General features: G+C 54.0%; 35 protein-coding genes and 1 pseudogene (2 of these 36 only partly in view). 21 read left to right on the forward strand and 15 right to left on the reverse strand.

Translation table 11 applies throughout. The features are described from left to right. Window positions 1–531 carry the 3' portion of a sigma-70 family RNA polymerase sigma factor gene (locus tag LOC67_RS26485; RefSeq protein WP_230265868.1) on the forward strand. 39 nt of this gene lie to the left of the window's left edge, so 531 of the gene's 570 nt are visible here — the last part of the coding sequence; its start codon lies off the left edge, out of view; its stop codon occupies window positions 529–531. Window positions 532–601: 70 nt separating this feature from the next. Here LOC67_RS26485 and LOC67_RS26490 read toward each other — a convergent pair whose 3' ends face one another. The 4 genes from LOC67_RS26490 to LOC67_RS26505 form a co-directional block, all read right to left on the reverse strand. Beyond that, window positions 602–2,851 (reverse strand): hypothetical protein, encoded by a 2,250-nt coding sequence (locus LOC67_RS26490; protein WP_230265869.1) that lies wholly within the window; start codon window positions 2,849–2,851, stop codon window positions 602–604. Continuing rightward, window positions 2,851–3,510 carry an RNA polymerase sigma factor gene (locus LOC67_RS26495; RefSeq protein ID WP_230265870.1) on the reverse strand — a complete coding sequence of 220 codons (660 nt, stop codon included), beginning with the start codon at window positions 3,508–3,510 and terminating at the stop codon, window positions 2,851–2,853. The genes LOC67_RS26490 and LOC67_RS26495 overlap by 1 nt, the downstream gene beginning before the upstream one ends. A 66-nt stretch (window positions 3,511–3,576) precedes the next feature. Further along, window positions 3,577–4,851: a DUF1501 domain-containing protein gene (locus LOC67_RS26500; protein WP_230265871.1), complete on the reverse strand. Its 1,275-nt coding sequence runs from the start codon at window positions 4,849–4,851 to the stop codon at window positions 3,577–3,579. 253 nt (window positions 4,852–5,104) lie between these two features. Next, the gene (locus LOC67_RS26505; protein WP_230265872.1) at window positions 5,105–6,805 is read right to left on the reverse strand and encodes a DUF1549 domain-containing protein; all 1,701 of its coding nucleotides are present in this window, start codon (window positions 6,803–6,805) and stop codon (window positions 5,105–5,107) included. 1,103 nt (window positions 6,806–7,908) lie between these two features. Here LOC67_RS26505 and LOC67_RS26510 point away from each other — a divergent pair. Then, entirely contained in the window at window positions 7,909–8,799 is an 891-nt protein-coding gene (locus tag LOC67_RS26510) for a peptidase C39 (RefSeq protein WP_230265873.1), read from the forward strand. A 481-nt stretch (window positions 8,800–9,280) separates the two neighbouring features. Then, window positions 9,281–10,249 carry a ribonuclease III gene (gene rnc, locus LOC67_RS26515; protein ID WP_315861090.1) on the forward strand — a complete coding sequence of 323 codons (969 nt, stop codon included), beginning with the start codon at window positions 9,281–9,283 and terminating at the stop codon, window positions 10,247–10,249. Between the two features lie 4 nt (window positions 10,250–10,253). Here rnc and LOC67_RS26520 read toward each other — a convergent pair whose 3' ends face one another. Then, window positions 10,254–10,670, reverse strand: a complete 417-nt coding sequence (locus LOC67_RS26520) for an acyl-CoA thioesterase (RefSeq protein WP_230265874.1) — start codon at window positions 10,668–10,670, stop codon at window positions 10,254–10,256. 348 nt (window positions 10,671–11,018) lie between these two features. Between LOC67_RS26520 and LOC67_RS26525 the strand changes: the two genes are divergently transcribed. Together LOC67_RS26525 and LOC67_RS26530 are read left to right on the forward strand one after the other, a co-directional pair. Further along, the gene (locus tag LOC67_RS26525; RefSeq protein WP_230265875.1) at window positions 11,019–12,023 is read left to right on the forward strand and encodes a 6-bladed beta-propeller; all 1,005 of its coding nucleotides are present in this window, start codon (window positions 11,019–11,021) and stop codon (window positions 12,021–12,023) included. A gap of 128 nt (window positions 12,024–12,151) precedes the next feature. Next, entirely contained in the window at window positions 12,152–12,664 is a 513-nt protein-coding gene (locus tag LOC67_RS26530; RefSeq protein ID WP_230265876.1) for an acetolactate synthase, read from the forward strand. Window positions 12,665–12,744: 80 nt separating this feature from the next. On the opposite strand, the gene csrA is transcribed toward LOC67_RS26530, so the two are convergent. Both csrA and fliW read right to left on the reverse strand, forming a co-directional pair. Then, complete coding sequence (csrA, locus tag LOC67_RS26535) at window positions 12,745–12,969, reverse strand: carbon storage regulator CsrA (protein WP_149496284.1); 225 nt, start codon at window positions 12,967–12,969, stop codon at window positions 12,745–12,747. A gap of 822 nt (window positions 12,970–13,791) precedes the next feature. After that, window positions 13,792–14,208 (reverse strand): annotated as a pseudogene (gene fliW, locus LOC67_RS26540) (flagellar assembly protein FliW); the annotation flags it as partial. A 133-nt stretch (window positions 14,209–14,341) separates the two neighbouring features. Here fliW and LOC67_RS26545 point away from each other — a divergent pair. The 4 genes from LOC67_RS26545 (at window position 14,342) to LOC67_RS26560 (ending at window position 17,387) form a co-directional block, all read left to right on the forward strand. Next, window positions 14,342–14,947, forward strand: coding sequence for a zinc-ribbon domain-containing protein (locus LOC67_RS26545; protein ID WP_230265877.1), 606 nt, complete (start codon window positions 14,342–14,344; stop codon window positions 14,945–14,947). A 5-nt stretch (window positions 14,948–14,952) separates the two neighbouring features. Further along, the gene (locus LOC67_RS26550) at window positions 14,953–15,726 is read left to right on the forward strand and encodes a methyltransferase (RefSeq protein ID WP_230265878.1); all 774 of its coding nucleotides are present in this window, start codon (window positions 14,953–14,955) and stop codon (window positions 15,724–15,726) included. 196 nt (window positions 15,727–15,922) lie between these two features. After that, window positions 15,923–16,264: a hypothetical protein gene (locus LOC67_RS26555; protein ID WP_230265879.1), complete on the forward strand. Its 342-nt coding sequence runs from the start codon at window positions 15,923–15,925 to the stop codon at window positions 16,262–16,264. 298 nt (window positions 16,265–16,562) lie between these two features. Continuing rightward, window positions 16,563–17,387, forward strand: coding sequence for a putative RNA methyltransferase (locus tag LOC67_RS26560; RefSeq protein WP_230265880.1), 825 nt, complete (start codon window positions 16,563–16,565; stop codon window positions 17,385–17,387). A 169-nt stretch (window positions 17,388–17,556) separates the two neighbouring features. Here the strand turns inward: LOC67_RS26560 and LOC67_RS26565 are convergent, their stop codons facing one another. From LOC67_RS26565 to LOC67_RS26580, 4 genes are all read right to left on the reverse strand, one after another. Next, window positions 17,557–18,729, reverse strand: coding sequence for a DUF1559 domain-containing protein (locus LOC67_RS26565; protein WP_230265881.1), 1,173 nt, complete (start codon window positions 18,727–18,729; stop codon window positions 17,557–17,559). Window positions 18,730–19,217: 488 nt separating this feature from the next. Beyond that, window positions 19,218–19,388: a hypothetical protein gene (locus LOC67_RS26570; protein ID WP_230265882.1), complete on the reverse strand. Its 171-nt coding sequence runs from the start codon at window positions 19,386–19,388 to the stop codon at window positions 19,218–19,220. A 181-nt stretch (window positions 19,389–19,569) separates the two neighbouring features. After that, entirely contained in the window at window positions 19,570–22,641 is a 3,072-nt protein-coding gene (locus LOC67_RS26575; RefSeq protein ID WP_230265883.1) for an FG-GAP-like repeat-containing protein, read from the reverse strand. 171 nt (window positions 22,642–22,812) lie between these two features. Further along, entirely contained in the window at window positions 22,813–23,985 is a 1,173-nt protein-coding gene (locus tag LOC67_RS26580) for a xylose operon transcription regulator XylR (RefSeq protein ID WP_230265884.1), read from the reverse strand. 825 nt (window positions 23,986–24,810) lie between these two features. Between LOC67_RS26580 and LOC67_RS26585 the strand changes: the two genes are divergently transcribed. The 4 genes from LOC67_RS26585 (at window position 24,811) to LOC67_RS26600 (ending at window position 34,480) form a co-directional block, all read left to right on the forward strand. Then, window positions 24,811–25,950, forward strand: coding sequence for a Gfo/Idh/MocA family protein (locus LOC67_RS26585; RefSeq protein ID WP_230265885.1), 1,140 nt, complete (start codon window positions 24,811–24,813; stop codon window positions 25,948–25,950). A gap of 306 nt (window positions 25,951–26,256) precedes the next feature. Further along, a complete protein-coding gene (locus LOC67_RS26590; RefSeq protein WP_230265886.1) occupies window positions 26,257–30,630 on the forward strand; it encodes a PVC-type heme-binding CxxCH protein in 4,374 nt (1,457 codons plus the stop codon). A gap of 349 nt (window positions 30,631–30,979) precedes the next feature. Continuing rightward, the gene (locus tag LOC67_RS26595; RefSeq protein WP_230265887.1) at window positions 30,980–33,961 is read left to right on the forward strand and encodes a CRTAC1 family protein; all 2,982 of its coding nucleotides are present in this window, start codon (window positions 30,980–30,982) and stop codon (window positions 33,959–33,961) included. Between the two features lie 333 nt (window positions 33,962–34,294). Beyond that, complete coding sequence (locus LOC67_RS26600; protein ID WP_230265888.1) at window positions 34,295–34,480, forward strand: hypothetical protein; 186 nt, start codon at window positions 34,295–34,297, stop codon at window positions 34,478–34,480. Between the two features lie 66 nt (window positions 34,481–34,546). On the opposite strand, the gene LOC67_RS26605 is transcribed toward LOC67_RS26600, so the two are convergent. Then, window positions 34,547–37,627 (reverse strand): FG-GAP-like repeat-containing protein, encoded by a 3,081-nt coding sequence (locus LOC67_RS26605; RefSeq protein ID WP_230265889.1) that lies wholly within the window; start codon window positions 37,625–37,627, stop codon window positions 34,547–34,549. 26 nt (window positions 37,628–37,653) lie between these two features. Then, window positions 37,654–40,680, reverse strand: coding sequence for an FG-GAP-like repeat-containing protein (locus LOC67_RS26610; RefSeq protein ID WP_230265890.1), 3,027 nt, complete (start codon window positions 40,678–40,680; stop codon window positions 37,654–37,656). 402 nt (window positions 40,681–41,082) lie between these two features. Between LOC67_RS26610 and LOC67_RS26615 the strand changes: the two genes are divergently transcribed. Further along, on the forward strand, window positions 41,083–42,342 hold the full coding sequence (locus LOC67_RS26615) for a DUF1559 domain-containing protein (protein WP_230265891.1): 1,260 nt from the start codon (window positions 41,083–41,085) through the stop codon (window positions 42,340–42,342). Between the two features lie 828 nt (window positions 42,343–43,170). Further along, on the forward strand, window positions 43,171–44,877 hold the full coding sequence (locus LOC67_RS26620; RefSeq protein ID WP_230265892.1) for a hypothetical protein: 1,707 nt from the start codon (window positions 43,171–43,173) through the stop codon (window positions 44,875–44,877). A 4-nt stretch (window positions 44,878–44,881) separates the two neighbouring features. Here the strand turns inward: LOC67_RS26620 and LOC67_RS26625 are convergent, their stop codons facing one another. Then, a complete protein-coding gene (locus tag LOC67_RS26625; RefSeq protein WP_230265893.1) occupies window positions 44,882–47,977 on the reverse strand; it encodes an FG-GAP-like repeat-containing protein in 3,096 nt (1,031 codons plus the stop codon). Window positions 47,978–48,171: 194 nt separating this feature from the next. Between LOC67_RS26625 and LOC67_RS26630 the strand changes: the two genes are divergently transcribed. From LOC67_RS26630 to LOC67_RS26655, 6 genes are all read left to right on the forward strand, one after another. Then, entirely contained in the window at window positions 48,172–48,849 is a 678-nt protein-coding gene (locus LOC67_RS26630; RefSeq protein ID WP_230265894.1) for a papain-like cysteine protease family protein, read from the forward strand. An 87-nt stretch (window positions 48,850–48,936) separates the two neighbouring features. Next, window positions 48,937–49,680 carry a redoxin domain-containing protein gene (locus tag LOC67_RS26635; protein WP_230265895.1) on the forward strand — a complete coding sequence of 248 codons (744 nt, stop codon included), beginning with the start codon at window positions 48,937–48,939 and terminating at the stop codon, window positions 49,678–49,680. Window positions 49,681–49,933: 253 nt separating this feature from the next. After that, the gene (locus tag LOC67_RS26640) at window positions 49,934–52,777 is read left to right on the forward strand and encodes a beta strand repeat-containing protein (RefSeq protein ID WP_230265896.1); all 2,844 of its coding nucleotides are present in this window, start codon (window positions 49,934–49,936) and stop codon (window positions 52,775–52,777) included. Window positions 52,778–52,876: 99 nt separating this feature from the next. After that, entirely contained in the window at window positions 52,877–53,509 is a 633-nt protein-coding gene (locus LOC67_RS26645) for a PEP-CTERM sorting domain-containing protein (protein WP_230265897.1), read from the forward strand. A gap of 141 nt (window positions 53,510–53,650) precedes the next feature. Then, entirely contained in the window at window positions 53,651–54,709 is a 1,059-nt protein-coding gene (locus LOC67_RS26650) for a CNNM domain-containing protein (RefSeq protein WP_230265898.1), read from the forward strand. A gap of 161 nt (window positions 54,710–54,870) precedes the next feature. Then, window positions 54,871–56,286 carry an ArsB/NhaD family transporter gene (locus LOC67_RS26655; protein WP_230265899.1) on the forward strand — a complete coding sequence of 472 codons (1,416 nt, stop codon included), beginning with the start codon at window positions 54,871–54,873 and terminating at the stop codon, window positions 56,284–56,286. 146 nt (window positions 56,287–56,432) lie between these two features. On the opposite strand, the gene pgi is transcribed toward LOC67_RS26655, so the two are convergent. Continuing rightward, a protein-coding gene (gene pgi / locus LOC67_RS26660) for a glucose-6-phosphate isomerase (protein ID WP_230265900.1) crosses the window boundary here: on the reverse strand, window positions 56,433–57,671 show its 3' portion. The gene runs 378 nt beyond the window's last position; 1,239 of the gene's 1,617 nt are visible here — the last part of the coding sequence; its start codon lies off the right edge, out of view; the stop codon is at window positions 56,433–56,435.

Here is a 57,671-nt window from a genome sequence, read left to right on the forward strand (position 1 = left end):
GAACTAGGCAGCGGCAACGAGTCTGTAAAAGAACAACTTTTCCAACAACTGCAATCCGAGTTGCGACAGATGGCGTCGGCATTGATGCGGCGTGAGCGAGCCGATCACACATTGCAGGCGACGGCGCTTGTTAACGAAGCCTGTGTTCGCTTGCTCGATTCCAATGCCATCGGCAACGCGACCGACCGCCGGTACTTCTTCGCCGCTGCGAATCGTGCGATGCGTCAGATCCTGATTGATCACGCGAGAAAACGCAGTGCCGTTAAACGCGGTGGTGAGTACGAACGTGGATCACTTGATGTCGTCCTGGACAACTTTGAAACCAGCAACGGCTGCCGATTTGAAGATCTCAATTCGGCACTCGATTCACTTGAACAAGAATCACCGCGTCAACGTGAAGTCGTCGAGCTGAGATTCTTTTCAGGACTATCGATCCCAGAGACCGCCGAGGTGCTTGAAGTCAGCGAAGGAACAGTCGAACGCGACTGGCGTTTAGCGCGAGCGAAGTTGTATCAATTTTTGAAAGACTAGATCGTCTCTTCACGGACGTATAATCCTGCTAACGCAAACAAGCTACAGTCGACCAGCAGAACCAGAACCGCTATCGCAAGATCCACCAGATGCGACTTAGTGCGGCATCGTCGTCACTGTTCTGACGTAAACGCTTTGCAGCTTCGGTGACATTCTCAGGAACACGGCGTCCGCCGGAAAGATAGACGAGATGCTGCACCTGCTGATCGAAATCATCGATTGATTGAATCCAAGAAACCGGCAGCGATGCATCTTCACCAGGAAAATCGACGCTGATCTTATCTTCGCGACTAAGCTTGGGCTTGTTGGCATTTGCGACTTCGCGAGATGTCGGACTCACCAAAACGGGTTGAGCCAGCAAGGTCCCATCATCGACTAACCTGCCACCGACACGTCGCATCGCGACTTCGATCCGATCATGTCGCGATGATGCAGGGGCATCTACCGCTGCGGCAAACGCGGTGACAAGCTCCAACGCTTGACTGCGATCTTTATCACTGGTTGTCAGCAACGCATCACCACGAAGCTGCTGTGGAACACTGCGTGTTGACATCGGAGACGAAACGATCAGCGACAACGTCCGTGCCAAATCAAAGTTGCTCTCTTGTAGGTCGCGAGCCAACTGTTGATGCAGACGGTTCAAATGATCGTCTACCGGTGGAGCCAGCGCATCGACAGGAGAAGGCTGTAGAGGACGCCCATGGACCAGTTTCCAAAGCGAATCAACGATGCTTGCGGCGAGCTGCTGACTCCCTTTAAGCGTTTCGCTCCAAGCATGGAAATCATCCATCGGCTTCTTGCCTGCGAGGTGCTCGCTAACTTTCGGGACGGCAAGACGTTGGCGTCCGTCTAGCAATTCGAAGAAGGTCGGAACGGGTTTTCCAACTGACTGGACAGACCAATGGTCATTGTCACGATGTACAAAACTTCGAATCATCGCAACGAAGGACCAGTAATCATCCTGTGTTCCGCTACGACCGATCATCGAGTCATGGCAACGAACACATCGAAGATCCGCATTCATCGAAATGCCGGCCAAACGGCGAGCGATACCTTCGGTTCCGTCGCGTCCGATCACTTGATACCACTGACCTGAATGCTGACTTTCGCCGGAAATCAAACCGACCAATGTCACATCCATCGGGACTTGTCCCGAAACCCCTTCGGTCAACTCATCGAGCAGAGGTTGATTTTGTTCGTTGTCGATCGCACCCAGATTCCAATCAGCCGATAGTGCCAACCAACGCTTCGCAATTTCGCGTGCATGGTTTGACTTAGCAAATTCATCACGCAATCGCTGCGGGTCCGCCATTGCGTCCGTTGGCAATTGAATGCCGAGGCGCTGCTGCAAACGCGCAGCCAGCTCAGCATCCGACGCCCGCGGTGTCGGCTGAACTCCGACTGACTTCCAATACTCTCTGGCGATCGATTCGGTCGTCGTTGCCATAAGCTCGATATGCCCGACCACGACACGATCACTAGGCAATGCAGTTGTATTCAGGTCGCTTGTATCGGTGTCACCAGTGGCAAGGCTGTTTGCGTCTGAGATCAAATCGCTATCGGTCAAATTTGACTCTGGCAGATCCAGCCGAATTCCCGGGTTAACTCCCGGCCGAGGCTCGATCGGTTGCCGATCATCAACATCGTAATCGGCCAGCATCGGTATCTCTGGCGACGAATCTGTCACGTTCGGCGATGGCGAGCCAACGAGCGAACTGACTTCGGCATCCTTTGGTGCGATCGCTTTGTTAGTGAATGGCCCCAGATAAATCACACCAAGAATACTAGCGGCGAACGCTGCAACAGCCGACAGCGTTTTCACCAGCCCGTATCGATACGACGGTTGATGATTTCTCGCTGGGACGACAGCCGAATCGTTCAGTCGAGCAAGGATCGATTCTGATAGATCTGGAGGCGTGGTACGCTTGTTTGGATCAAGCGCAATGAACTCTTTTAACAGTACATCGACGACAGGGTCGCTATCGTCGATCGCCTTGGCGTCGTCTGAACTGGAAGGCTGCTGGCTATGGACCGGCGGAGGCAGCGGTTGTCCATCAACCCCCAATCGCCGACGTCCGCTGCCAGGATTGGGCAACGGCAACATAGAAACGCGATCACTATCGGACGAATCTTCAGTTGCGTTTTCAACATCCCGACTGACGACGTCATCGCTAGAGAGCTTCGCTAAGATAGCGTCGGAAAGATCGGGTGGTTGCAAGCGTCGCTTCGCATCACCCGAGATGAATTCCATCAACAATGCGTCGATCACTGGATCGGCATCATCGTGAGAGTTCAGTTTAGGTTGATCCGAAGTCGACATTACTCTTCCAACAATTGCAATTTTTCTTCAACACAGTTTCGCAGCTGTTGTTTAGCCCGCTGCATCAAGTTGCGTGCACCGTGGTCGGTTATCCCCAGAGCTTCACCGATTTCGACCCGGCTCGCACTGGAATCAAAACGCATTCGCAAAGCAATTTGTGCTCGCTCAGTTAAACGCTCAAAACATTCTTGCAGTGCTTCGACTGCGGAGTCACCCGAAAGGTCCTTGCCGGCCCAACGATCCCAAGTTTCGTCTAGTAATTCCGGTTCGGCGATCGTTTGCATTCGCCCTAACTTTCGGTGCCGTGACACCAACAAGTTGTACGCGGTGCGACGAAGATAACCCGCCGTCGCCCCGTCATTATGTTGAACGAAGTCATCTCGCCGAAGCACCCGAAGAAACGTCTCCTGCGTCAGATCGTCCGCTGTCGACTCGTCGCAACCGAGCATTCGCAAGTATCGCCAGACGCCTCGTTGGTGCCGACGCACAAGCTCACCGGCTTGCAACTGCTCCCCCGCCTGCATCTGACTGCCCTGCAACTGATTTCCTTCCTTGAACGGTGCTGCCTGGGCATCTGACTGGGAGTCTGCCGACGAACCTTCGGCGCATCGCCCATCTTGATCCGATGGTGATCGCTGTGGTTCGTTTGACTGAGACATCGAAATAAGGTTCGGCTCAGTCGAGGTCGGCGCAGGATCGCCTAAGCTGACTTCATCCACCGAGCATTAAGCCACGAGTTCGCTGATAACTTTTCCTCCGTTGGCGATTTTCATGGGACGACGATTCTTGCTCATGAACGTGGTATCCAAAGAGATACCGAGCCCCTTGCAAACCGTCGCCATCAGGTCCTCGCTGCGGAACGGTTCTGATTCTACCTCAGTTCCGTCGCTGCTGGTTTCACCAACAGCCAATCCGCCTTTAATTCCTGCACCACCGACAACGCAAGACCAAGCCCGAGCCCAGTGATCACGACCAGCGTTTTGGTTGATCCGTGGAGTCCGGCCGAACTCGCCCATCCAAATGATAGCGGTGTCCTGCAGCAATCCTCGTTGCTCCAAATCTTCCACCAGGGCGCTCATCGCGCGATCCAGCTGAGGCAACTTGTTCGTCGACAAAGTCTGGTGGGTATTGTTATGCAGGTCCCAGCCACCAAGGTCGACCTCGACGAACGGCACACCTGCTTCGACAAGTCGTCGCGCCAGCAAACAGCCTTGGCCAAAACCGTCGTTGCCATAACGCTCTTTCGTCTTCTCGTCTTCCTTTTCGACGCGGAACGCTTCCATTTGGCTGCTTGTCAGCAAGTCAAACGTCTTTTTCAGGACCTTGCCATGCTCGGTTGCCGGCGTGTCGTTGGTTCGGTTGGCAAAACCGGCTTCGATCTCCTGAAGGGCAGCCATCCGCCGACGCAAACGGCTGTCTTCTAGGTTCATGTTCAGATTGCGAATCCGACCATTGCTTGTAACCGCAAAGGGTGACCACGCCATCCCCAGAAAACCTGGACCACTGCTTGCACCACCGATGGTAACAAACGGAGGGATTTCGAGTTGCGGACGCTGAGCGATCAATTCATGCGCGACAACGGATCCATAACCTGGGTGCTCGATATTCGGGTTCGGCACAAATCCGGTGTGCATGTAATAGCGACCACGATTGTGATCGGCTTCTCGCGTCGACATGCTACGGACAACCGACAGATTGTGCATCTGCTTTGCCACCATCGGCATATGCTCGCAAATCTGCAAGTCGCCACTGGTCGAAATCTGGCGGAACGGTCCACCGGTCGGTGCACCGGGCTTCAAATCCCAAATATCGATCGTTGGTGGTCCGCCGCCCATCCACAACATGATTGCTGACTTATGACTCTTCCTCATCTCATCAGCGTTCGCCTGAATCGCACTTCCCAGCGTCATTGCAGCTGAGAACGCGGCAGAGCTGCCAGCCATGTGGTTCATGAAGTGGCGGCGAGTCATGCCGTTGGGAGTTTTCCAGTTCGATATCATCGCTGAATGCCTATCCAAAGAAGAGTGATTGTCTGTACTAAATAAACGCCGGATTCACGCATTCGAACCCAGGCATTTTGTTGGCCGCAGGACGCGGACGGGGCTGTTTACCCCCACCCCAATAACGAAACGCTGAACCACAACGTTACCCCCACAGATGCAATTCTGGTGCGTCTGTCGGATATCCGCAAACGCCCCAGACATTCCCCATCCGCCTTGCCACATCGGGACAAGGCGACGATTCACAGCCTTTTTAGTGCTGCATGATGAACTCGTTGCTATTAAGCACAGCCCACCAAATGTCTTGCATCATCTCGGATTCGTTTCCGCCATTGGCACGGTAAAGATCCCCTGCAAGCTTGGTTTCCCGCTTCGTCGGACGACGCGCTAAACCGGCTAGGTAGAGCCGCGTGAGACGATCCGAGGTGTTTTTACCACTGCCAGCCAAATCGGCGAGAAAACTTCCCGGCGAGGTGCTTGTCGCATTCTTGGTCAAGTCGCCATTGAAAAGCATCAAGGCCTGGGGGATCGATCCATCAAACGTCGTTGCCTCGTCGCCTTCGTCGGTGCCGAACGTGACAACAAACTGGCGCATCCATTCACGGCGTTTCTGTTCTTGCTGCTCGTAGGTCCCCTGAGCGTTGCCCCCGGACAATGTAACCAGCGATTGATACAACTGTTCGGCGCTGATTTGGCGAAGATAGAAACGCGAGAACTTTGGTGTTTCGCCAACGGACGGGTCATCGATCGTATTATTGCTATCCAGCTCAGCGGCCAACCCATAAGGCTTGCTAAGCGTAATCCAAGTCATCAGTTCCTTAAGGTTGTAGCTGGCTTTGCGAAACTCGGCGGCCAATTCCTCAAGCAATTCTGGATGCGAAGGATTCGTGTGAGGCCCCATGTCATCGATGGGACGAGTAAAGCCGTGCCCGAAGAACAATGACCAGTATCGGTTAATTGCCATCAAGTCCAAAGCTTGGCTGTTGAGCATCAACTGCCCAAGCTCTTCACGCCGGTTGACTTCATCGACATAGCCACTGCGGCCGATCTCGGTTCCGTCGGTAAACACGGGGTATGCGACACGGGTCAAGCCGTTTCGCATTTCATAGAAAACCAATGCATCTCGGGGATCGCCGGCTTCACCCGCGAAGTCTTCGCTGACCAGTTCGGCAAATTCGATATCACGTGTGCCATCGACGAATCGACGCAGTGCGCGTGATTGGCGGAAGAACGAATTGAACTCCCAGAATTTCTGTTGTTTCCAATCGTTGAAGGGGTGGTTGTGGCACTGCGTGCACTGAACCTGCTGACCGAGGAAGATTCGCGAAACACTGCTGGCCGCCAGCACAGCCTTTTCATCATTGACTTTATCAACCAGAAAGTTCACCGCGCCATTGAAGCCAGGCGTCCCGGGCTTTGTCGACCCTTCTGCCGTTACCAGCTCGTAAACCATTCGATCGTATGGCTTGTTCGCAGCGAAGCTATCACGCAGGTACTTCATCATCCCGTCGCGGCTGGTCAGATCGCGTCGATCCATCCCGCCACCTCGACCGATCAACAGATTCGTCCAGACGGTCGCCCAGTGGTTCGAATACTCCTCGGTGTAGCGGTCATCGTAAAGCAACCGCTCTACCAAGTTTTTGCGACGTTCGGATTTCCGATCCGCCATAAAGGCCTGCATCTCTTCCAGGCTGGGAATTCGGCCGATCAGGTCCAAGTGCACGCGGCGGCACCAAATCAATTCATCGGCCTGCTTGGCCGGGGAGATTTCGTAGTCGGTCCACCCTTGCTCGACGTAGTAATTGATTTTGTCCACAGGGTTTTGCCCCTGAGCCGGCGCGGCAGTCTCCAGCGTCGCTTCAGGCTCAGCTTGTGCAACACCGCTGATTCCCATGAGTGCGACCACGGCCAAGACAAACGCCTTGCGTCGATTATTAAAGCGGTTCAGTGCCATCGAGTCGTTTCCGAAATTGCCAGAGATGAGACGCGAGATTGACGCCCATGAAAGTCGGCGTCCAATAATCCCTATGTGTTCGAACGGAGATTGAGGCGATTGGTACCTGACCGAATGCCTGGATTGTCTATCAATCTTATCGCCCCAGAGAGGTGCTCGCCCGTGAAACTGCGCCAATCTATCCAACTTGCACGATGCGTCTCCCGCAGCGTGTGAAAGACGCGATTTTAACGACCGCCCACATTAGTGAACCGGGGGCAGTCACACCGCCCCGCCGGCGGACTCCACGCTCCCAAACAGACGGCCTGCCGACACGACAATCCACCCCTCAAGGACACCCCAGAACAGCCCAGAACAGCCCAGCAGACTAAAGACAGACGTTGCTGGCTCAGTGACCAAACGTGTCTTCACGTTGTCCGACGCTACCAGGATTCCGTTTCACATCGAAGGAGTTCTGGAAATGGTTCGATCGAACACCGCACCCCCATCCGCTGCCAAACCTGGCTGGTTCATTGTTCGCCCAGTCGGCATTCACCCAGCCTGCACTCGCCCAGTCGGCTGTGCAGACTCGCCATTGCACCATGCAACGAAAGCCCGACCTGCTGATATTCCTGGTGACATTCAAAATCCGTCAACCATTCCCCCTGACGGTCTACGAAACGAAGACGCCAACGTATTTCAGTATCTTCAAATCGCAACGGGCCAATGGGGTTCGGCGGATTCGGCGACTTGGTTCCCTACCGAATCGTCCGCCCTATTCTACTTGGAAGACTTTCAACATCGAAATTCTGAACCATTGAGCGTTCGATTTCGCTGCACAAATCGGTTGCAAACCGAGTTGCGATCCGCCCAATTTTCATCCCGCCGCTCCGCCGAAGCGAAGTTCGTGGGGAACACCCCCAGACGCCCTGAAAAGCCCTTAACAGGGTCAACGCAGCCAGTTTTTGGTTAATTTTGCCGCGAAATGAACGTTTTTGCGCCATTCTGAACTTGCCCCGCATCAATAATTAACCGTTTCTTAACGCACCGTCATTTTCGGCACCGATCGTGCAGAACCGACGGCCCGTACGCATCTGTGTAGTTCGCTACAGACATTAGAATTGATGGATCTCTGGTTTGCAATCGCGTTTATCGCCGCAGTTTCCGGCTTGGCATTTCTCGCCGGCAGGAAGCTCTCGCTGAACGTCTACAGCAACCGACCTCTGCTATTGGCCGAGTGCATCCTCTTTCTTTTGATTTTCGCGTTCGGAACTGCCAACAGGCTGACCTGGGCGAGTGCCTTTTCGACACCCGCAGTGATGGGCTGGTCGAACTGGCTACCGATCTTCCTCGCGTTCACTGCCGGACTCGCTCTTCACGCCGAAGGCTTGCGAGTGAGTTGGCGACGCGCTACATCGGTTGCCATGCTGTTTCTATCTGTCGGCTTTCTGACTCAGCCGGTTCTTCGCGCAAACTTTTACCCCGTCACGCTCGATGCTCAGGCAACCTGGCAGGACAACGTTTGTTTGCAAAGTAGCGAATCGAGTTGTGGACCGGCGGCGGCGGCAACTTTGCTGCACCACCATTCGCTGCTTCCAAGTGCGACTCAGCGGCTGGGTTGGTCGGGACAATCGCCCGAGGCCATGCTTGCCAAAGTTTGTTTGACGAGCCGTCAAGGCACATCTTCGCTCGGTCTTGTACGCGGACTGAGACTTGCAATCGATGGTGGACATCACTCGGTCCAAGTCGCTAGCCAAAATCCGACCGCATGGGAACACCGCGGCCAACTTCCGAACCTGTCCGTTATCTGTTTCCGTGGTGGCAATCACGACGATACCGTTCGTCGGTTGCTCGGTACCGATGGCGAAGCGCATGCGGTCGTCGTCTACGGTCGTGCATCACACGGACGCTGGAAAGTTGGCGATCCCGCTGTCGGAATTCGCTACTTCAGCGATGAAGAGTTTCGCCAAGTGTTCACTGGTGAAGCCATCTATCTTGTTGATCATGCGGACTGAAACCGATTCCGTCACGGGATCGCCTGCTCGTCTGCAGCAATGCCAAGTGGCTTTCGTCAACGACTGATCGCTTGGTGTACGCCGTGTTGCTGGTGACTTCGCAGGTTGCAAATTGTCAAGATTGACCTACCGCGTATGCGGGGGAAGTGGTAACGTATTGACAAGCGCGTCGCATACCGGCGGGCGGGTCCGAACACAGCCAGATGTGATAAGAATATCATCCTGTGCAATGCCCCGATCGCCGGCGTGTGACATGACCTGAACCCTTTTCGGGCTGGTTGACGTTTTCTTTTCAAAGATCACATCGCTCGGTCACAAATCGGTTCTGTTGTGTCAATCTTTTCGTTGAAGTCTTGCCATCGTTGACTTCGCACCGTCGATTCTTTCTGCGGTAGCAATCAAGCATGGCAACTAGGTCGACGACAACGTTCGACGCGTGTGAATAGAGCCCTAGTTCGTTTCCACGTCTCTTCGCATAACGTTGTCTGCTTCCGAATCTGATGCCCCAAATCCGGCAAGTTCGTCGTCGGACGTTCCATCTCTTCCATCGCAAGAAGATGATTCCAACGAACGATTCGATCGTGTCGAGGATACACCGTCTACTGATGCGCGTTCATCTGATGCACTGCCCGCAGATGCGTCGATGACCGATGCGCCCGAAGTCCGCTTGGTTTCATCACCACGCAACCAAGAGGGTGAACTTGATCACGCCGACAAAATTACTCGCTGCCAAGAACTGATTGACTATCAGTTCAAAGATGTCGAACTGCTTCGCAACGCACTGACACATGCGTCAGGCGCTTCACACCGGTTAGCCAGCAACGAGCGGCTCGAGTTCCTTGGCGATGCAGTCCTCGGCTTTGTCGTGTGCTCATGGCTATACGACGAATACCCCGAATACAACGAAGGCGATTTGACCAAGATCAAATCAGCTGTTGTCAGTCGTCGGACCTGTGGAAAGGTCGCATGCCACATCGGTTTAGACGAATGCCTAATCGTTGGCCGTGGCGTGACCCGAAATCGCAGCTACCCGAGGTCATTGGTCAGTGACGTCTTCGAATCGATTGTCGCGGCACTTTACATTGACGGTGGTCATGAAGTGGTCCGCGAACGACTGATCCGTTGGCTTCGGCGCGAAGTCGAATCGGCGGTCCAAAGCCAAGGTGCGACGAACTACAAGTCGACTTTGCAACAGCGTGCCCAACGCGATATTGCTTGCACCCCTCAATATCGACTCAAGCGAGAAATGGGACCGGATCACCGTAAGTCATTCTTGATTAGCGCGGTGATCGATGGCAGTGAGTTTACCGCCGCATGGGGAAGCAACAAGAAAGAAGCAGAACAAAAGGCTGCTGCGAACGCGCTCGCCGAAATGAACGGCGAACCTGTTCCCTATCCTTTGACGGATGACTTCAGCGTGGGCGACTTGGGCCCCGGCGAGCATCCCTGAATCGCTATTCGCCTTTCAGCCTATCCGCCAACGCCAAGAACTCCGCAGGCAGCTTCTTGGGCTTGCCTTCCGGATCGACACACGCGATCACTGAGTCGCCTTCGGCTAGCAACATCTCGCCACGAAGGACACGGTAGCGATGTCGAATTCGCACCTTTCGCAACTCAGTCGTGGTGACCTCGACTTGCAATAGGTCATCGAAATCGGCCGGCGCGAAATAACGCACGTTCATTTCGGTGACCACCAACATCCGCCCGGAATCTTCGATCTGCTTGTACGGCATCCCTCCGGCACGCAACATCTCGACTCGCGCGTCTTCGAAATAATTCAAGTAGTTGGAATGGTGCACCCGACGTTGCCCATCGGTTTGGTGGTACCCAACGCGAAGTTCGTGAACGTAGTGCAAAAGTGCGTCACTCATTAATCAGCCTATTGATCATCTAACAGTCTTGGGATGCAGCAATGTAGTCTCCACCGGACAGTTGATGCCACGGGTTGCACCGATGGGGAGTTCGGCACGGCGGAGCGTGCCGGGTACTCTGTTGATAGTCCCCATCACAGTCCCTGTGATGATGGGCATGGTTTCCGTGCGGTAGGTATTGAGCCGGAGTTCGGCACGGCGGAGCAGGCCGGGTAGATTGCCCTTTCTGCTGACGAGTTTGTGTGGAAATCAGCGGCTCTAGATGCATTGTGCGGATGTTGGGTTCACCGCGAAGGCTACAATATGCCGCTTCCCCCTTTGCCTTTCCTGCCTTTGAGACGATTCAAGATGAAGCGAAGCATTCTGTTTTCCTGCGTACTGATGTTACTCGCCCTGCCATCAGCAAAGGCTGTCGAACCGGTTCGCATGGGCAGCGGCGACATGACATTTGAAACGGTTCCGGGCTGGGGACTGCGGCCTGACGGAAACTCTCCGCTGGGATCAACGCACGGCGGAGTCGTGATCGATAAGAAAGGCAACATCTACACCAGTGCCAATGCTGGTGTTTTCGTATTCTCACCCGATGGCAAAGTCATTCACACCTATTTAGGCGATGACTACACCAGCTTGCATGACATCGAAATCCGTGAAGAAGATGGCGAGGAATACATCTACGGTGCTCGCAACAACAACGCGGAAGGGATCAAGTTTCGAGTCCGAGGCGGGGATGTCGTCTTACGGCTACCGTTCCCTGAAGAGTCAGGCTTGCAACTGAAACGCTTCAGCCCTACTGCCATCACCGTCGCAGGTAACGGCGACATCTATCTTTCCGATGGCTACGCCAGTAACTACATCTTCGTCTTTGATAAAAACGGCAAATACCTACGTCACTTCGGAAAGAAGGGCAACGGGATGAAAGAGTTCAACACCGCCCACGGGATGACGTTAGACACTCGCTACGAACCGAACCGCCTGCTGATTTGTGACCGGAACCACGAACCCAAAGGTCGCTTGCTACACTACGATCTTGAAGGCAACTTTATCGAAGAAGTCATTACCGGTCTTGGGATGCCGACGTCGGTTGCGATTTCAGGCGATTTCGTCTCCGTTCCGGATTTGCACGGTCGCTTGGTAGTCCTGGATAAAACCAACACGATCATTGCGGTCTTGGGAAACAATCCCGATCGCGCCAAAGGCCGTAATTTCAACGTGCCACAATCCGAATGGGTCGAAGGGATCTTCAGCGGGACGCATGGATCTTACTGGGACGAATCTGGCAACCTATACGTTCAAGACTGGAACGTTTCGGGACGCCTGATGAAGCTGGTTCGGGTAGATTTGCAGCCGAATTGACCAGACCGAAGCTAAACACGTAAACTTTTCGGTTTTCAGTTTTTGGGTAACCGACGCGGCAACGAAATCACGTCCGCCGGATCGGCGCTGCCCAGACAACCGCGGAGTGCCGAAAAGACGAGGCCGACATGGAATCAGATCAGGGAAGCGGTGGTTCAGGAACCAAATTCGAAACGATGCGTGGACGGAACTTTCCGGCTCTGCGTCAGTTCACCATTTTTTTGGAAAACCGCGTCGGCCAATTATTGGAAGTCGTCCGGCGATTCGAAGGCACCGGAATTCGCATTTGTGCGCTTTCGATAAACGATGCGGCTGAGTGCGCTTTCGTTCGCTTCCTCGTGAGCGATGCCGACCGAGGACGAGAGATCCTCGAACGGAGTGGACTGGCACTGATCGAAACCGATCTTATCGGTGTTCAGTTGCCAGAAGGACCACAGCCGTTGCTGCGAGTCTGCACGGCGCTGCTGCAAGCGGAGCTAAACATCATCCAGACCTACCCCTTGATCATCCGACCCTACGGGAAACCCGCGGTCGCGATCATGGTGGAAAACATCGAGGTCGCGATGGAGACGCTTAACGAGAAAGGCTTTACGATCATCACCGAGGGCGATCTAGACGACAACCCATCGGTGGATCAGTAACGGCTCTCTGGCGACAACAGCGGGGAACACTGCTGAAGGAGAGCGGTTTTCGAGCTACGAGTTTCTAGACCGCGCGGGATTCAATCGCGTGGCGGCTTGACGTCCTTTGTCGCAGCCGAACTTGTTTGCGAAGCCCGACGATTCTCTCGTTGGATCGCGTCGTAAACTTCTTGGCGGTGCACTGGGATGGATTGCGGTGCTTCGATACCCAAGCGGACTTTGTCGCCACGGATATCGACGATCGTGACAACAACGTCGTCGCCAATCATGATGCTTTCATCGCGGTGTCGGGATAGGACCAGCATGTTGGCCTCGACATCATTGAATACAAGAGGTACGGAATTAGCAATTTACGGGCATGCGGATTTCCTGGTATCAGAATCGACATCATGTCGCACTAAACACCTTCCACATTGGATTAGGAGAGTGACCGGCACTTACAGCGGCCCTTCGCCAGGGGAGTTCATCGTCGTAAGTGACTCACAATTTGATATCGTTTGCCAGAAGTCGGCAGATACCGGTCGTGACGATCACTCCCTCCAGCCCGGTTGATTCGAAGTTCGCGCTTCCACGGGTGAACCAACCCTCAATCGCTCCGAACAGACGTTGCAAGCGTTGCAGACGGCATCGTTCAAGGCACCGATCGATGCAGCCAACGCCCTGACGGCCAACCGCAGAGAAGCACACCCAACGCGGTTTCTTCGGGCTCAACACAACTGCGGTACGCTTGGTGACAAAGAAATATTCGCCACGATGACGGTCAAAGACGCCTTGATTCGCAGCTCAGGTCGCCTTCGTCCCGGTCCGCAACGGCCCAGCAAGAATGTGCCCCCAGCATGAATCGGGGCACAACCGATCGAGTCGCGAAGTGAAACTCACAACGCGTTTCCGTTGACTCGATGGTACGACAGCGAACGTTCTTTGGAAGCTGAATCGAAAGAGATCGAATCTGTGATGCCGCTGTCTCGAAACAACCGCTATGCGGCTGATTTCTTTGCTTGGGCAAACAATCCGACTGCGGACTTCTTGAAAGCCGGCACCGGATCACCTTGAGCCACGATCTGCGCTTCGACTCGCTTTGGTGCCACCTTGGTGGACGTCAAGTCGCGTACAACTTTCGTTGCGCCAGCCAACGTTGTCACGGGCTGCTGCAACGGATAATCGTTGTCCGTGATGATTTGGCTACCGAGTCGGCGGCTAAGGTTAAGCACGATTGGCGAACGGAGGTTCGTCGTCAGCTTTCCAGAATGTCCGGAGATCGTTGTCAAAACGTAAGTTTCCGTTCCAGGCTTCAGGTGCAAACTGGTCAGTTCACGACGTGAAACTTGGATCCGATAATCAGGAAAAAACGCTCGAGGACTGATCAAGGGAAGTGCCCGATCACCGCGTGATGCGCTCTGCAGCCAAGCGACAGACTCGTTTTCGAGATCAGGCAATAACGCCCAGTCTCGCAACGATTCCATGCCAATCAGGCCGGCGGGAAACAGGAACAACTGATCTTGATCTAACGAGATCGTTCCGAATCGTTGTGTTTCAATTCGCATCACGTAAGCTCGGACGCTTCAGAAGACTTTGGATAGGTTTACAATATCGTTATCGGCGGACGAATTGCACGAATCGACAAAATCGGAAAAGAACAACCAAATCTAGAGCGACTGCATGATTCTGATAGGAACGATGAATCTGACAAGGACGCGTGAAACCGGGCAGTTCCACTGCCCAACCTGCCGCTCTAACCAAGATTACCGCCTACGCTCGCGGCGTCCTTTTTTGACTCTGTACTTCATCCCCGTCGTGCCCATCGGCGGAGCCGAACAGTTCGTTGTTTGCCGAGGGTGCAAGGAAAAATGGGACCCTTCGGTGCTTCAAACAGATGCCAAGGAGCAAGCTGACTATTCCCTTGCCCAGTTTCACGAAGAGGCCCTTCGTAGCGCGATTCTTGTCGTGCTGCACGATGGCTATATCACCGAGCCGGAAATTGACTCTTTGATCTACATCTCCAACCAACTGCTGCAGCGCCCCGTTGATCGTGAAGAATTGGGCGAACTCTGCTCGATCGCTTCGCAAAATCGAGTGCTGGCACGCAACTACGTCACAACCGTTTCCAGGCGATGGTCAGACGACCAGAAAAAGACCTGCGTCCAGGCGATGTTCCTTGCCGCGACGTCCGAAGGCGCTCTCGATGACGACCGGGCAAAGCTACTCGCCGACATGAAGGGAATCTTGAAGATGTCAGAAGCTGACTACCAGTCCGCCGTTAGTGAGGCTTTGCAATGGGAATAAGCCGGATGAAATCACTGAAGCCAATCTTCACACTGCTTTTGGTCTTGCCGACATTCGGCTGCACAAAACAACGCACCGACCTGGACTATTCCTACAACGTCGCACAAGTCATCTCGATGGACGAGCAATCCATCGGAGACATCGTCCAGTTCGAAAATGTTTTCTGGGAAGCCGATGACTCGACATCACTTCGAAAGATGATTACCGAAGATGGCATCGCACGAGGCCGTAAGGTGTTGGAAATAGGTACCGGAACCGGGCTGATCGCAATTACCTGCGCGGCACACGGTGCCAAAGAAATCCTTGCGACCGACATCAACCCGGCGGCTGTCGCGAACGCGCGCTATAACGCCGCGATGCTTCAACTCGATGACGACCTCGAGGTCCGGCAAGTCGACGCGAAAGATCCCGGTGCGTTCGCAGTCCTGAAACCTGGGGAGCAATTCGACCTCATTGTGTCCAATCCCCCATGGGAAGACGGGACGGTCAACAAACCACTCGACTATGCATTCTATGACCCAGGATTCGCACTGATGGATTCCATCTTAGATGGATTGCCAAGCCGCCTATCCCCCGGCGGAAGATGCCTGCTTGCCTATGGACATGTCCCTGCAATCGAACGCTTGCTGAGCGAGTCCGAACTACGGGGATTTCAAGTGAATGTGCTAGATGACCGAAAGTTAGATGATCTCCCCGAAAACTTCCTTCCGGGGATGCTGATTGAGCTGAGATTGGGGCGTGATCAGATCCCCAAGGTCGGCGCAAGTCAAGACGAGTAGCCCACAGATCGTGGAACAGTTTTCCCATCGACAAAAATGCTTGCGACCGAGACTTTTCCCCTATTACCATGAAGGAAGTTGGCAAATGGAAAACAGATTGTTGCCGGCGTGAATGATTGATGAATTTCAATCCTGAGGTGAAGTTGCTTCGCTCTCAGTCTTTTCTGCAAACCAATGATGCGAGTCGGAATCGCCTATGATCCACTACACTTGTGATCGCTGCAAACGCACGATCGATTCGGAAACGGAACTACGGTACGTTGTCGAAATCGAGATCCGTGCCGCCAGCTGCACCGATGCCAATGCATCCTTTCATGACGTCTCCGATGACGATGACGTTGACCACCTCGCAGAACTGCACGATCAACTGCAACGGGAATTCAATCCCGAACACGACGCCGTCCTCGACAGTTGCGAAGACGATGACTGCATCGACACGACCGAGCAATACGACCTCTGCCAACAGTGTCATGATGCATTTGCAAGCAATCCACTCGGACGCGATATGCCGGTCGGACTTGGGTTCAGCAACAACTGACCCGACGGCACAGCTAAACCATCCGCGACACGTCGACCACGCGTCCGGAATGAATCGTTCGCTTACAAGCTAAACAGCGAATCAAATACCTGACCTTACCGCGTTACGACGCGATCGGAATCAACCGGTTTCGCGTCGTTGTTCTGCCGGTAAAATCTGCAGTGTTCCGCCCCGCGAACTCCTTCGCAACTCGATACCCGCATCGACGCTCCTTCCCGATTGATGCGAATTCGGGCACATCTTCAGAAGACTGAAGTATCTGTTTGGGCTATTCAATTCAACCAAGTTCCCGCTCCCTATGTTCCCACTCCGCTGCTCAGTCCGTGGTTGTGAACAACCGCTCCACTCCAGCCCACCTTGCCTTCGTTGCCCATCGGGGCACTCATTCGATATCGCACGTGAAGGCTATTTCAACCTGACTCAGCCACAAGACCGACGCAGCAAGAACCCCGGCGACAGCGACGACGCGGTCCTCGCCAGGCAGCGTTGGGTTGACCGAGGACACATGCAAGGCTTTATCGATGAACTAGCAAACCTGCTGCAACAAGCCGACCTAGGATCAGATCAAGCGACCACGATCGACCTCGGGTGTGGGGAAGGCAGCTTCGGCAAAGCCTTATTCTCAGAGACACCTCAACAATTCTGCGGTATCGATCTTTCCAAACGCGCAATTCGACTTGCGTCTCGAAATTGGCCGCAAGCCAACTGGACTCTTGCCAATGCTGATCGCACACTGCCGATCATCGACCAATCTGTCCAACGCGTCATGTCACTTTTCGGGCGACGGCCGATTTCGGAAATCGATCGAGTCTTAGATGCCGAAGGAATCTGTGTCGTCGCAGTCCCCGGCGAAGAAGACTTGATTGAACTGCGCGAACAGACGCAATTGACCGGCGAACGCCGCAGTCGCTGGGAAGCGATCGCTGACGAATTTCACAACGCGAACTTGAACTTGGCAGAACATCGACGTTGGACGCACCGCGTCGAACTGGACCGATCGGAAATCACAGATGCGTTGGCGATGACTTACCGCGCCGTTCGCCATTCACAGCAGGCGCGGCTGCAAGACGTTGACGCGATGCATGTGACACTTCAAGCAGACATCCTGCTTCTGCGGCGATAAAGATCCGCCCTCGCGCGTTAAAAAACCCTCTCACATTCGCAAGAGGGTTCAAATCGATATGCCTTTCAACAACCGCAACAGCGACAACTGAGCCGCTTACTATCCACTGACGACCATCACCCATGTTGCGAGTGCGTTAGCCAATGGACAGCGCTTGATTGGCTTTTGCCTAGTAGTCCAACGAAGCGGTTTCTTTGGACGCGCGAGTTCCCAAAGCTCCCCACAATCCGTATGGGCTTTGTCGAGTCTTCGTGCCACCGGTGGGCCAGTTGGGCGAATTGGCGGACAGGTCACCGGCGTCAATAGATTCGGTGATGAATGTTACCGCACCGTCACCCATCAGTACGTGCGCACCACCAGTGTGACGCGAACCGACAGTAAACATCCCGTCAGAACCGTCGCCAGACCATGCACAGCTGACACGGTTTGGTGGCATGATGGTCGTAATACTGGTCATCACAGGACGACCGTCTGTCCAACGCATCCCCTTGTTCTGCGAAACCGACCAGTTGTTGACGTTGGTTCCCGTCAGGTGAAAGTTTGGCTCTTCGGGATCGATCGTGTCTTCGCAATCGATAGGCGTAATAAAGAACGAAGCATTCTGCCCACGATTGACCACGGTACCGCGAACTTCCAATTCGTTATTGTCGACAACGATTTCGCCACAAGCAATCGTGTTGCTCAAACCATCAAGCATGTCGCGAAACTTGGTGACACGACGTGTTTCAAAGAAGCCACGGTTGTGACACGGCCGACGTGCCGGTGCACACCAAGTCAGTTCTTCACCACGTTCGCCACGACAAGAGTGGTTGTTACTTGCAACACCGTCGCCAAGGCTAGCAGCGTAGTTCGTGAAGCCTTCGAAGTTTGCCGGAGGCTGTGTCGGATCGCTTGGGCACCGATAAGTACTGATCTGCGTGACCCACGGAGTGTACGAGCGGTCCCATGGCACAGGGCCCATCGCCGCAAAAGGCGGATTGCGTGGGGTACCGTTGTGGTTCAGCGCACGAGGATTGGAGATCATGTCCCACAATCCTTGCTGTTCAATAAACGGCGTCAACGGAACCAAGAAAGCCAACAAGTGACGGTTCCCATTGTTGGCATTCGAAGAACCAGAGACATACGTGCCGCCACTTTGAACTGGCAACTGCTTGTATGCCGAATGGTAATTGTGCAGCCCCAAACCGATCTGTTTGAAGTTGTTGCTGCAGCTCATTCGACGGGCCGCTTCACGTGCAGCCTGGACGGCGGGCAACAGTAGCCCGACCAAAATTCCGATGATGGCGATGACCACCAGCAACTCAACCAAGGTGAAACCCTGGCGATCGCGTGAGGTTTTCATAGAGAATACCCGCTAAAAGAATGGATGAGTCCGTGTCGTAAGCGGAGCACAAGGCGGAAATTCGACACAAAGGCAATAGATAATTTTACTTTCGCGAATCTTTCGATTTGCCCCGACACCCAGAGTTTGGACATTCACGCCCCCTACAGCAATGGAATATTGCGCAGAAAGTTTGCAATATTTCTAAAAACCGTTGCTGTACCGCCCCACTGGGTAGCGTCGGAATTCTGCCAATCGGACGCCTTTTGTTTCCGAACAACATGTCCTCGGAAGACCGTTGTCCGATCTGTTCCGATATGCTTCGAAAGAGACGAAGCTTGCTAGAGAGATAAGTTCTTCTTGAACTTTTAGAGATACCTAGTTTGATCGCGAGCTTCAGTCGATCATCGCAAGAGAGTCAGGGCGCTAACGCACGATCGCGGTTAACGCCGCTGCAAGTAGAGCATCATCTAGATAACTTCTTCCTTGAAGCGTACGAACCCGAAGGCTTACTGGCTCTGCATGTCAGAAGCGTTCTGTTCTGCCATCGATTCCATTTGCTCTTCCGTTTGAACGACACTGTCGTCAACACCAGTCGAAGTCGCTTTGGGCTCGCTTCCACAACCAGAAAATGCCGCCACGGTCAAAGCAACAAAGCCCAAGCAGATAAAACGTTTCATGTGATTTCCTGTCAAGGTAAAGGAAGGTTAGGCGAGTCAATCTAGAGCTACACCTGCGAAAATCAAGACCCGGTTAAGATCGCATCCCCCGCAGTTCGCGACAACTAGGGCACCGCTACCAGAGATCGGTTTCATCTTTGTCATTCGAAAATGAGAGACAAACCTTGCCTGAATTGCCCAATCATTCTCGCGAAAACATGACTCCGTCGCCTTGAACGCAGACATAGCTGCCGCCGGGCATCAACCCCGAATATTCTTCGGTCTGACCATCAGGCCACTTCACGGTAGCGGCCCACGCACCTTTACCAGACTTAGCATCCGGAACACCGCAAACGAACCTCAAGCGTGATTCGTTGCTGCACTGATATCCATCGCCAGCGACTCGAAACTTGGTGACCGACATTCCATCCTGGCGAAGCGTGACCACCGCACCAACCGCGTCTCGATGACAGCGAGTCCCGATCAATTCAAGCTCAATCGTCGGATAAACTTGTTCTGAATGGTTCACCAAAAGCGAAACAGGTTCAAACAGATTGGCTGCCACGAGATCAAGTTTGCGGTCACGATTCACATCGACTGTCAGCAGCGCTCGCCCAAGTCGCTTCTCGGCGAAGGCATTCCCTGCTTGATCAGCCGCAACCATGCGAAATCGATCATCGCCGGATCGCCGGAACAATTGCATCGGCATCCGATAGCTTTGCCCCGAATGTGTGAAATCGTCAACGTGCCCGTTGGCTACGACAAGTTCACTTTGACCATCACAGTCGGCATCGATCCACTGCGTGCCGTAGCCCAACGTCTGCATCGTCGGTTCCGCTAAGCCCAGCGATTCCGTTTGATCCGACCAGACTCCGCTGTGAACCTGCATGTACGCCGTGTTGTAGTCGTCGCTGAAGTGGGTGACGTAGAAATCGATATCTCCGTCGCCATCGGCATCATCGGCGGCGATCCCCATCGAAGCCTGCGATAAACTTCTCGCATTGAATGCCAATCCACGAGCGGCAGCCTGTTCGGTCAATTGAAACAGTTCGGGCTGGTTAGTCTCCAATGTCGAAGACGTCTCAGAAGAAGCCGCAGACCAAAAGTGGTTCGCGGTCATATCGTTGGCCACATAAACATCCACCCCCGCAACACCATCAAGCTGCCCGATCACTAGCCCTAGGCCACGGCCGGGTTCGGTCTCGGAAAGCCACTGGTCGGTTCGATCACTAAAACCGCCGGATGCTTTCCCGGCAAAAACGCGATCAAATTGTGCCGGAAAGACGAGCGGACCACAGGACCGATGTTCTTTCAGTTCATCGGGAAAACACTTTCGCGTAACCACGTCGTCACCGCTGACATATTGCACCGCAAACAGGTCGGCTAGACCGTCAATGTTCAAATCCGCGATCCCAACGGAAGTTGTCCATTCTCCGTTTCCGGCTACGTTCCAGTTGGTTGTCACATCCCTGAAAGTCCCATCACCTTGATTGATCAGCAAACGGTTGTCTCCGAACGCTCCGAGGTACAAGTCACTGAAACCGTCACTGTTAACATCTCCGACCGCAATGCCTTGTGCGTAGCATTGGTCGATGCAATTGGCCGGACCAGTCGTTTCGGAAAACTCCCCATCAAGATTTCGGTAAAGGCGATTGCTCGACGAATCGTTTTGCAATGGCTGCCCATCGCTGTTGGTGAAATACAGATCGCTCCAACCATCCAGGTCATAGTCAATCACGCCTGCGCCGCCGGCACCTGACTGATAAATCCAAAGTCCGGATTCGCCGTTCGCCGCAGCCGCAATCTGACACACATGATCCAATTTTCGCTGCGAAGCTTCGTCTTCAAATCGAATCACAGCCAAGGCGTTTTGTTCGGAGGGGTCACTGGCAGTGCGACGAATGTCCCAGTCAGGTGATGGCAGACTTGATACATCAACCGCACTTGCGACCAGGCGTTCGGGTAACTGCCATGGAGTTTGCGTGTTAAGTGTTTTCCGGATCTCGGTAAAAACTGTTTTGGCCTGATCATCCTGATCCTGCGTCATCAATACAGCAAGGCGAGCCCAATGTGCCGCTTCCCACAATCGTCCAAGTTTCTGCATCGATTTTGCAATCTTTGTCGCTGCCCGCTGCGAATGCCTGCGCCAATACAACAATGAATCGATGTCATCTCGCATGGCTGTCACCAAAGCGGCGCGTTGTGCGACTTTTCTCGCCTCGTCAGCCTTGCCGATTTGTGAAAGCGAGCCAGCCAAACGGCTTAGCGCTTCACCATTATTTTCATCAATACGAACCGCGTTCCAATAAGCATGCGCCGCCTGCTCCGCTTGCTTCTGATGTTCGGACCAACGCCCCGCGGCGATCCAGTACTGCGGTTGCTGCCGAACCTCCGCGGTGACAGTTGGCAACCATGCACGGATTCGCTGCTGCGAGCCATTGTCCTTGATGGATGATTCGATAAGTGCGCGAGCATAGTAGGCTGATGCTGGTGCGAACTCGGGATGCTGTTCCCAAACGGCTTGCAAGTCTCCGACAACCTCACTCCATCGATTGTCGTAGCAAGCTTTTCGTGCCAGTGCATAACGCGGACGCTGGTCATCGGGGTGATGCTCGATCGCATAGTTGCAGATGGCATCATCCGTTTGCGGCCGAGAAAGATCCGACAGAATAAGCAACTCGTCCACACCGGCTTGATTGCGTTGAACTAAGAAACGTAGGTGCTTTGCCGCTTCCCGCTCCAGTCCCATTGACGCTTGCAGCCCGGCAAGATCCCGACGTGTCGTGGCACTATTGGGATCGATGTCCACCATTTGCTTCAAAGCATCGATTGCCTGAAAAGGCTGCCCCAACTGCATCCATTGCCGACCAATTTTGTCGAGCACGTCAATGGATGGCTCATCGAGTTGCTCATTGGCGGCGACGTATCGATCGATTGCGACAGTCGGTTGTTGCAGGGCAACGGCGATGTCTCCGGCAAGCTGCAGTGCTTCGGCATCATCGGGGTACCGAACCAAGACGTTTCGAATCAACTCCTCGGCTTGATCAAATCGGCCGGCACGGGCGGTGGAAGTCACCTGTTGAAGCGACTCGCGAAGTGATGTTTCCGACATCCCACTGGATGCCTGATCGAGGGACGATTCGTCTCCGCTAATAGCCGTTATTGAATCTTTTTTTTCCGGTTCACCTGTATCACAACCAGGAAGTTGGATCACAAGCAAAACAAAGATGACAACGATCAACTGATGTGGGCGGGCTGGACGAATGAGTTGCATTGCTGAATTGCAGCGCTGATGTTTTCAGCGAGTTTCAAAGGACAAAGTGGATTGGTCACCCATGCGACAAATCAAACGATTCGAAAAGCCACTTCGACGGACTCGATCCCTATCCGATCCGGTCAGCCTGTTGACTCGGATGAACGCCCGATCGAGTACCTACGTGCAGATCTACTGTGCCATGTTGCGGCGTTCTTTTCGAAATGCCCCCGGCGGTTGGCCGACCGCTCGGCGGAACGCCACGCTCATGTATTCCTGGTTTTGAAAACCAGTTTGACGCGCGATCTGCGATAGCGACAGATCACTGCTGGAAAGTAGGTAGCGGATCTGATCGATCCTTCGCCGCAGAATTTCTTGATGTGGAGTTCGCCCCAAGATTTCGCGAAACCGACTCTCCAACATCCTTCGCGAGATCGGAATACGTTCCAACAGGTCCTGAACGTTGATCGGTTCGCAATAGTGGTCACGAATGAAACGCACCGCTTCGGCGACGTCCGGATCACTGATCGCAACGATGTCCGTCGATTGCCGTGCGACGATGCCTTTAGGAGGCAACAAACGCATTGCGGGATGGTTGCCACGTCCACGCTTAGGCTTGCTCATCATCGCGTCCAACGTCGCCGCGGCGACACGACCGGCTTGCTCGGCATCGGGCATGATGCTGGTCAACGGAGGAGTGCATAGGTCACAGAGCAATTCGTCGTTGTCGACACCAAGAACAGCGACTTCTAGCGGAACTTTCAACTCGCATTCACGACAAGCATCCAAGACCTCTTGCGCCTTGATATCGTATGTCGCGAAAATCCCGATCGGTTTCGGCAATGTGCCCAACCATTTCGTCAGGCGTTTGCGTTCGGATGCGGGTGTCCGCTTTGTCCCTTGCTGTGCAACGAAGGTGCTGCAGGGGAATCCATCACGTTGAACACATTCCAAGAAAGCTTTTTCGCGATTGGTTGACCAAACGAACTGCGCCGCACCGCAAAACCCAAACTGCTTGAACCCACGTTCTCGCAGGTGTGCGTAGGCAAGCCCAGCAATCGCGGCATCATCCGTTTCGACACATGGGACCTCAGGAACATGTCTCGCCGCACTGACATCGACAACCGGGATGCTCAGCTCCTGAATCACTTTTGCAGTGGCTTGGTTTTCGATACGGGCGATGACCCCGTCTCCATTCCAAGTTTGCAACCACGAAGGAGGCAGACCGCCACGTTCCTGTTCGGTCAAGTAGATCGACCACTGTTCGTGCTCATGTACATAAGCCGCGATCCCACGCAAGACACCGCGTGCGTAAGCATTGGAGGTTTCGATCAGAAGCGCGACCGACTTTCGTTTCTTTGCCATCGGAACCCTCACCAATGCCGTGTCTACAGAACCAACGAATGGTTCAAATTCTTTCTGATGAGCCACTCTTTTCGACGAGCAACGCTCACGCTCTTCGTTCCGACTGCTGCAAGGCGCCTTGACGCTCCTGGGATGCTTCACCTGCTCGCAGACCAGTCCTGTTGCCACGGTCTGTCGCAAAGGATTGGCACAGCCTTCCGCGAGAGTGTTTTTCTGATCAATCGAAGTTGGCCAACCGAACTGCGAAGCAAACCGATGCCAAACGATGCTCTGCATTCAGCACGATTTCGAAAAGTTGACTTGATCGATTCGCTGAGCCACACCGAAGTGCGGCATTCCAAGCTGCCAGTCCGAATCCATGCCTACTGTACTGTCTCCGAACAGCGGACGTCACACCTACATTCTGCAATCTTCCGCCAACGTCAAAAAACACACAACCTATGCGCGTATTCACATTTAGGGGAGTTTGATTGCAGGTATACTTCCTGTGCGGAAATTCAGTCCAGCTCTGCCAGCGTACGCTGAATGTGATCTTGATGCGAACGAAATGGCGTATCGACGACCATTGCTACGCTGGTGACAGGCTTGAAAAAGAAGTTCGATGCTTGGGTCACTTGCTGAACGAATTTCCCGTTGATGAACCTAGTGCGACTTCGCTCTGCTTTAGGATGTCGCGAAAAAGGGGCAGTAACCAATCCATCGCAGCACCGCTTGCGATCGCCGATTTTGGTTCCGACTCCCTTTTCGCTAGTGCCAAAAAGTACAGCGTTGTTGGATCACTAGCCCGCCGCTTTCTCTCCCCTTTTGGAAGATTCTATCAATCCCATGGCAGACGATAAAAAAGTCAGAATGGCAATGGTCGGACTCGGATTCGGTGCCGAGTTTATCCCGATCTACAAAGCGCACCCAGGTGCGGAAGTCGTCGCGGCTTGCCGTCGCAACGAAGTCGAGATGAACAAAGTCGCCGACGAGTTTGAAATCCCCAAGCGGTACACGGACTTCGAAGACGTCCTCAGCGATCCCGACATTGACTGCGTCCACATCAACAGCCCCATCGGCGACCATGCCTGGATGTCGCTCAAAGCGCTCGACGCTGGCAAGCACGTGATGTGCACCGTACCGATGGCAACCACTGTCGACGAGTGCCGCCAGATTGTCGAAAAGGTCGAAGAGACTGGGCTGAAGTACATGATGGCGGAAACCGTGGTTTATAGCCGCGAGTTCCTTTACATCAAACAGCTTTATCAGTCTGGTGAGTTGGGCGACATTCAGCACCTCGCGGCATCGCATCCACAGGACATGGACGGCTGGCCAGAATACTGGAAAGACATGATCCCGATGCACTACGCCACGCACGTGGTCAGTCCCTGTTTGGGATTGGTCGACGGTCTGGCCGAATACGTCAGTTGCTTTGGGTCTGGTCACGTACGTGAAGAGATCGCCCAGCGCAGTGGCAACAAGTTCGCCGTCGAATCGTGCCATATCAAGATCGCAGACAGCGATTTGACCGCTCATGTTTGGCGAGCATTGTACGACGTCGCCCGTCAATATCGCGAAAGCTTTGACGTTTACGGAAGCAAGAAAAGCTTCGAATGGACGTTGATCGAGAACGAACCACACGTCATGCACGTTGCCAAGCGTCCTGAACCAGAGATCGCAGAAAAGATCGAGGTACCGGACTTCGCGCACCTGCTGCCCGAAGAGATTCGTCGCTTCACCCAACCGCAAGAGATTCACGACTCGGAACACCTGTCGTTTGTCCAAGGCGGGGGGCATGGCGGATCTCACCCACACTTGGTGCACGAATTTATCAGTGCCATCCAAGAAGACCGCCAGCCGAAACCGGATGCCGTGACCAGTGCCAACTGGACCTGCGTCGGAATCTGTGCCCACCAGTCTGCCCTGCAAGGCGGCAAGATCGTCGAGCTGCCAGAATTCGCACGCCGTCCGGTTCAAACGGTCTAAAGAAGGCCCCCATCGGTCGATCGATCGGCAGAAACCGGTTGATCGACCGAACCACGATTACCCGAATGCCCAACGAGCGATATGGCGTTTTCATCGTCTTGTCGTTCGCGGGTTATACCTCCGGTTGCACTGCCTATTTGACTCCCGGAATTAATACCGTCCGTCGCCGCCCTCGCAAAAGGCACCGAAACCCGCGCATCGGTGGCCGTCAACACGGACCAAATTCGCTCGTCGATCAATTGCGTCATACAATTGATCGCGACTCCCCCCGCCAATCTTCTTCATACACACCGCCACTTTTGCGACATGAAACGTTTTTTGTTCACGAAAGTTCTACTGCTGGCCGCCATGTGCGGCTTGCCCGTCACGGGTAACGCGGATGAGCTAAAAGCGTTGTTCTTGGGCGACCAAGGGCATCACCAACCGGCCCGTCGCTTCTACGAACTGGCCCCCGCCTTTGAAGCACGAGGCATCCATCTGCAATACACCGAAGATGTTTCGGAACTGACTGAGGAAAACCTCAAACAGTACGACGCACTCGTTTTGTATGCCAACATCGACAACATCGATCGCAAGTATGCCGATGGATTGATGTCGTATGTCAAAGACGGTGGCGGCTTCGTGCCCCTGCACTGCGCATCGTTTTGCTTCCGCAATCAACCGGACATGGTCGCGTTGATGGGAGCACAGTTTCAGTCGCACCAAACCGGTGTGTTCCGTACCGAACCGGCCGACGTTAGCCATCCGATCTTGAAGGGATACGGCGGTTTCGAAAGCTGGGACGAAACTTACGTGCATCACCTGCACAACGAAGCGAACCGAACGGTTTTGGAATATCGCAAAACGGATTCGGGCCAAGAACCTTGGACCTGGGTTCGAACCGAAGGCGAGGGGCGAGTGTTCTACACCGCCTGGGGCCACGACGGTCGAACCTGGACCGATCCCGGATTCCAAAACCTAGTCGAGCGTGGACTGCGCTGGGCCGCTGGCGATGATCCAGCCGAAGCCGGCACGTTCATGGACGACCGCGATTACGAAGTCCCCGCGATGACAAAGATCGCAGGCTCGGACGCGGACTTCGAATTCGCCGATGTTGGCAACAAGATCCCCAACTACACGCCTTCAAAGCAATGGGGAACGCAAGGCAAGCCGCTCAGCAAGATGCAGTTGCCGCTGTCTCCAGAAAAATCGGCGAAGCACTTCGTCGTCCCCGAAGGCTTCCACGTCGAACTGTTTGTCAGTGAGCCTGATCTGCAAGGCAAGCCGATCTTTATGACATGGGATGAAGCGGGCCGACTGTGGGTCTGCGAAACGTATGACTATCCCAACGAATTGGCCCCCGGAAACAAAGGCCGCGATAAGATCCGCATCTGCGAAGACACCGATGGAGATTACAAGGCGGACAAATTCACTGTCTTCGCCGAAGGACTAAGCATCCCAACGTCGCTGATGTTTACCGCCTCAGGCGTCTTGGTTCAAAACGGTAATGAAACGCTGCTGTTGACCGACACCGACGATGACGACGTTTCCGACAAAAGCGAAGTTGTCATCACCGGCTGGGAACTGGGCGACACCCACGGTGGTGTTAGCAACTTCCAGTACGGCTTGGACAACTGGATTTGGGCGATGCAGGGTTACAACAACTCCCGTCCCGTTGCCCGTGGAAAAGAGCAAGGCCGATTCCGCATGGGATTCTTCCGCATGCGTCCGGACGCGACCGAAGTCGAGTTTATCCGATCGACCAACAACAACACTTGGGGACTGGGTATCAGCGAAGACGGTCTGATCTTCGGCTCAACCGCGAACGGTAACCCCAGCATCTACATGCCGATCGCTAACCGTTACTACGAAAGCGTTCGCGGCTGGGCACCGTCGTTGACCCTTTCGTCGATCGCCGACACAAACGATTTCGAACCGATCACCGATAAAGTGCGTCAAGTCGACCACCACGGCGGATACACCGCGGGTGCCGGACACGCCCTTTACACCGCTCGTGAATATCCACAGCAATACTGGAATCGAACCGCATTCGTCTGTGGCCCAACCGGTCACTTGGTCGGTACGTTCGTCCTGCAGCCAGACGGTGCCGATTATCACTCCACCAGCCCCTTCAACTTGATCGCAAGCGATGACGAATGGTCCGCGCCGATCATGGCAGAAGTCGGTCCGGATGGAAACGTCTGGGTTGTTGACTGGTACAACTACATCGTCCAGCACAACCCAACCCCACAAGGTTTCGAAACCGGTCGCGGTAACGCATACGAAACAGACCTACGTGACAAAAAGCACGGTCGTGTTTATCGAATCGTTCCCGACGACAAGACCTACGCACCGGCAAAAGACCTTCGCAAAGCCAGCGGCACAGAACTTGTCGCGGCACTGCAAGATCCCACGATGCTGGTTCGTAAACACGCCCAACGTTTACTTGTCGAAAGCGGCAATACCGAAAGCGCTGTTATCGATGCGTTGATTGCCTTGGTGAATGACCAGAGCACGGATGAAATCGGCCTCAATGCCGCCGCCATCCACGCGATGTGGACCCTGCAAGGACTGGGCGTTCTCGATGGCTCGCACAGCAAAGCGAACGCGGCAGTTGTGTCAGCACTGAACCATCCATCTGCTGGCGTTCGTCGCAATGCGATCAAGGTCCTTCCCAAGAACGAGAAGAACTTCGAATCGGTTGTCGAATCAAAGATTTTGGCTGACATCGATCCGATCGTCCGCCTATCGGCCCTGTTGGCAACCGCCGACTGGAGTTCCAACGAAACCGCAGGTGCTGCGGTCCTGCAATCACTGTCGGATCCACGTAACTTGATCGATCGCTGGATCCCTGATGCGATGACCAGTGCGGCTGCGGCTCAAGCGGACAGCTTCCTGTCTGGCCTGACGTCACTGCAATTGAGCAGCGATGAACGCTATCGCGCAAAGCAACTGCAAATCATTTCGATCGTTGCTGACCACTACGTTCGCGGTGACGGTGCCTCGAGCGCCCCCGCGGTCTTGGCTGGTCTTGCCGATGCCGAGACAGAAGTTCTTCAAGCGGTTGTTGCAGGGATGAACCGAGGCTGGCGAAATGACAGCTCGGCCAAACTGACTGCCGACATCGAAACCGAATTGGAATCGGTGTTCACCAAAGCGGACACTTCGACCCGCGGTCTGATGGTTCGTTTGGTCGAACGTTGGGGAAGTGAACGCTTGGCGAAGTTTGGCGACGACATCGCTGACAAGCTGCTTGACCAAGTCGAAGACGAATCGCTTTCGACAAAGCAACGCGTTGATGCGGCTAGAGAATTGGTCGACTTCCGTCCCGAAAGCGACGACGTTGTCGAAGACCTATTCGAGCTAATCACTCCTCAAACCGCACCCGATGTTGCAGCCGGCGTTCTGACTGCCGTTTCACAAAGTCGCGCCGAAGCGGCTTCGGAAATCATCGTCGAAGAGCTCGCCGCGATGACGCCTTCGCTGAAGGCTGTTGCCATCCGTGGTTTGCTTTCACGACCGACTTCAACGATGGCATTGCTTGATGCTGTCGAAAGCGGCACGCTGCCCCTGACCGACTTGGCCTTGGATCAGCAACAAGCGTTGGCTTCGCACCCCGATCGACGCATCCGTCAACGGGCCGAAAAAGTCCTCGCACAAGGTGGTGCACTGCCAAGTGCCGACCGTCAAAAGGTCCTTGATGAATATGCTGCCGCCGCCGAACACAAAGGTGACGCCGTCGTCGGCAAACAGCTGTTCGTCAAGAACTGTGCCCAGTGCCACATGCACAGTGGCGAAGGTAACGCGGTCGGTCCTGACCTGACCGGTATGGCAGTTCACCCGAAAGAGGAATTGCTTATCCACATCTTGGACCCAAGCCGTAGCGTCGAAGGCAACTTCCGCGCATACAGTGTCTTGACCGTCGACGGTGTGATCATCAGCGGCATGCTGGCTTCGGAATCGAAAACCGCAATCGAGCTATTCGATACCCAAGGCAAGCCGCAAACCGTGTTGCGTAGCGACATCGAAAAACTGGTCGCATCTCGCAACTCGATCATGCCAGAAGGTTTCGAAAAGACCCTCTCGGTCGAACAGATGACCGACTTGTTGGAATTCCTGACAAAGCGTGGCAAGTTCACTCCGTTGGATTTGCACAAAGTCGCGACCGTGGCAAGCGACAAGTCAATGTTCGTCAATCCGAATGCTCCTGCAGAACGGATGGTCTTCAGTGACTGGTCACCAAAGACTTTCGAAGGCGTCCCATTTGCTTTGATCGATCCTAAGAACCAAACGATCCCGAACGTGATTGTCTTGCACGGTTCTAGTGGCCCGATCGCTGCAAAGTACCCGAAGAGCGTGACGATGCCCGTTAGCGGTTCGGTGAAGAACATCCATATGCTCAGCGGTGCTGCCGGATGGGGATTCCCCTACGGACCACGCGAGCGTCCAGCGATGATCGTTCGTTTGCACTACGCCGATGGCGGAAGCGAAGAACATGTGTTGCTTAATGGCGAACACTTTGCCGACTACATTCGTCGCGTCGACGTACCGAAGTCGAAATTCGCCTTCAGCACCGGTGGCGGACAAATTCGTTACCTGACGGTCACCCCAAAGCGTTCGGAACCGTTGGCATCGATCGAACTGGCCGAAGGCACACCAGAAATCGCACCGGTTGTGATGGCAATCACGATCGAGCAGTAACGGACTGCCAGTCAGTTCGAACCATTCGCTAAATCGCCAAACGGCTCTCATTGATTTCCAGTGAGAGCCGTTTTTCTATTGCGACGGCCAAGATTGGCGGACCTAGACCATAAGCCTCCCCAGGAAGGGGTCCGTCGCTTTTCCGATGGGCTCCGAATTCCTCGGCCACCCTTTCCGTTTTGCACCAATGTCGTCGCATCAGCGTGGACTTCGATGCAATGTAGTGACAAGCTACATTGATGACGTTCCCATCAATGTAAGGTGCTTTTCGGTGCGTGCTTTCAAATCTCAACACGATTCCCCTGTTGCTTCGCCGCAGCAACATTCCTGGATGCAACGGGCGAACTTCATGCGCACGACGCCTCAGCCGAAAGTCCTCGTCGCAGCGATCCTTAGTGCGACAGCATTCGTTTGCGTGATTGGAGGTTGCCAGCCCTCTAAATCGACTCCTGCGAAATCAGCATCAGCCGACTCCGAAACGGATATGGCTAATTCGGAGTCGGCCGCTACTGTTGATCACTACGCGACGGCAGCAAAATTGCTTGACCAAGGCAAACTTGACGAAGCAACCGTTGCGGCACGCAAAGCACTGCTGGAGTCACCTGATAGTCCCAAAACGTTGTTGCTTTCGGCTCGCGTTGCCGCAGCGAAAGGAGATCGCAAAGCCGCCGAAGAGTTGGCTGCAGCAATCGGATTCAACACCGCCCAAGGTCCAGCCGCACTAGAGTTTCGCGTTCAGCTGTTGCAGCAACTTGGAAATGTGAACGAAGCCGCAAACCTAGTCCTACAAGGACTGCAGCAACGCCCCCGACAAACCAGTTGGCGGCATCTCGCTTGGTCGCTGCTGAACTACACCGGACGCCGTGAAGAAGCGTCGCAGCAAGCGGAAATCCTGTGTCGCGAAGGCCAGGCGACCGATGGTGAACTGCTTTCACTTGTCAGACGCACCGAAGCGTTCCCATCTGTGATCGGGCCAAACAATTCGGCTGAACAACTATTCGCACCGGGACTCGGCCAAGCTCGCTGGCACTTTACCAATCTGCGATATCGAGAGGCCCTGGACGTGCTTGATCCGCAGATGGAGTCGGGGTTTGAATCTTCAGCGGCATGCGCAATGTACGGGCGACTGCTTGCCGAAACACAGGCATTCGAACGTTTCCCAGCATGGTACGCCCGATGCAACGAAGACACCAAAGTCCTGGGTGATTACTGGGCCGCGCTTGGAACTTACTTTTTCGACCAACGGAAATTCGAAGCTTCTGCCAAGGCCCTGCTGGAAGCTCTTTACATCAACCCAACCGACCGAATCAGCATGCAGCGGCTTAGCAAAGTCTTCGCCGCTTTGAATCGTCGCGAAGACGAGGAACAATTCCGCTACCGCGCGATTCAGATGGCGGGGGCCGAACGTGATAGTGAAGCCCTGATGCGAACGCTCCGCGATCAAAGCTCCAGACAGCAGCTGACGCGCAAACTGCTTGAACTGGGAAGGCCTTTCGAAACACTCGCTTGGACACAATCGTTGCTACCGGCAAATGCGTTTGCCCAACGAAACCAAATCAATGCCCAGCGTTCCGAGCTACTGCAGTCATCTGACGCACTTTCGATGGCTTCCGAATCCGCCTTGATTGGCATCAGCCGTGACGAATTCGACATGCAACCCGCGTTGGCGGACCTCGCGAAAGCAGACACCTCGGGACGCACAAAACTAGAAAACGCATTGCCAGACACGCCCTTGGCACCGGCAACGCTTAGCGATGTCGCCAATCAGCACGGGATTGATTTTCAATGGTATCCCGACAATGAAATCAACATCGCATCGATCCCGATTCATGAATCGGTCGGTGGCGGCATCGCCGTTATCGATTTTGATCTCGATGGCTGGCCGGATGTTTATTTTGCTCAAGGGGCTGGTGATCCACCGAGCGATCAGTGCGACCGATCAAACGTCCTTCTACACAATGTCGAAGGCGATTTTACGGATGTCAGTCAGCACTCCGATACCGAAGACTTTAACTACGGTGCAGGCTTAAGTGCGGGCGATCTGAACCAGGATGGTTTTCCCGACTTGTACCTTGGCAGCTTGGGGCACAACCGCATCCTGATCAACAACGGCGACGGAACGTTCCGCGATGCCACCGATGCACTCGGCCAAATTGATGACCGCTTTACATCGTCCTTGGCGATCGCAGACATCAACAACGATGGACTGCCAGATCTGTTCGAAGGTGTCTACATCGAGATGGAGGGTGCCTTCAAACTTCCTGACCTAGGGCCCGATGGGCAAGAAATTCAACCGTCGCCACTGAAGCACTACGCTCAGTCCGATCGTTGGTTTGAAAATTTGGGCGACGGCAATTTCCGTCTTCATGACATCGATCGCTCGATCGCAAAGCCCGGAACATCCCTGGGAGTCATGGTGACGGACTTTGACGGGGACGGCAAAAACGAAGTGTTCGTTGGCAACGATGTCCGCCCCAATCACTTTCTCGTCCAAGACGGCTCCGGTGAGTTGCAGAACGCTGCGGATATCAAAGGCGTTGCCAATGGTTACACGGGAAGTGCGACCGGTTGCATGGGAATCACCCAAGGCGACTTTGACCACGACGGACGTATCGACCTACATATCACCAATTTTTCCGAAGAATCAGCCAACCTGTACATGCAGGTCGGCAGCGGTGACTTCGTCGACCTTGCCGTGCGATACGACATCGACAAAATCAGCCTACCCAATGTCGGGTTCGGTACCAAAGCGATTGATATCGATCGAAACGGTTGGCTCGACCTGTTTGTGACCAACGGACACATATTCGATATGCGGCATATCGACGAAGGCTTTCAAATGGCCCCACAATTCATGTACGGTCGCAATGGACGATTTGAACTTGCCGAAGTGGAAGACGCGTCCGGCTATTGGGATGGCCTTTACCTCGGCCGATCAATGACAAGCCTGGACTACAACCGCGACGGCTCGGTTGACCTGTTAATTGGGCATCTCGAACGCCCCACCGCTTTGTTGGAAAACAAAACACCGACGCAAGGGAACTGGATCCAATTGGAACTCGTCGGCACGACTTCGGAACGCGATGCGATCGGAACTCGGGTCGTCGTCACCGCCGGCGGGAAACGGTTCACCAGCTGGGTCACTTCTGGTGACGGGTACTTTTGTAGCGATGAACCTATGCTGGACGTCGCGATCGGCACTGAGGATGCGATTGATTCGGTTGAGATATTTTGGCCCTCGGGGATCAAGCAGACCTATCAATCACCGCAGCCCCGAAAGCGTTATCTTGCGGTCGAAGGCGGCGAGGCACTTCAGATGCGGTCGCTATAGCCCGTCAGCGAGGCAGGGATTTCGCTATTAAACACGTTTTTGAAAAACCAAAGCGGTCTGCGACTCGTCATAAGGTTCGGTACCGATGGCGACGGCAGTGCGGATGATTCTCCCCTCAGCGCAGTCAGAAACGTCGGTTCACCTCCATACCGTCCATCGGCCCCGATAGTCAGAACCTGTTCGCTGGCTATACTTACCGGCGTTCTGGTCGAATTCGTCTTTTCACATTCGACACAAACCAACTGTTGAACAATGCGGCCAAACCACTCCCGTTAGGGAAGGCCAAACACCGCGTTGAATTTCTCTTCATCTTCAAAACGATTGAGGTAGGCAATGAAAAAGTTTGCACTCGCATGCATCGCGATCGCAACCCTGTCCGTCACCAGCATCGGTTGTGGTGGCCGCACTGAAACCGTCACCAAGCCACCAGAGGACGCAGTACCTGCTTCCGAACTGCCCAGCCAACAAGGCTACGAAGCAGCAATGCAAAACCAAGGCAGCGGACGTCCAGGCAACTGATCTGGCCATCACCGCTTCCAATGATTCGTCAAACAAAGTTCACCTCGGTTTGACGATCTGCAGCAATTAACGATTTGTGGCCTTTGCGGCGTGCCAGTGCAATACTGCCGCCGCATGGTCACGAACGATTAAATACTCTGCTCCACTCTGGAGCCGTCCGAACTGCTGCTGCACACCATCGGGCCACGTCACGACGACATTCTCAACCTCAGTCGTTTGCCCGACGCCGGCAACCATCTGCGACTGATTGCTACACAAGTAGCCATGCCCAGCCAAACGATGAAGCGTTCGCCGCTGTGTTGCGACGCCGTCACCGGAGTCCAGCGGCACATCAAATCGTACAATTGCACCCACGGCATCACGTGTTCCTGCTGTATCGACAAGCTGAAATCCAATCTGCCGATTCGAACGATCCGTCTGATTGATTAACAAGGCAACCGGTTCGGTCGCATGAGTGATTACGCAGTCCGTTAGGCCATCGCGATTCGCATCCAGCGTCATCATCGATCGCCCCACATGCGGTGTTGCAAAGTATTCGCCCAGGGAAGCGTTGTCGAGCGTTTCCCAACGGTTAGCACTGTGCTGGCGAAAGACTTGAAACATTTGAGCGTACGGCGGCGAACGGCTTCCGAAATCACCGATATGCCCGTTGGTGACCAAGAGCTCTTCATATCCATCGTTGTCTAGATCAACCGCTTCGGTCCCGAACGCGACAGACTGCAGCGTTGGTGCTACCAGTTGCCCCATCGCGCTCGAATCGGCCCAAAGGCCCGGAGACTTCTGTTCGTACAAAATGTTGTATTCACCGGCAAAGCCAGTGACGTAAAAGTCTAAATCGCCATCGTTATCAAAATCCCAACTCGCAATGCCCATCGAACCTTGATCAAGGGATTGACCATCAACCGCAAGGCCCGCTGATATACCGACCTCGCTGATCGGTGCGTCGGTATCGTTGGTCTTTCGATACAAATGGTTGACCGACGCATCATTGGCGACATAGGCCGCTTGATTAGTCCCATCGAGGTGCCCAACCACGATTCCCAATCCACGCCCATAGGCCGACGGCGTCAACCATTGCTTGGTGACGTCTTGAAAGGTCCCGTCCGGTTGGCCTTTCAAACATTCATCCGCTGCGGCCCTGAACCGCAACGGATAACAATTAATCTCGTTGCCCTGACTGTCGTAGCAAGGCTGATCCAACGGCTCCGTCGCATCGCAATAGTTAACGATAAAGAAATCATTGAATCCGTCTTCATCCAAATCAGCGATCGCACCGCTGCTGCTCCACTGCGTAACGCCAACATCGCCTAACAAATCCGACGCATCGCTAAACGATCCGTCACCGTTGTTGCGAAACAGCCGGTTCCTTCCCAGATTCAAAACCAACAAATCCGCAAAACCATCGTCGTTGTAGTCACCGACACAAACGCCATGCGAAAAACCTTTGTCCGAGACCCTGGCCATCGCACCACACGCTGCAAACGAATCACCGAGATTGCGAAACAGTTCAGCGGGTTGGCTATCTTGCTCACCGATCGAACCGCCAGCTGCGGCCAGACACAAGTCTTGCTTGCCGTCGAGATCAAAGTCGATAACGCCGCCTCCACAGCCCAACGTTTGATGAATTGGGACGCGTGGGCCTTCGACCCCGTCACCAACTTCACCGTAAAACCGCAGCCCCCATCGTTCGGCTTGGTTTTCCATGCTTGGCGATTTCGCGAGACGACCAAAGTCTTTGGCTTTCGTTTCATCAATACCTTCGGCACGAAACTTCACCGCCGGAAACACAGCGACATCAAAACTCAACTCGGGATGTCCGTCTCGACTTAGCCAAGGAGTCGTATTGGAAAGCTTGGCGACGACCTGGCTGCGCACCTCCTGTAATCGAGTCGACAATTCGGCTGTCAGTGTCGTCGCGACGGCGAGCCAAGCTTCCGCTTCCCAGTAGCGTCCCAGATCGGCCAGCCCTTCGGCGACAGCAACGGCTTTGGCTTGACTCTGCTGATTACCATCGGCAAAGGTTGCGAATCGCTGCCGAAGCTCCAACAGAGCCTCGCGACGCTTGGCAATTCCCTCGGCAATTCCCGCAAGATTAATCTGCTGGCTGAGGTCGCCTAAGTCGCTCTGTCGCAGTGTTGCGATTACGTCGGCAAGCTTGGACCAGGCAAAGCTGTTGCTCGGATCAGCTCGAGTCGCTTCGGAAAAGCCGCGTGCCGCCTGAAGGTTTTCCTGACGGACCATTGCCCATTGACCGACCGCAATCCAATAGCCACAAAACTCTGAAGCGTCTGCAGGTACAGCAGCGAACCAGTCCGGTAAATCCTCGGCCTTTCCTTGAGCCACCAACGCTTGGCCCAATAAGGCATGTGCGGGTCCGAAGGACGGGTGTTTTTTTATGATTCGGCGGAGCAATGATTCTGCGCTGGCAACATCGCGTGACTCCAATAAAGTCTGCGCTCGGCCTAGCAGTGGACGCAGGTCGGATGGGTTGCGCTTCAGAAGTGTGTCGATCGTCCCTGACGAAAACCGTCGGAAACTGGTCTCCGTCGTCGCCATCAATAGCATCAAGTCAAATTGGCGGGCACGGATCAGTTCTTCCATATGTACCGGAATTTCACCGGTCAGCTGTGCTTCACCAAGAAATCCAACCAGCATCCGTCGATACTGATGTGCTTTGGGGTGCGTGTTGACCACTTGGGACAACAGCTCAATCGCGTCATACAGACGCCCTTGTCCGACAAGAGCCTGAACAGCATGTTGCACACGCTGCCCCTCGGGGCTGAAATTTGATGCCGCGACCGCTTGCACCAAAAGATCGGCAGCCTGTCGTTCGCGGCCAAGCCGACCATTGGTGATCGCCGCATCAGTCAAAACATCTGGATCTTCTGGGCTGGCGATCAACGCATCAGCAACCAATTGATCCGCTCGCTGCCAATCTCCTTGCTGAACCGCCGCGTGTAAATCTTTACCGGGGTCTTTTGACTTTGAAATTGACTCCGGTTTCTGCTGGCCAGCTTCGTTAGAAGTTTGGGATGAGTGACATCCACCGACCATTGCGGCCACCAACATCGCAACGACGACGAAGCAAGCTCGATGTCGCGAACGATCACGCTGCAAATGACGATCAGCTGTTTTCGATTGTTGCATCAGAACGCCAGAAGACTTCGAACAAACTACTGCAAGACAAACGCCGTTGGGTCACCTTGGACGATCAAGTATTCCTGGTCACCAGCCAAGGTTCCCAAGGACTCGGTCGATCCATCGGGCCAAGTCACCATCACATCGGAGACCTCTGTTGCGTTTCCTAATCCCGCACGCAGTTCCGGATCATTGCTGCAAAAGTAACCGCTTCCAGACAAAGCCCAAAGCGTTCGCGGTTGCCCGTTGCAGCGAAACCGTACCATTGCTCCGATCGCATCACGGCTAGCCTCACTTCCCACCAATCGAAACGTGACGTGATGATTTTCTTTGGCCGTTTGATTCACCAATAAACAGATCGGTTCATAGGAGTGTGTTACGACGACATCGCGACGACCGTCCCGATCGGCGTCCAAGGTCCACAACGCTCGACCTACATGTGACTGCCGAAAATACTCACCCCAAGCATCGTCCTGGATGAGGTCAAAACGCCCTTTTTCACCTCGACGGAACACTTGCATCGGTTGGGCATAGGGAAGGCTCTCGGGTTCATTGAAGTCGCCAATATGACCGTTGGTCACAATCAGCTCATCCAATCCGTCGTCATCGAAGTCGATCGCTTGCGTTCCAAAACCGACCAATTGCAAAGTCGGACGGACGAGCCCAAGCTGATTGGTAATGTCCTGCCATAACCCAGGGGCGACCTGATCGTACAGGATGTTGTACTCACGCCCGAAACCTGTGACGTAGAAATCCAAATCTCCGTCACCATCAAAGTCGCTACTGGCAACCCCCATCGAAGCTTGCGCGATGGTTCGTCCGTCGACGGCCAAACCACTTGCCGCTCCACTTTCGATCAGTAGCTGCGGCTCGTTCTCGACAGCGGTGTAGTAGGCGTTGGGCGTCATGTCGTTGGCGACAAACGCACTGACATGATTTCCGTCCAATGTCCCCGCGACGATACCCAGCCCTCGTCCTGGCATCACATCCGCGATTAGTTCTTCAGACCGATCTTGAAGCACTCCGTGATCGCTCATCAAGAAGAACTGATCGCGGTGTGCAGGAAATTTCAGCGGATGGCAAGGTCCAGGAACGCCTTGGTCGTCGGGACAAGCCTTGTCCATGTCTTTGATCGTGCGACAGTAGTTAGTCGTCATCAGATCCGATCGACCATCGTGATTCAGATCCACGAAGGCACCGCAAGTACTCCATTCTTGCCAGTCATTGTCATCCAGCAGGGCAGTGCAATCGGTGAAGGTCCCATCGCCGTTGTTTCGCAACAGTCGGTTTTTCCCCAAGTTCGCGAAGAACAAATCAGGGAAGCCATCTTCATTGAAATCACCGACCGCGGCTCCTTGCCCGTAGCCTCGATCCCCCACGCCGGCTTGAGTCGTCACCGCGTCAAAGCTGCCATTGAGATTGCGCAACAATTCGTTGGGCATGGAATCTGTTTTCAACATCGTTCCCCCGGCTCCCATGATCAGAAGGTCATGCCAGCCGTCTCGATCAAAATCGATCGTACCGCCGCCAACACCGGTCGAACGAATCAATGGCGCGAGCTTGGCATCGTCGGGATTGTTCTTGCCACCGAAACCTGCCAAACCACGAGCCTCCGTTTCATCAGCTAAAACAACATGCTGATGCGTTCGGACCAGGGGAACCTGAGTCGGTGTACGTTCGCGTTGGCCGTCTTCTAAGTTGGCCAGTGGTAGCGATGAGAGATCAGCCGCAAGTGCAGGTTGCTCGATCGTGGTGATCCAACTCGGATCTTGCTTCAAACGTTTTAAGATCGCCAGCCGCAAATCGGGAAGTTGCTTTTCGGGGTCACGCTTCAGTGTTGTTGCGATCGCTGACCAGGCTTCGGCTTCCCAAGTTCGACCTAGCGAAAACAACACCTTCGCGATATTGAACGCATCCGTTTGACTGTCTTTTCCGTCCCAAGTGAAATCGTAGTAAACCGCACGAAGCTTCAGCAGCAGCTCAATACGATCATCAACCGCTTGAATTAGTTCATCGCTGATGACGTTGTCGATCTTGGTATCTGCAAGCTCTGCTTGGTTCGTCAAGTTTGTCCTTTGGATACGTTGCAGGACACCAGTTAACCGAATCCATGCGTTGCTGTCATTCGGGTCAATGCGAGTCGCTTGCCAATAGGAACGTACCGCGGCGAGGTATTCATCGTTCGCCATCGCCCAGTCACCAATCGTCAACCAATAGGCTGGCTGCTGATCCGTTCCTTCGGGAGCCTGCGAAGCCCAATCAGGAATCGCCGAGACGTCATGCTGCTCCATCAGTGCTTGACCGAGCATCGCGTATGCTGGCGCAAAGTCAGGATGATGATCAAGGATCTCACGCAGCAGCGTTTCACATTCGAGCGCATCATGCTTGTCGATCAGTTCTTTCGCATCACCAAGTCGAACGCGGTAATCGTTCGGATTCCGCTGCATCAGAATGTTGGACGTGTTAAACGAGTACCTTCGCGATGAAGTCTCCGTGACGGCTAGCAGCAGTGGGACATCGAACGCACGCCTTTTAATGAGATGCTGAAGGTGAGGCTGAGCCAATTCGGGCCGTTCGGCTTCGCCAAGAAACCCGATCAGGTTTTTCCGATGTTTCAGGTTCTCTGGGTTGGCAATCAAGTCTTGCTGCAACAGATCGATGGCCGCATACAGTTCGCCGACGTCGATCAGACCTTGGATGGCGAAGTCGACTCGCGATGCGGGTTGATAGTTCGCTGCCTGTGCGGCCTGGACCAGCAACTCGGCTGCTTCGCGTTTGCGTCCATTGAGCGCCGCGACCTTTGCCGCGTCTGTTAACAGGTTTGGATCGTCTTGGCCGGCGATCAAAGCGCGAGGCATGAACTCATCGGCACGCTTCCAATCTTGAGCTTGCATTGCCTGACGCATCTGTTCATCCGGGGGGATGAGGCGATCGGATTGGTCAGCAACCGCATTTTTATCTTCAGATTTTTTGGCGACATCCGAGCTGGGGGAACACCCGCCGATGACAAAGGTGCACAGTAACGCGGTAAAAAATCCAAGGTGGTACTTAACGATCAACATTGTTGGGGTGCATCCCAAAGCGATTCAGCGAGAGATCTCCTAGAGACGTAGGTTAAGCGTTAAATACGATGAACCACAGCCAAAGAGTTCCCTAATTTGCGACTGCCAGCCATTATTTGGGAACTATGCTTGATAGCTCGCGTTTAACGTGCATGGTGCGTTAACACCTTCAGAAAACTGCCCGAAACCGAACAAATCCACCATTTCGGACTGCACTCTTTTGGCCATCCGGACGGTGCTCGGTACCCATCATCAATTGCCGTGCAAAATATCTAAGTTCTATTGCGCGATTACACAATTGACGAAACAAAACAAGCGGGCAATTATTTGTTTGTACGCCTTCATTAGGGCAAAGCATTTTTCCTTTATGTCCTTCTTTCTACTTTTCGGAGACTCTTCTAGATGAGACAAGCTCGTAATCGGGCTGGTGGTTTCACCTTGGTGGAACTGCTGGTCGTCATTGCCATCATCGGCATCCTCGTCGGTCTTTTGCTTCCAGCGGTTCAAGCCGCCCGAGAAGCAGCACGACGAATGGCTTGCAGCAATAACTTCAAGCAACTCGGCCTCGCGCTACACAACTATCACTCGGCCTACAAGCAACTGCCCCTGATGGGTGGCGGTACCGGGATTGACCACACCGCTGGTAACCTTGGCGGACAAGAGTGGTGGCGTCCTTCGAACAACACCAACAACGAATGCTTGAGCATCCACGTTGGTTTGACCCCATTCTTCGAGCAACAAGGCTTGTGGGATCACATCAGTAACCCCAGCATCCAAACCGTCACCGACGGATACTTGATTCCAGCAAACAACGCGACTTGGCCAGCGATGGGCCCAAGCCCTCGCGACCAGTGGGAATACGTGCCATGGGCAACTGAAATCCCAACCCTTCGCTGCCCCAGCGATCCAGGTACCGGCCAACCAGCTTTGGCGCGTTGTAACTACGCCGCTTGCATGGGTGACTCTTGCCACATCGTTCAACAAGACAACTTCAAGAACAACAACCTGACTCCTGGCGACGGATGGCGTGCGCAGCGTGCATTGGCAACCGACCGCGGTTTCTTCGGTGTTCGTCGTGAAGCGAAGTTTCGTGACATCCTCGACGGTCTATCCAACACCGTCGCGATGGGTGAAATCATCTCGGACTTGGGTGACTTGGACAAACGAAGTGCTGTTTCGGTTAACAACGGTGCACCTTGGGACGCCGTCGGAACCAGCGGTCCTCAGTACCAACCAATCTGGTGTGTTGATGACAACCAAATCGATCCTGAAAGCCCCAACTTCTGGTGCTTCCAGAACTCGAACTGCAACGACCACCAAAAGGTTCACAGCGATCGTCAGTCGCGTGGTATGAACTGGGCGTTCTACCAGTGCACCTCGAACCAAGTTTGGACCATCCGTCCTCCAAACTCGGAATCGTGCATGACTGGTCACCAAGACTCCTCCGGTGCACTGGCTCCAGCTAGCCGTCACCAAGGTGGTGCTCACATCCTGATGGGTGACGGTGCGGTTATCTTCATCACCGATTCGATCGAAGCCGGTGACCAACACGCTCCATCGCCAAGCTTCTACTCACGTGCCAAGGGCAGCCCATACGGTCTGTGGGGTGCAATGGGTACACGTGCCGGTAAAGAAGTTGTTGACGAAGCTCTGAACCAGTAATTCAAGTTCAGATCAGTCAACCAACTGATAACGAAAACCTCGCCTGCGAAAGTGGGCGAGGTTTTTTTGTGCCGTCACTCAATTGCGATGACGCGATCAAATCTATTCAAGCAAAACAGAAGCACACTCAAACCGCCCACCAGCAGACCAAGTGGACACTTCAGTTTTGAAGCATCGCTGGCCTTTGCGATCGGTGATTCACAGGTTTAACCTTTCACAAAGTCGTCTTCCACTTCGTAATCCCCGCGGTAAAGAACGCCGCCTTCACGGTGTGAAGGGCGACAATAGAAGATCACCCCTTGAGTAGCTGAGATGCGATGACCGGTTGATGCCGCTATGCTCAAGAGCAGCAAAGGGATTTCCCAAAGTTGCTCAGCTTACTTCTGTAACCTGCGCACACAGCGACGCTCAGCTTCACAGAATCCCTGACTGAAACACTTCACAAACGCACGCCTACGGACCTCGGCGATCGCCATGCTTTTCGGCCGATTTGAAATTTCGAAATCCAATCAGCGATGGCTGCTGATCAACATCGCGATCATTTTTTGCGTCATTGGCTGCAAACCGAGCGAGACTGATCGGCAACAGCCAATTAAATCTGACCAGGATCGAACGACGGCCGAAACGAAAAAAAACTCCGATTCAGCGTCGACGAATCCCCCTGCTGTTGGAAAAGGTTCTAACCGCCAAGCCACTCCGACCGTAGCAACCACCCCGGTCTCAACGTCCAGCCTTCCCGATGGTTATGTTGGAACAGCGAAGTGCGCCAGTTGCCACACGCAGCGACACACAAGCTACCTGGGAACTCATCACAGTCGATCGCTTCGATTGGTTGATCCAGAACACGATGCCTCAGTTGGGTGCACGATCGAACATCATCCAAGCTGGCGACGCTACGAAGTTCAAAAGTCGAAAGGCGATTTGGTCCATCGCGAATTCAAACGCTTCAGTGACTCACCAAACGACATCGCTCAAGTCAACGAACTGCCGGTCAAATACGTGATGGGCAGCGGCGCGTTCGCCAACGGCTACCTACTTAACGAAGGCGACTACCTACTGCAATCTCCGGTGACTTGGTACGCCAAGCGTGATGATTTCGCAATGGCACCGGGCTACGACAAATCAAATCAAGTCGGCCTGTCACGGATGATCGATGATGAGTGCCTGTTCTGTCATGCGGGGCTCGTCAGTCGACGCGAAGACAATCCGCGAAAACCGGAGATCCATGAACTGGCAATCGGATGCGAACGTTGCCATGGCCCCGGACAAGCCCACACAGATCTTTATCAAGCGATTGCCGCGGGAGACAAGAAACAGCGCGATGGCATCGATTCCAAAATCGTGAACCCGACCAGTCTGGATCGATTGCACCTGGAATCGGTCTGCGCCCAGTGCCACCTCCAAGGAGACGTGGTTGTCCATGCCGCAGACCGATCGATTTGGGATTTTCGTCCCGGCGAAGACATCTCGGAAACACGGTTGCACTACAAGAACAAACCGCCGGGCGACTTTGAGAAGGTCTTCACTGGTCACTTTGATCAACTTTGGCAAAGCCGCTGCTACACCGAAACCGAAACCCTGACCTGTGTCACTTGTCATGACTCACACCATGAAACGCCAATCGATGACCTAGTCCAGTACCGCCGCGAACAATGCAGCGAGTGCCATCAAGAATCGACGGAGCAATCGTGTCCTATCGAAGTCGACGATCGCATCTCGGAGAATTCCAACAACTGCGTTGCTTGTCATATGCCATCGATTGACAGCGAAGTCCCACACTCCAGCACAACCAGCCACCTGATTGCGGTTTACCGTGACGGCAAACCAGAAGATATCGATTTGGAAGAAAACCGCCTGAGACGACTTCAACCGAAAACAACTCTGACTCAATCGGAACTGAACCGTCGCGATCAGCTCGCAAGGCTCTACAACGCGGTCGATCAAACGCAGCTTGGTAACGATGATCCCTTGTCGAAGATTGATGTAAATGAACTGAAACCGGAGTCATTCGAAGCGATTCTATTTGGCGACAATCGTGACGCGGAAACCTATTCATTGATCGCTCGTATCGCTCAGCTAAAACGAGAGCGGGTCGCTGGCAACTCTTCACAACAGGCTGAACTAGGAAAGATCGCGTTACAAAATGCCCGGCGAGCTATCGAACTCGAAAAACGTCCTGTTCGCAGCCGTGAAGCGGCAGTTGAACTACTAGGAACGGCGTTGATGGAATCGGGACAGCCGCAAGCCGCAGTGAACTACCTTATCGAACTTTCAAAGGTCCGCCGCGTCGCCAGTGACGCCTACAACCTTGCACTGGCGCTGGCCAAGTCCGGCAGAGTCTCTGATGCCGAATCGCTGTTCCGGGAAGCGATTCGAATTGACGGATCTTACGCCCCAGCCTATCGATCACTTGCGGTGCTGTACCGTTCGATCAACCCTGAACTCGCCAATCGTGCCGGCCTGATGTCACAGCGTTTATCGACGCTTCCCAATGAAACGACGCCAGAAACAGCGAATCAGCAGCCAGCGAATTGAAACGTCACTCCTTCGAAAATGAATCGTGACCCAATCCCTCGATCAAAATAGAACGTCGATTGATAGGTAGACCAGAAAATGTCTGCTGCCGTCCTGAGGGCCATTCAATGATCACCTCTTCCACCGAAGCGACTTTCCCGAGACCGATACTGACCAACGCTTCATTCTTGCACAGATAACCGTCGCCTGCGGTGACCTGTGAATGCCACGTGTGTCCTTCACCCTTGACGGTAACGCGTGCACCGATGGCGTCACGTTCGCTTTCGGTTCCGACCAACGCCAACTGCATCCAATTGGAACCTGCATTCGTTTGGTTAAGGATCAGCGAGCAACGGTCCTGAAGATCCGTCACAACATAATCCTGGCGACCGTCGGTATCAAAGTCTAACATCGCCATGGCTCGGCCTAGGTGCGGCAGTTTCCAATAGTTGTCCGTTGCGGGTTCAAGGCTTTGAAACTTGTCACCTCGGTTGGCAAACAGTTGCGGCAACTGTTTGAATGGTTCGCCTGCGTGGGCAAGATCATCCACATGTCCATTGGCAATCGCCAAGTCACACCAACCGTCGTTGTTGTAATCGATTGGCTGCGTCCCAAAGCCCACCATCGGGATGCTTTCTGTTTCGAGCTTAAAACGAATACTCAAGTCCCGGTACATGCCATCGTCTTGCAAATACAAGCTGTTTGGCTCTTTGGAAAAGTTCGTGATGTGAAAGTCGGGGCTGCCCGACCGATCAAAGTCGGCAACGGCGATTCCCATCGCGGCCGTGGCTAGGCTGTGCGCCCCATATGCGCATCCGGTCGCGACCGCCACATCTGCAAACTCGTTTTTATCATTGGCTTTCCAAAGTTGGTTTTGTAACGCGTCGTTTCCAACCAAGATCTCGTTGCGTCGGTCACCCAAAAGGTCAGCGATCACGATGCCCAAGCCGGTGCATGCGTCCTCCTGCGATGTCCCGATGACCGTTGCGGCATGCTCACCCGTTGCCGAATTACGATACAGGTCATCCAGCTGGGGCTTGAATTCCAATGGGGCAATCGAAGCGGTCACGTTGCCTTGGAGATCTAACTTTGGTCGCCGAGCAATCGCCGGATCGTCGATGTAGTTAAGCGATACGATGTCGGGCAGATGATCGCCGGTCACATCCCCCATCGCCAATGAAGACACACATCGCGTTAGCTTAGGCTCTGAATCCAAGTCTTTCACGGCGAAGGTTCCGTCGCCACGGTTAATCATCAGCTGATTGATTCCGATGTTGCTGATCGCGAGATCGGGAAAGCCATCCTGATTCCAATCACCTGACGTTACGCCGATGGTGTATTGGCGCTCGGAGAGGCCAGCCGATTCGGTTTGGTCGATCATCGCATGCGTGCGAACGATCACATGCCGAAGCAGCTTGTCCGATTCGTTTGCAACAAAGTCAGGTGCGTCGGCGGCACCTTGCGCGAGATATAAATCAACCAATCCATCCAAATCGTAGTCCAGGGCGGCGACGCCTCCGCCTAGTTGCTGATAGATCGCGAAAGCTTTTTTCTGATCGCTGGCGGCAACCTTATATCGATGATCAATTCCTAACGGAATGGAAACGTCCCTGAAATCAGCTTCGGTCAAATCCACGGGCAATGCAGATGCCAAGCCTTGTTGCGGATTGACAATGTCACTGGGATCAACACTCGGTTTGGGGAACTTTGAAAGATCCACACCGCACCAACGCGTGGGCAAGCTGGGGAACGCATCTGCCGAAGAGGTCACTTGTTTGAGAGCCACACCAAGCTGTTGAAGTTGGCTCTGCTGATTGGGTACAGAACTGAACGCAAGAGACTTCCACAAGATGCCTTCGAGTGGTCGCCCGAGTTCTGCCAACTGATCGGCTAGCTCGACCATTGCTTGATACTTCGAAGTCTCCTCAGTCGCGATCTGGTTGCCCAACTCGATCACACGATTGAGCTGTTTATACCGCGTTTTAAAGGCTTCTTCAGCCGCTTCGTTCTTCAATGATCGAAAGGATTGAATCATCCGCCGAACGCTGCGATGGTCGGTCGGATCCAGTCGCAAGGCTTCGGCAAGTGCACCGACGGCCGATTCGAATTTTGCTTCGCGAACGAGATGGTATCCGATCGCAGCCCAATACTCCGGAAAAGCTTTGGTAGGTTCGGAAACAAACGACAACCATTTTTGAAAATCTGCATCAAGCTGGCCTTCGACGAGCACCAAACCATAGAAGGCGATCGCGGCTTGACTGGCCGAACCGTCTTCGATCGACGGTTTCAATAGCACGGCGGCTTGTTCATAGTTTTGCGTCGTGAATTGATGCCGTGCCTCGCCTAGTGAACCGATCGGCCAATAGGGCCGAGTACCATTGCTGGGCGATTGATCCGGAGCGTCATACAAGGCATCGGATTCGACGATCAATGCAAACAGCTCATCTTGCGTGATATCACCTGCCATGCAGAGCTGCTCGATCAATTCATTCGCTTCGTAGCGACGCCCCTGTCGATTGAGCAAATATGCCAGCCTGCGTCTTGCGATATTAAACTGTGGAGCGAGTTGCAAGATCTGACGATACCGCTGCTCCGCCTTGTCGAATCGCTTCAGTTCTAAATACCAGTCCGCCGCGACGCCTAAGGCGGGTAGTCCGGAGTCGGGATCTGTCGGCGGAATCTCGGATAACATCTCGGCCGCGTTCAGCAAATTGCCCTTACCAGCTTCGGCATTTGCCAAATGGAATACGGCAACGTAGTCCTTGGGGTCTTGAAGAATCAACTGCTGCAGAATCTCGATCGCTTTGTCGAACCGCCCCTGGTCCTGGGCGGTAAGGGCTGCGTCAATTGATTGTTCCCGAGTCGGGACGGAGGGTTCCTTTTCCGGGCTTTCATCCGGCGGTTTCACATTTTGCGAAGGCAACTCTGCCGTGACAGTCGCATCGGGCTTTGCCTGGACATCGGACGTGCTCGGTTCGGCCGACGATTGCGATACATCACCGGCTTGTTCCTGATTTGACGGTTGCTTCCGGCATCCGGTCGAGCCGACTAGCAATACTGCCAGCGCAATGTTGAATGCGAGTCTGGAAGGGCGTCGATAACTGCTGGTAAGAAAATGCATGATGACCGCGGTAAAAGCCAGCGAACGAGAAGTGACGGAATTATAGGCCTGATCAGCTGTTTTTAAAAAGCGATGCAACAGTCGACGATTTGTTGAAACAAGTCCGCCAAGAGTTCGCTATGCATTGATGTGGCACCAGACACCACGGCTCATGTTCTAACACAGTCCGCAAAACCATCCGTTCGGAATACACGATGGCAAAATACGTAATCCCCGACATGAAATTGATTCCCCAGCAAATGGGCTGGTCGTGCTGGTACGCGAGTGCCCGAATGCTCATCCAGTGGCAGATGAATCGATGCCAACAAAGCTTCGTGGATATGATTCCCCCTGAACTGGACCGGCGGTGCCAACAGATCCGCGATGCCGATCAAGGGATTACGAATCCAGCCATTTTGCAGATGGCTCGACGACTTGGACTCAGACAAGAGCCACAAATCAGTCCCAGCTCGAATACCTCTGCAGAAATCGAAACGATGCTGCGAATCCATGGACCGTTGTGGGTCAACGGGGACGCTCACATCGTGGTGATCGCCGGCATCGATGGGGATCGTGTCAAAGTTTACGACCCCTGGCCGCCCCGTCGCGGTGCGATCGAATGGAGATCATTGTCGGGCTGGCTACTTCGCGAAACGTCTGGCATGTACACCGTCCAAAAAGGCGACACGCTTTCATTGATCGGTCGCGACCACGGCGTCGACTGGAAAAAGATCTATCAACACGCCAACAACGCTGCCTTTCGGACCAAACGTCCTGACCCGAACCGAATCAGTGTCGGCGATCAGATCTTCATCCCGACTTCGTCTTCGGACATGGACACCAGCGGGTCGATCTCGTTCCTCTATCTACCGGCACGAACCTGCTCGCTTTAAGCATGCTAGGCTTCAACGATCCCCCCGGAAGAAAGTGCGTTCTTCAATCAGACCTTTCGGGAACTCTTGAAGACCGAGCTTCCTAGAATGAGCCGTAGCCCAAAATCGCTTTTTATCGGTTGTGCCGCACTCTCTGCACTGCTGGCTGCACTGCTGGGACTAACCGTGACTGCGATTTCGTCTCCATCGATTCGTTCGATTTTGAACGTTCCAGTCCGACTGACCTCGATGGCGATTAGTTCAAGCACATCGGACCAGAATGAACATAACGCTGTCGGCGACCAAACTTGGCTATCACATTGGCCGCCGATTAAAGGCAAAGCTTATCCGGATATAAATCTGAAGGATCAAACCGGTAAGACACTTCGACTGTCAGACTTCAAAGGCAAGGTCATCCTGATTGAATATGCGGCCGTCTCGTGCCAGGGTTGCCAAGCTTTTGCAGGTGGCAAGCAGCGTGGACCCTTCGGTCAGTTCCGAGTTCAACCCGGCCTGGATTCGATCGAGCATTACTCGCGTCGCTACGCGAACGTCGACCTCGGCAAAGATGTCGTGTTTGTTCAAGTCTTGCTGTACGGCGGCGACCAGTCTGCCCCCACCATGTCCGAGACAAAGGCCTGGGCTGAGCACTTTGATATGGAACGTCAACACGACAAAGTTGTGATGCAGGGCAGACCAGAAATGCTGAGCGAGAAAACGTATCAGATGATTCCCGGATTCCACTTGGTCGATCAAGACTTCATCGTCCAAGGGGACTCTTGTGGACATCACCCGATTGATGATTTGTATCGTGACTTGCTTCCCAAAATGGGTGAGCTGGCTCGTCGATAGTCCACGTCAACGGTTTTGTCGCTGCAGCAGTACCGTTTTGAAATGGCGATTCTGCGGTGGCGAATCTGCGCAACTGTGTGACACCGTTGATCGCCCCCCGCTTGGCAGGCCGGTCGGGCTAAAGAATTTGACAGGGGGTATCATAGGAGGTATCGTCAAAATCCGCGCGATTCCCCAAATCATCAGCGCTGCTCATCTTCGGTTCTTGCGTGAACCGAGTTCCTCCTAAAGCTACTTCTGAGACGCACATCACATGTCGCTTCGCAAGTCCGCTCGCCCCGCGGCCGAGCGTCGCCCGCAACATCGACGTTACGGGTTTCGACGCAGCCTTTTGGAATGCCTGGAATCGCGACAACTGCTGGCTGCTGACAGTGGCTTTGCAGTCGCCTTGCCAACCGGCGATGAAACCAATTTTGGCGAAGTCATCGTGACCGAAGAAGGCCGCAGCCTTTGTCCGGCATTTCGATCAGCGTCTGTTGGCGAAGGGGAGCTCGCTGAACTTGAAACACTGTCGACATTGCAATCGGCCCCCGCCGTCGCCGGCAATGTCGACGTTTCGGCATCCATCGTCCAGGTTGCGGGGCCACTGGATGTTGGTGATCCGCTGACATCAGAAATCACCTTCGAAAACGCTGGACCGGGTTCGGCAGAAAACACAAACTTGGCTGTCACCTTTGATGCCGGACTGACCGGGATCACTTGGGAACGTGAGGTCCTTCGCACGATTCCTGCGACCATCATGACGGCCGATATCAATGGCTCAACGGGTTTTGCCGTCGACGGGGATGGCGGTTCTGACCAGTCTGGTTTGCCCGTTGCGGGAATCGGCGACATCAATGATGACGGATTCGATGACTTTGCGATCGGTGCTGCCGACAAGCTGTATGTCGTCTATGGTACCGACACCGGCTTTTCATCACAGATCGACTTAGGATCGATCAGCGCCAGCGAAGGTTTCTTCTTCAACGGGTTCGGAACCACCGGCGGAATCATCTCGGCCAAATCGGCTGGTGATGTGAACGACGACGGCATCCCAGACATTATCCTCGGCAGCCCTGACTCTTCACCGGGAGGATTGAACAGCGCCGGAGAAGCTTTCATTGTCTTTGGATCATCCACGTTTGGGTCCAGCTTTGACGTCACGACCCTCAACGGCAGCAACGGATTTTCGATCCCCGGAACCGCTCAAGATGCACTGCTGGGTGCCAGCATTGATGGTGCAGGCGACCTCAACAATGACGGCATCGATGATGTGATCGTCGGCGCTCCAGGCGATTTCTTTTCCAGCACCGAAGGCGAATCGTACGTCATCTTCGGAGCGAGCACTTTCGCTTCCGGTTCGATCTCGCCTGCCAGCCTTAACGGCACCAACGGTTTCGCGATTGTCACCTCGGACTCCGGAGCCAACCTCGGGGAAAGCGTTGCCGGCATCGGCGATTTCAACGGGGACACAATCGACGACATCTTGGTTTCTGCGTCTTATGATTCGGCCGGTACTTCGAATGGAACCAGCTACATCATTTACGGCGGTGGAAGCTATACGGCGACTTTCAATGTCGGCTCGCTAGGTTCATCAACTGGCATGGAGATTTCCGGATCGACCAACCCTAGACTGGGCCTGGACGCGGATGCTTTGGGCGATGTCAACGGTGACGGGCTAGCGGATTTTGTGATTGTCGATAGCGACGACTTCAACTCCGGAGCCTATGTCGTCTACGGAACCAACTCGGGTAGCGCCTCGCTGAACCTTTCAACGCTTGATGGTAGCAACGGCTACTTCGTGCCATTTAGTTTCCAAGTCGCTGCAGGTGGCGGTGGCGATTTCAATGGCGATGGATTCAACGATGTGGTGTTCGCCAACGCAGACTTTGTCGGTGGCTTCGTCGTCTTCGGTACCAATCAAAATCTAGGTGCATCGGTCGACCCACTCACGCTCGACGGCACAAACGGTTTCAAAGTCGAAACGGGTGACTTCGATGATGCCCCCTTCGTCGGTTCTTTCGCGGGTGATGTCAATGGAGACGGCTTCGACGATGTCATCTTCGGCGCCCCGTTTTCGCTTCCTACCACGGGTTTCCTAGGTTCCGAAGGGCAGTCCTTCGTGATCTATGGCATTGGCAATACATTGACCAACGGCAGTGGCGAGATCAATGAGAACTTTGACCTGCAGCCGGGTGACCAAGTGATCTATCGTGTCGACGCGACCATCGCTGTTGGCGCAGGCAGCTCGACAACGGTCACGGCCGTGGGCACGGTTGACGCGAACGAAACCGATGACATCCCATCGAACAACACCGCCACGGCGACAACGACTATCACCCCATCAGACTCGACACCGCCACAGATTATCGACTTAATCGTTGCTTCGTCGTCGTGGTCAACATCAATGATTGATACAGTCGATGGCCCAGGAGCAGGCAATGGCCTTGGCCTTTCACTACCGGGTTCAGAACAACTAACACCAGTTCCGTGGATCACCGGAATCGACAAGATTTATGTCGTCTTCAGCGAAAACATTTCGACCGAATTTGCCGCAGGCAACCTTTCGCTGATCGGCACGACGCAAGCCGATTACCTGACGACCGCTGGTTTGCAGTTTGGCGTTGATGGGGCAAACACGGGAACGATCACCCTTTCCCAACCGATTTTGGGTGATTCGATTTTGCTGCAAATTCGAGATTCATTGACCGACCCAGCCGGCAATCCACTCGATGGCGAATGGACCAACGAAGTCAGCCTCCAGTCTGGCAACGCAACCGCGGGTGGTGATTTCAATTTCCGATTCAATGTCTTGGCCGGTGACAAAGATGGCGACGGTTTCGTCGGTATCCCCGACATTGGCGGGGTATTCAACGAACTGGGAAGTTCGCCAAGTGATGTCGCCTCGGCACGTGCCGACATCGATGCGGATGGATTTGTTGGTATCCCAGATATTGGAACCGTGTTTGGACAGCTTGGCGCAGGTTTGCCATCGGCGCCTCCAATCCCAGCGCCGTTGGCAGAATCAGAATTTGCATCCGCAGTCGACATGCTTTTTCAAGACGAAGACAACCTGTCAACTAATTTATTAATGGAGACCCCTGAAACACTGTTCTAGAGTTGGATGTTTTCCCCCGCCCCCCAAAGTGTTGTGAACGACCACCGCACCGTGTTAAACTTTGCGGCCTAGTGAACACCCTATCTATTTGAAGCTCTCATGATTCAGAAAACTTTTCTCGCTCTTGCGGCTTGGGCTAGCCTGACCTCAATGGCACATTCGGAACTGGTCATCAATATTGGCTCAGTCACCGTTGACATCTCGTCCGGTTCCGGGATGGCAAGCGCCTCGTTTGATGTTTTCATTGAAAACGTCGGCATCAGTTCTCCTGGCGATGACGAGGTTGCCTACGGGTACAACCTGCTTTACGACATCGCCCCAGTCTCACCGGGTAGCTATCCGCTTGGTGTCAGCCTCGACGCAACAACTCCAGTGGAGTCCGGCAACCTGTTCCCCGGAACGATCGGACTAAACGTTAACCAATCACCTGCCGCCGGTGATTTCGCTGTCGCCGAAGCACAATTCACCCCGGTAACTTTCGCCGCCGGAACCAACCAATTGCTTCATACGGTGAACCTGCAAATTGATCGCAGTCTTGCCGTCGCTGGCGATTACCAAATCACGATCGATTCCTCGAGTGCATCCGACGGAATTTCCGACTCGCTGCTAACTGTCTACGATCCGGTCGTCAACGCAGGCGTCCTTTCGATCACAGCGATACCTGAGCCAAGTTCGATCGGATTCCTGGCAGTTGCAGGTGTTGCTCTCGGATTTCGCCGCAGACGACGCTAAACGCAAGCGATAACGAACATCGTTCGGCCAAATCAAAGCTTTAAGTATCGAAACCACCTGGGTTACCTGGGTGGTTTTTTTATTGGCAGGTCGCTAGCTTTGATTGTCAATCAACCCTTCCGCTGCCATCGGCCTACATCAATGACCCTGCTGATTGTTTATCTTTGCGTTGCGATCGGATTCTCTTTCTATTGCAGCATCGCAGAAGCGGTTTTACTGTCGATCACGCCTTCGTTCATCGCGACGCTTGCCCAGAAGAACGCGAAAGACGCCGAACGTCTTAAAAAACTGAAAGACAACGTCGATCGCCCACTCGCGGCAATCCTAAGCCTTAATACGATCGCGCACACGATCGGCGCGGCGGGCGTCGGTGCTCAAGCTGCAGTCGCCCTGAAAAACGTTCCGCTTGCTTTCGTCAGTGCCTTGCTGACACTATTGATCCTTGTCTTTAGCGAGATCATCCCCAAGACACTCGGTGCACTCTACTGGCGATCTCTAGGGCCGTTCATAGCCAAGACGGTCGGCTACCTAATCCTGATCCTCTATCCACTCGTTTGGCTCAGCGAACGGTTGACAAAGCTACTCTCAGGCGGAAAGGGCCACCACACGCTGACCCGAGATGAGCTGGGCGCGATGGCGGAAATCGGCGCCGAGCAGGGCGTGTTGGAAGAACACGAATCGCGTCTGTTCCGATCACTGATGCAGTTCCCTGAAATCACCGCTGCAGACATCATGACGCCTCGTGTTGTCGTGATCGCCTTTTCGGAATCGGAAACGGTTGGCGAAATCATGTCGCAGCAGCCTGACCTATTTGTGTCGCGGATACCGATCTACAAAGACAACCTCGACCATGTCACCGGTTTTATCATGCGTTCGGAACTTTTGCTCGCAGCAGCAAAGGACGAGGACGATGTCCCGCTACGCCAATTGCGTCGTGACATCATCGCGGTCGATATGGAAACGAGCGCCAAAGAGGCCTTTGATCAGCTCGTCGAACAGCGACAACACATTGCGATCGTGACCGATCAGTACGGCAGCACTCAAGGGATCGTCACACTCGAAGACGTGATCGAAACGCTGCTCGGGATGGAAATCGTCGATGAGCACGACAAGAACATCGACATGCAAAAGGTCGCCCGGAAACGCTGGAAACAGCGAGCGAAGAACATGGGACTGAAGGTTCCTGAGGAAAACGCGTAGTCGCCCATGGGCATTCACTGCCCTCCCAGACGATAAGACCTCACCGGTTTGGCGACACCACACATGGACGGCCAAATCGCAAGAAACAACGGACTGTTCGGATGATCGTCGAACCAGCATCCGCCTCCACTGCTTTTGCCACAAATTCGAACTTCAATGCGATGACCGACCTTTTGCTTTCCATGCCATCGATTGCGGCACCGCTGCTGGCATCTTCGGTAGAAGAAGAAGCAGTTCAGCCCGCATCAGCCGGTGTGATGCTGCTGTTCGCCGCCGTGATGTGCGCTACCTACGTTGGTGTCGCGGTCGAACGATTCCACAAAACCGTCGCCGCACTCTGCGGAGCCGCAGTCCTGGTCACGCTGGGGCTCGCGCTGCATCTATTCGAATACCCCAAGATCTACGAGTTCCTCAAAGAAGACTTGAACATCTTCGGAGTGATCATCGGAACGGGAATCCTGGTCGATGTTGTCGGCAAAAGTGGCCTGTTTCATTTCTTGTCGATGTATATCGTGCGTTTCACAGGCGGCTCGGCAACGAAGCTTTTCCTGACTCTCTGCATTGTGACGTTTTTGTTTGTCGCGGTGCTGACCATCGTCCCCGCGATGCTGATCCTTTCATCATTGGTTTTGGTGATCTGCCGTTCGCTGAATTACAAACCGATGCCGTTCTTGCTGAGTGTTGCCATCTGTGCCAACAGTGGAGCCATTGCGACGTTTGCCAGCGGCTTACCAAACATCATGATCGGGACGGCCGCTGGAATCCCGTACGCGCACTTTTTGCAAGTCAGCCTGCCCTATGCCCTGGTCAGCCTGGTCGTCGCTATTGTCGTTTTGAGGATCTTTTTCCGTAACGACCTTCCCTGGAAACAGTCCGAACAACAAAAGAACGACCTGAAAGCACAGATTGAAACCTTCGATCCGTGGGCGATGGTCGAAGACAAACGCGTTCTTATTCGCAGCGCGTCAATCTTGCTGCTAACCGTTGTCGGTTTTGTCTTCGCACAGCAGCTGGGTGTGGGAATGGACTTCATCGCGATGGTGGGAGCCACAGCAGCACTGCTGTTTGCCGGCAAAGGCGTTGAAGATGCAATTCACAAAGTCAACTGGACAGTCATCCTGTTTTTCATGGGACTGTTCGTGATTATCGGTTGCGTGAAGCAGACCGGTGCACTCGCCTGGGTGGCCGAACAAGTTGTCAAGTTCTCCGACAACCAGATGATGCTGCTCGTCCCATTACTTGGCGTGTTCTCGGCCGTTGCCAGCAGCATCGTTGACAACATCCCAGTCGCCGCGACCCTGATCCCGATCGTCAAAGACATTGCCGCAGATCCCAACGTTTCGATCGAGACGCTTTGGTGGACACTGATAATCAGCTGCAACCTGGGCGGAAACGGTACGCCCATCGGTTCAATCTCGTGTGTGATCGCGATCTACGCACTAAAGAAAGAAGCTGGTGTTCATGTTGGCTGGGGCACATTCCTGAAGCTAGGTGGCACGATCATGCTTATCCAAGTCGCCGGTGCGATCGCCTACATTTTGGTGGCGGCGGATCGAGGCTGGCTCCCCAGCCTTTAATCGCAAAGGGCTTTTGGAGATTAAAGCCACTGACGCCCTCTGGCGTTGGCCTCACTTGATGAAGCCGACGCCCAAACGCATCATTTACAGACGAAGCAATATTGCCAGAAACCATGTCGCCGCAGACTGACGCGGCGAGCACGTGGTTACTTCATTTTGCGATATCGCTCGATCAATTGATTGGTACTGCTGTCGTGCTGTAGGTCGTCGTCAGATTGCAATTCCGGGACGATCTTCTTGGCCAGAACCTTGCCCAGCTCGACGCCCCATTGATCAAAGGGGTTGACCTGCCAAATGACACCCTGTGTGTAAACACTGTGCTCGTAAAGGGCGACCAACTTACCCAGAACAGCTGGCGTCAACTTTTCGATCAGCAGAGTATTTGATGGACGATTGCCTTCGAAAACTCGGTGTGAGGCCAGCTCTTCGGCTGTGCCTTCGTCGAGCACCTGTTGCTTGGTTTTCCCCATCGCCAAAGCCTCACCTTGCGCAAACACATTGGCGGTCAGCTTGTCATGATGGTCGCCCAACGGGTTCAGCGACTTGGCAAACGCGATGAAGTCACAAGGGATCAAATGGGTTCCCTGGTGGATCAACTGATAGAACGAGTGCTGCCCGTTGGTTCCGGGCTCGCCCCAGTAAATCGGACTCGTGTCATAGTCGACACGGTCTCCGGCAAGCGTGACCGACTTACCATTGCTTTCCATCGTCAACTGCTGCAGGTAAGCAGGGAAACGCTTCAGGTACTGATCATAGGGAAGCACCGCCGTGGTTTGCGATCCGAAGAAGTCTGTGTACCAGACGGTTAGCAAGCCAAGCAGCACCGGCAAGTTTTTGTCCAGCGGCGCGGTGCGATAGTGCTGGTCCATTTCATGAAACCCGGCCAACATTTCACGGAAGCCATCCGGTCCGATGGCCAACATTGTCGACAAGCCGATCGCGCTGTCCATCGAATAGCGGCCACCGACCCAATCCCAAAAACCGAACATGTTGTCGGTGTCGATTCCGAACTTTGAAACCTCATCGGCGTTTGTTGACAACGCGACGAAGTGCTTGGCGACGGCCGTTTGATCGGCCTTTAGGTTTTCCAACAACCAATCTCGTGCCGAATGGGCATTGGTCATCGTTTCCTGAGTCGTGAATGTTTTTGACGCGATGATAAACAGCGTCTCTTCAGGACAAAGATCCTGCGTCGCCTCGGCAAAATCGGTCCCATCAACATTGGATACAAAGCGGAACGTCAAGTCACGGTTTGAATAATGCTTCAGTGCCTCATAGGCCATCACCGGCCCCAGATCCGAGCCACCGATGCCGACGTTCACAATGTTGCGAATCTGCTTGCCCGTGTGTCCGGTCCACTTTCCACTGGTGATGGCGTCACAAAA

It is taken from the genome of Stieleria sp. JC731 (assembly GCF_020966635.1).
In the GTDB taxonomy this organism is placed as follows: Bacteria; Planctomycetota; Planctomycetia; order Pirellulales; family Pirellulaceae; genus Stieleria.

Coding starts and splice junctions, on each gene's coding strand:
- LOC67_RS26645 (WP_230265897.1), top strand. CDS start 52,877: ATGATTCAGAAAACTTTTCTCGCTCTTGCGGCTTGGGCTAGCCTGACC.
- LOC67_RS26615 (WP_230265891.1), top strand. CDS start 41,083: ATGAGACAAGCTCGTAATCGGGCTGGTGGTTTCACCTTGGTGGAACTG.
- LOC67_RS26555 (WP_230265879.1), top strand. CDS start 15,923: ATGATCCACTACACTTGTGATCGCTGCAAACGCACGATCGATTCGGAA.
- LOC67_RS26570 (WP_230265882.1), bottom strand. CDS start 19,388: ATGAAACGTTTTATCTGCTTGGGCTTTGTTGCTTTGACCGTGGCGGCA.
- LOC67_RS26610 (WP_230265890.1), bottom strand. CDS start 40,680: ATGTTGATCGTTAAGTACCACCTTGGATTTTTTACCGCGTTACTGTGC.
- LOC67_RS26530 (WP_230265876.1), top strand. CDS start 12,152: ATGGAATCAGATCAGGGAAGCGGTGGTTCAGGAACCAAATTCGAAACG.
- csrA (WP_149496284.1), bottom strand. CDS start 12,969: ATGCTGGTCCTATCCCGACACCGCGATGAAAGCATCATGATTGGCGAC.
- LOC67_RS26575 (WP_230265883.1), bottom strand. CDS start 22,641: ATGCAACTCATTCGTCCAGCCCGCCCACATCAGTTGATCGTTGTCATC.
- LOC67_RS26505 (WP_230265872.1), bottom strand. CDS start 6,805: ATGGCACTGAACCGCTTTAATAATCGACGCAAGGCGTTTGTCTTGGCC.
- LOC67_RS26560 (WP_230265880.1), top strand. CDS start 16,563: ATGTTCCCACTCCGCTGCTCAGTCCGTGGTTGTGAACAACCGCTCCAC.
- LOC67_RS26625 (WP_230265893.1), bottom strand. CDS start 47,977: ATGCATTTTCTTACCAGCAGTTATCGACGCCCTTCCAGACTCGCATTC.
- LOC67_RS26510 (WP_230265873.1), top strand. CDS start 7,909: ATGGATCTCTGGTTTGCAATCGCGTTTATCGCCGCAGTTTCCGGCTTG.
- LOC67_RS26605 (WP_230265889.1), bottom strand. CDS start 37,627: ATGCAACAATCGAAAACAGCTGATCGTCATTTGCAGCGTGATCGTTCG.
- LOC67_RS26545 (WP_230265877.1), top strand. CDS start 14,342: ATGAATCTGACAAGGACGCGTGAAACCGGGCAGTTCCACTGCCCAACC.
- LOC67_RS26490 (WP_230265869.1), bottom strand. CDS start 2,851: ATGTCGACTTCGGATCAACCTAAACTGAACTCTCACGATGATGCCGAT.
- LOC67_RS26635 (WP_230265895.1), top strand. CDS start 48,937: ATGAGCCGTAGCCCAAAATCGCTTTTTATCGGTTGTGCCGCACTCTCT.
- LOC67_RS26500 (WP_230265871.1), bottom strand. CDS start 4,851: ATGATATCGAACTGGAAAACTCCCAACGGCATGACTCGCCGCCACTTC.
- LOC67_RS26580 (WP_230265884.1), bottom strand. CDS start 23,985: ATGGCAAAGAAACGAAAGTCGGTCGCGCTTCTGATCGAAACCTCCAAT.
- LOC67_RS26590 (WP_230265886.1), top strand. CDS start 26,257: ATGAAACGTTTTTTGTTCACGAAAGTTCTACTGCTGGCCGCCATGTGC.
- LOC67_RS26630 (WP_230265894.1), top strand. CDS start 48,172: ATGGCAAAATACGTAATCCCCGACATGAAATTGATTCCCCAGCAAATG.
- LOC67_RS26640 (WP_230265896.1), top strand. CDS start 49,934: ATGTCGCTTCGCAAGTCCGCTCGCCCCGCGGCCGAGCGTCGCCCGCAA.
- LOC67_RS26600 (WP_230265888.1), top strand. CDS start 34,295: ATGAAAAAGTTTGCACTCGCATGCATCGCGATCGCAACCCTGTCCGTC.
- LOC67_RS26650 (WP_230265898.1), top strand. CDS start 53,651: ATGACCCTGCTGATTGTTTATCTTTGCGTTGCGATCGGATTCTCTTTC.
- LOC67_RS26550 (WP_230265878.1), top strand. CDS start 14,953: ATGAAATCACTGAAGCCAATCTTCACACTGCTTTTGGTCTTGCCGACA.
- LOC67_RS26495 (WP_230265870.1), bottom strand. CDS start 3,510: ATGTCTCAGTCAAACGAACCACAGCGATCACCATCGGATCAAGATGGG.
- LOC67_RS26585 (WP_230265885.1), top strand. CDS start 24,811: ATGGCAGACGATAAAAAAGTCAGAATGGCAATGGTCGGACTCGGATTC.
- LOC67_RS26595 (WP_230265887.1), top strand. CDS start 30,980: ATGCGCACGACGCCTCAGCCGAAAGTCCTCGTCGCAGCGATCCTTAGT.
- LOC67_RS26565 (WP_230265881.1), bottom strand. CDS start 18,729: ATGAAAACCTCACGCGATCGCCAGGGTTTCACCTTGGTTGAGTTGCTG.
- LOC67_RS26520 (WP_230265874.1), bottom strand. CDS start 10,670: ATGAGTGACGCACTTTTGCACTACGTTCACGAACTTCGCGTTGGGTAC.
- LOC67_RS26525 (WP_230265875.1), top strand. CDS start 11,019: ATGAAGCGAAGCATTCTGTTTTCCTGCGTACTGATGTTACTCGCCCTG.
- LOC67_RS26655 (WP_230265899.1), top strand. CDS start 54,871: ATGACCGACCTTTTGCTTTCCATGCCATCGATTGCGGCACCGCTGCTG.